The 56,110-nt window shown below is 44.1% G+C and carries 59 protein-coding genes, 1 tRNA gene, 1 pseudogene, 2 riboswitches and 2 other annotated features (1 of these 65 cut by a window edge); of the genes and pseudogenes, 36 read left to right on the plus strand and 25 right to left on the minus strand.

The features are described 5' to 3' along the window. On the minus strand, positions 1-1,354 hold a 1,354-nt coding region (locus tag ECA01S_RS11300; RefSeq protein WP_217994737.1), incomplete at its 3' end, for a helix-turn-helix domain-containing protein. Positions 1,355-1,591: 237 nt separating this feature from the next. Between ECA01S_RS11300 and ECA01S_RS11305 the strand changes: the two genes are divergently transcribed. From ECA01S_RS11305 to ECA01S_RS11330, 6 genes are all read left to right on the plus strand, one after another. Beyond that, complete coding sequence (locus ECA01S_RS11305) at positions 1,592-2,779, plus strand: DUF998 domain-containing protein (protein ID WP_067395514.1); 1,188 nt, start codon at positions 1,592-1,594, stop codon at positions 2,777-2,779. Between the two features lie 64 nt (positions 2,780-2,843). Continuing rightward, positions 2,844-3,188: a DUF6054 family protein gene (locus ECA01S_RS11310; RefSeq protein ID WP_071858962.1), complete on the plus strand. Its 345-nt coding sequence runs from the start codon at positions 2,844-2,846 to the stop codon at positions 3,186-3,188. A 79-nt stretch (positions 3,189-3,267) separates the two neighbouring features. Continuing rightward, a complete protein-coding gene (locus tag ECA01S_RS11315; protein ID WP_143139594.1) occupies positions 3,268-3,762 on the plus strand; it encodes a hypothetical protein in 495 nt (164 codons plus the stop codon). Positions 3,763-4,146: 384 nt separating this feature from the next. Further along, a complete protein-coding gene (locus ECA01S_RS11320) occupies positions 4,147-6,582 on the plus strand; it encodes a vitamin B12-dependent ribonucleotide reductase (RefSeq protein WP_067395523.1) in 2,436 nt (811 codons plus the stop codon). 12 nt (positions 6,583-6,594) lie between these two features. After that, positions 6,595-7,155, plus strand: coding sequence for a cob(I)yrinic acid a,c-diamide adenosyltransferase (locus ECA01S_RS11325; protein WP_067395526.1), 561 nt, complete (start codon positions 6,595-6,597; stop codon positions 7,153-7,155). 124 nt (positions 7,156-7,279) lie between these two features. Then, the gene (locus tag ECA01S_RS11330) at positions 7,280-8,443 is read left to right on the plus strand and encodes an AI-2E family transporter (protein ID WP_067395529.1); all 1,164 of its coding nucleotides are present in this window, start codon (positions 7,280-7,282) and stop codon (positions 8,441-8,443) included. A 91-nt stretch (positions 8,444-8,534) separates the two neighbouring features. Here the strand turns inward: ECA01S_RS11330 and ECA01S_RS11335 are convergent, their stop codons facing one another. Further along, the gene (locus tag ECA01S_RS11335) at positions 8,535-9,371 is read right to left on the minus strand and encodes a tyrosine-protein phosphatase (protein ID WP_067395532.1); all 837 of its coding nucleotides are present in this window, start codon (positions 9,369-9,371) and stop codon (positions 8,535-8,537) included. A 170-nt stretch (positions 9,372-9,541) separates the two neighbouring features. On the opposite strand from ECA01S_RS11335, the gene ECA01S_RS11340 reads away from it, so the two are divergent. Then, positions 9,542-9,991 (plus strand): GNAT family N-acetyltransferase, encoded by a 450-nt coding sequence (locus ECA01S_RS11340; RefSeq protein ID WP_067395534.1) that lies wholly within the window; start codon positions 9,542-9,544, stop codon positions 9,989-9,991. A gap of 46 nt (positions 9,992-10,037) precedes the next feature. Then, the gene (locus tag ECA01S_RS11345) at positions 10,038-10,409 is read left to right on the plus strand and encodes a hypothetical protein (protein ID WP_067395536.1); all 372 of its coding nucleotides are present in this window, start codon (positions 10,038-10,040) and stop codon (positions 10,407-10,409) included. Between the two features lie 158 nt (positions 10,410-10,567). On the opposite strand, the gene ECA01S_RS11350 is transcribed toward ECA01S_RS11345, so the two are convergent. Further along, the gene (locus ECA01S_RS11350) at positions 10,568-11,596 is read right to left on the minus strand and encodes an anti sigma factor C-terminal domain-containing protein (protein ID WP_067395538.1); all 1,029 of its coding nucleotides are present in this window, start codon (positions 11,594-11,596) and stop codon (positions 10,568-10,570) included. Beyond that, a complete protein-coding gene (locus tag ECA01S_RS11355) occupies positions 11,574-12,077 on the minus strand; it encodes an RNA polymerase sigma factor (RefSeq protein WP_067395540.1) in 504 nt (167 codons plus the stop codon). Before ECA01S_RS11355 ends, ECA01S_RS11350 begins: the two co-directional genes overlap by 23 nt. A 147-nt stretch (positions 12,078-12,224) precedes the next feature. On the opposite strand from ECA01S_RS11355, the gene ECA01S_RS11360 reads away from it, so the two are divergent. Further along, positions 12,225-12,518 carry a hypothetical protein gene (locus ECA01S_RS11360; RefSeq protein ID WP_067395543.1) on the plus strand — a complete coding sequence of 98 codons (294 nt, stop codon included), beginning with the start codon at positions 12,225-12,227 and terminating at the stop codon, positions 12,516-12,518. 165 nt (positions 12,519-12,683) lie between these two features. Here ECA01S_RS11360 and ECA01S_RS14840 read toward each other — a convergent pair whose 3' ends face one another. Further along, the gene (locus tag ECA01S_RS14840; RefSeq protein ID WP_082703302.1) at positions 12,684-12,809 is read right to left on the minus strand and encodes a helix-turn-helix domain-containing protein; all 126 of its coding nucleotides are present in this window, start codon (positions 12,807-12,809) and stop codon (positions 12,684-12,686) included. 140 nt (positions 12,810-12,949) lie between these two features. After that, positions 12,950-13,096: a type II toxin-antitoxin system RelE/ParE family toxin gene (locus ECA01S_RS14730; RefSeq protein WP_082703303.1), complete on the minus strand. Its 147-nt coding sequence runs from the start codon at positions 13,094-13,096 to the stop codon at positions 12,950-12,952. 197 nt (positions 13,097-13,293) lie between these two features. Here ECA01S_RS14730 and ECA01S_RS11365 point away from each other — a divergent pair, with 197 nt between their 5' ends. Then, the gene (locus ECA01S_RS11365) at positions 13,294-13,479 is read left to right on the plus strand and encodes a hypothetical protein (protein ID WP_067395545.1); all 186 of its coding nucleotides are present in this window, start codon (positions 13,294-13,296) and stop codon (positions 13,477-13,479) included. Between the two features lie 468 nt (positions 13,480-13,947). Here ECA01S_RS11365 and ECA01S_RS11370 read toward each other — a convergent pair. Beyond that, positions 13,948-14,018: transfer RNA gene (locus ECA01S_RS11370), tRNA-Gly, on the minus strand. A 107-nt stretch (positions 14,019-14,125) separates the two neighbouring features. On the opposite strand from ECA01S_RS11370, the gene ECA01S_RS11375 reads away from it, so the two are divergent. The 3 genes from ECA01S_RS11375 to ECA01S_RS11385 all read left to right on the plus strand — a co-directional run bounded on the left by ECA01S_RS11375 (position 14,126) and on the right by ECA01S_RS11385 (position 17,520). Continuing rightward, the gene (locus tag ECA01S_RS11375) at positions 14,126-14,875 is read left to right on the plus strand and encodes a threonine/serine exporter family protein (protein ID WP_067395548.1); all 750 of its coding nucleotides are present in this window, start codon (positions 14,126-14,128) and stop codon (positions 14,873-14,875) included. A gap of 9 nt (positions 14,876-14,884) precedes the next feature. Continuing rightward, positions 14,885-15,382, plus strand: coding sequence for a threonine/serine exporter family protein (locus ECA01S_RS11380; protein ID WP_067395551.1), 498 nt, complete (start codon positions 14,885-14,887; stop codon positions 15,380-15,382). 269 nt (positions 15,383-15,651) lie between these two features. Beyond that, the gene (locus tag ECA01S_RS11385; RefSeq protein WP_067395554.1) at positions 15,652-17,520 is read left to right on the plus strand and encodes an endonuclease MutS2; all 1,869 of its coding nucleotides are present in this window, start codon (positions 15,652-15,654) and stop codon (positions 17,518-17,520) included. Positions 17,521-17,573: 53 nt separating this feature from the next. Here the strand turns inward: ECA01S_RS11385 and ECA01S_RS11390 are convergent, their stop codons facing one another. Then, on the minus strand, positions 17,574-17,861 hold the full coding sequence (locus ECA01S_RS11390) for a hypothetical protein (protein WP_067395557.1): 288 nt from the start codon (positions 17,859-17,861) through the stop codon (positions 17,574-17,576). 133 nt (positions 17,862-17,994) lie between these two features. Between ECA01S_RS11390 and ECA01S_RS11395 the strand changes: the two genes are divergently transcribed. Then, positions 17,995-19,365 carry a class II fumarate hydratase gene (locus ECA01S_RS11395; RefSeq protein ID WP_067395560.1) on the plus strand — a complete coding sequence of 457 codons (1,371 nt, stop codon included), beginning with the start codon at positions 17,995-17,997 and terminating at the stop codon, positions 19,363-19,365. Positions 19,366-19,485: 120 nt separating this feature from the next. After that, positions 19,486-21,501 (plus strand): annotated as a pseudogene (gene metG / locus ECA01S_RS11400) (methionine--tRNA ligase); the annotation flags it as partial. A gap of 87 nt (positions 21,502-21,588) precedes the next feature. Here the strand turns inward: metG and ECA01S_RS11405 are convergent. Beyond that, positions 21,589-22,158 (minus strand): hypothetical protein, encoded by a 570-nt coding sequence (locus ECA01S_RS11405; protein ID WP_067395566.1) that lies wholly within the window; start codon positions 22,156-22,158, stop codon positions 21,589-21,591. Between the two features lie 136 nt (positions 22,159-22,294). On the opposite strand from ECA01S_RS11405, the gene ECA01S_RS11410 reads away from it, so the two are divergent. The 4 genes from ECA01S_RS11410 (at position 22,295) to ECA01S_RS11425 (ending at position 25,326) form a co-directional block, all read left to right on the plus strand. Further along, a complete protein-coding gene (locus tag ECA01S_RS11410) occupies positions 22,295-23,068 on the plus strand; it encodes a TatD family hydrolase (RefSeq protein WP_067395569.1) in 774 nt (257 codons plus the stop codon). Further along, positions 23,061-23,624, plus strand: a complete 564-nt coding sequence (rnmV, locus tag ECA01S_RS11415) for a ribonuclease M5 (RefSeq protein ID WP_067395572.1) — start codon at positions 23,061-23,063, stop codon at positions 23,622-23,624. The genes ECA01S_RS11410 and rnmV overlap by 8 nt, the downstream gene beginning before the upstream one ends. After that, positions 23,621-24,493, plus strand: coding sequence for a 16S rRNA (adenine(1518)-N(6)/adenine(1519)-N(6))-dimethyltransferase RsmA (rsmA, locus tag ECA01S_RS11420; RefSeq protein ID WP_067395575.1), 873 nt, complete (start codon positions 23,621-23,623; stop codon positions 24,491-24,493). The genes rnmV and rsmA overlap by 4 nt, the downstream gene beginning before the upstream one ends. 242 nt (positions 24,494-24,735) lie before the next feature. Beyond that, positions 24,736-25,326, plus strand: a complete 591-nt coding sequence (locus ECA01S_RS11425; RefSeq protein WP_067395578.1) for a hypothetical protein — start codon at positions 24,736-24,738, stop codon at positions 25,324-25,326. Positions 25,327-25,411: 85 nt separating this feature from the next. On the opposite strand, the gene ECA01S_RS11430 is transcribed toward ECA01S_RS11425, so the two are convergent. Beyond that, positions 25,412-26,521, minus strand: a complete 1,110-nt coding sequence (locus tag ECA01S_RS11430) for an ABC transporter ATP-binding protein (RefSeq protein ID WP_067395581.1) — start codon at positions 26,519-26,521, stop codon at positions 25,412-25,414. A gap of 142 nt (positions 26,522-26,663) precedes the next feature. On the opposite strand from ECA01S_RS11430, the gene mgsA reads away from it, so the two are divergent. Beyond that, entirely contained in the window at positions 26,664-27,086 is a 423-nt protein-coding gene (gene mgsA, locus ECA01S_RS11435) for a methylglyoxal synthase (protein ID WP_067395583.1), read from the plus strand. A 99-nt stretch (positions 27,087-27,185) separates the two neighbouring features. Next, positions 27,186-27,284: riboswitch (THF riboswitch) on the plus strand. A gap of 39 nt (positions 27,285-27,323) precedes the next feature. Further along, positions 27,324-27,854 carry a folate family ECF transporter S component gene (locus tag ECA01S_RS11440; RefSeq protein ID WP_067395585.1) on the plus strand — a complete coding sequence of 177 codons (531 nt, stop codon included), beginning with the start codon at positions 27,324-27,326 and terminating at the stop codon, positions 27,852-27,854. 183 nt (positions 27,855-28,037) lie between these two features. Here the strand turns inward: ECA01S_RS11440 and ECA01S_RS11445 are convergent, their stop codons facing one another. From ECA01S_RS11445 to ECA01S_RS11455, 3 genes are all read right to left on the minus strand, one after another. Continuing rightward, positions 28,038-28,256: a hypothetical protein gene (locus ECA01S_RS11445; protein WP_067395587.1), complete on the minus strand. Its 219-nt coding sequence runs from the start codon at positions 28,254-28,256 to the stop codon at positions 28,038-28,040. A gap of 8 nt (positions 28,257-28,264) precedes the next feature. Then, positions 28,265-28,359, minus strand: a riboswitch (SAM riboswitch). Positions 28,360-28,434: 75 nt separating this feature from the next. Continuing rightward, entirely contained in the window at positions 28,435-30,168 is a 1,734-nt protein-coding gene (locus ECA01S_RS11450; RefSeq protein ID WP_067395589.1) for an ABC transporter ATP-binding protein, read from the minus strand. After that, the gene (locus ECA01S_RS11455) at positions 30,161-31,879 is read right to left on the minus strand and encodes an ABC transporter ATP-binding protein (RefSeq protein ID WP_067395591.1); all 1,719 of its coding nucleotides are present in this window, start codon (positions 31,877-31,879) and stop codon (positions 30,161-30,163) included. Before ECA01S_RS11455 ends, ECA01S_RS11450 begins: the two co-directional genes overlap by 8 nt. Positions 31,880-31,986: 107 nt before the next feature. Between ECA01S_RS11455 and ECA01S_RS11460 the strand changes: the two genes are divergently transcribed. The 3 genes from ECA01S_RS11460 to ECA01S_RS11470 all read left to right on the plus strand — a co-directional run bounded on the left by ECA01S_RS11460 (position 31,987) and on the right by ECA01S_RS11470 (position 35,013). Further along, positions 31,987-32,796, plus strand: a complete 810-nt coding sequence (locus ECA01S_RS11460) for a putative ABC transporter permease (RefSeq protein WP_067395594.1) — start codon at positions 31,987-31,989, stop codon at positions 32,794-32,796. 408 nt (positions 32,797-33,204) lie between these two features. After that, a complete protein-coding gene (locus ECA01S_RS11465; protein ID WP_444542297.1) occupies positions 33,205-34,350 on the plus strand; it encodes a 3D domain-containing protein in 1,146 nt (381 codons plus the stop codon). Between the two features lie 102 nt (positions 34,351-34,452). Then, entirely contained in the window at positions 34,453-35,013 is a 561-nt protein-coding gene (locus tag ECA01S_RS11470) for a GNAT family N-acetyltransferase (protein ID WP_067395600.1), read from the plus strand. Positions 35,014-35,055: 42 nt separating this feature from the next. Here the strand turns inward: ECA01S_RS11470 and ECA01S_RS11475 are convergent, their stop codons facing one another. After that, a complete protein-coding gene (locus ECA01S_RS11475) occupies positions 35,056-35,571 on the minus strand; it encodes an LURP-one-related/scramblase family protein (RefSeq protein ID WP_067395603.1) in 516 nt (171 codons plus the stop codon). A gap of 21 nt (positions 35,572-35,592) precedes the next feature. Further along, positions 35,593-36,462 (minus strand): Cof-type HAD-IIB family hydrolase, encoded by an 870-nt coding sequence (locus tag ECA01S_RS11480; RefSeq protein WP_067395606.1) that lies wholly within the window; start codon positions 36,460-36,462, stop codon positions 35,593-35,595. 119 nt (positions 36,463-36,581) lie between these two features. Between ECA01S_RS11480 and ECA01S_RS11485 the strand changes: the two genes are divergently transcribed. The 9 genes from ECA01S_RS11485 (at position 36,582) to ECA01S_RS11525 (ending at position 44,515) form a co-directional block, all read left to right on the plus strand. Further along, positions 36,582-37,262 (plus strand): uracil-DNA glycosylase, encoded by a 681-nt coding sequence (locus ECA01S_RS11485; RefSeq protein WP_067395609.1) that lies wholly within the window; start codon positions 36,582-36,584, stop codon positions 37,260-37,262. 152 nt (positions 37,263-37,414) lie between these two features. After that, entirely contained in the window at positions 37,415-38,398 is a 984-nt protein-coding gene (pta, locus tag ECA01S_RS11490; protein WP_067395613.1) for a phosphate acetyltransferase, read from the plus strand. A gap of 214 nt (positions 38,399-38,612) precedes the next feature. Beyond that, positions 38,613-38,870, plus strand: coding sequence for a DUF5316 family protein (locus ECA01S_RS11495; RefSeq protein WP_067395616.1), 258 nt, complete (start codon positions 38,613-38,615; stop codon positions 38,868-38,870). A 127-nt stretch (positions 38,871-38,997) separates the two neighbouring features. Then, positions 38,998-39,226: a binding site (T-box leader), on the plus strand. 52 nt (positions 39,227-39,278) lie between these two features. Next, positions 39,279-39,515: a binding site (T-box leader), on the plus strand. A gap of 104 nt (positions 39,516-39,619) precedes the next feature. Beyond that, positions 39,620-40,684, plus strand: coding sequence for a methionine ABC transporter ATP-binding protein (locus ECA01S_RS11500; protein ID WP_067395619.1), 1,065 nt, complete (start codon positions 39,620-39,622; stop codon positions 40,682-40,684). Between the two features lies 1 nt (position 40,685). After that, positions 40,686-41,363, plus strand: a complete 678-nt coding sequence (locus tag ECA01S_RS11505) for a methionine ABC transporter permease (RefSeq protein ID WP_067395622.1) — start codon at positions 40,686-40,688, stop codon at positions 41,361-41,363. A 28-nt stretch (positions 41,364-41,391) separates the two neighbouring features. Then, positions 41,392-42,219, plus strand: coding sequence for a MetQ/NlpA family ABC transporter substrate-binding protein (locus ECA01S_RS11510; protein ID WP_067395625.1), 828 nt, complete (start codon positions 41,392-41,394; stop codon positions 42,217-42,219). A gap of 19 nt (positions 42,220-42,238) precedes the next feature. After that, the gene (locus ECA01S_RS11515; RefSeq protein ID WP_067395627.1) at positions 42,239-43,447 is read left to right on the plus strand and encodes a M20 family metallopeptidase; all 1,209 of its coding nucleotides are present in this window, start codon (positions 42,239-42,241) and stop codon (positions 43,445-43,447) included. An 88-nt stretch (positions 43,448-43,535) separates the two neighbouring features. After that, complete coding sequence (tsaE, locus tag ECA01S_RS11520; protein WP_067395630.1) at positions 43,536-43,988, plus strand: tRNA (adenosine(37)-N6)-threonylcarbamoyltransferase complex ATPase subunit type 1 TsaE; 453 nt, start codon at positions 43,536-43,538, stop codon at positions 43,986-43,988. After that, complete coding sequence (locus ECA01S_RS11525) at positions 43,985-44,515, plus strand: GNAT family N-acetyltransferase (RefSeq protein ID WP_067395633.1); 531 nt, start codon at positions 43,985-43,987, stop codon at positions 44,513-44,515. The genes tsaE and ECA01S_RS11525 overlap by 4 nt, the downstream gene beginning before the upstream one ends. A gap of 112 nt (positions 44,516-44,627) precedes the next feature. Here ECA01S_RS11525 and ECA01S_RS11530 read toward each other — a convergent pair whose 3' ends face one another. The 4 genes from ECA01S_RS11530 to ECA01S_RS11545 all read right to left on the minus strand — a co-directional run bounded on the left by ECA01S_RS11530 (position 44,628) and on the right by ECA01S_RS11545 (position 48,502). Further along, the gene (locus tag ECA01S_RS11530; protein WP_067395635.1) at positions 44,628-45,161 is read right to left on the minus strand and encodes a 3'-5' exonuclease; all 534 of its coding nucleotides are present in this window, start codon (positions 45,159-45,161) and stop codon (positions 44,628-44,630) included. A gap of 99 nt (positions 45,162-45,260) precedes the next feature. Then, positions 45,261-45,809: a ClbS/DfsB family four-helix bundle protein gene (locus ECA01S_RS11535; RefSeq protein ID WP_067395638.1), complete on the minus strand. Its 549-nt coding sequence runs from the start codon at positions 45,807-45,809 to the stop codon at positions 45,261-45,263. 113 nt (positions 45,810-45,922) lie between these two features. Further along, on the minus strand, positions 45,923-47,437 hold the full coding sequence (gene yjeM, locus ECA01S_RS11540; protein ID WP_067395641.1) for a glutamate/gamma-aminobutyrate family transporter YjeM: 1,515 nt from the start codon (positions 47,435-47,437) through the stop codon (positions 45,923-45,925). Between the two features lie 309 nt (positions 47,438-47,746). Continuing rightward, on the minus strand, positions 47,747-48,502 hold the full coding sequence (locus ECA01S_RS11545) for an exodeoxyribonuclease III (protein WP_067395644.1): 756 nt from the start codon (positions 48,500-48,502) through the stop codon (positions 47,747-47,749). Positions 48,503-48,593: 91 nt separating this feature from the next. Here ECA01S_RS11545 and ECA01S_RS11550 point away from each other — a divergent pair, with 91 nt between their 5' ends. Together ECA01S_RS11550 and murB are read left to right on the plus strand one after the other, a co-directional pair. After that, entirely contained in the window at positions 48,594-49,496 is a 903-nt protein-coding gene (locus ECA01S_RS11550) for a Gfo/Idh/MocA family protein (protein WP_067395647.1), read from the plus strand. Between the two features lie 105 nt (positions 49,497-49,601). Continuing rightward, positions 49,602-50,501 carry a UDP-N-acetylmuramate dehydrogenase gene (murB, locus tag ECA01S_RS11555; protein ID WP_067395650.1) on the plus strand — a complete coding sequence of 300 codons (900 nt, stop codon included), beginning with the start codon at positions 49,602-49,604 and terminating at the stop codon, positions 50,499-50,501. A gap of 46 nt (positions 50,502-50,547) precedes the next feature. Here murB and ECA01S_RS11560 read toward each other — a convergent pair whose 3' ends face one another. The 6 genes from ECA01S_RS11560 to ECA01S_RS11585 form a co-directional block, all read right to left on the minus strand. Then, the gene (locus ECA01S_RS11560; RefSeq protein WP_067395653.1) at positions 50,548-51,519 is read right to left on the minus strand and encodes an NAD(P)H-quinone oxidoreductase; all 972 of its coding nucleotides are present in this window, start codon (positions 51,517-51,519) and stop codon (positions 50,548-50,550) included. A gap of 9 nt (positions 51,520-51,528) precedes the next feature. After that, complete coding sequence (locus ECA01S_RS11565) at positions 51,529-52,164, minus strand: SDR family oxidoreductase (RefSeq protein ID WP_067395656.1); 636 nt, start codon at positions 52,162-52,164, stop codon at positions 51,529-51,531. 129 nt (positions 52,165-52,293) lie between these two features. Beyond that, positions 52,294-52,926, minus strand: coding sequence for an ECF transporter S component (locus tag ECA01S_RS11570; protein WP_067395659.1), 633 nt, complete (start codon positions 52,924-52,926; stop codon positions 52,294-52,296). 15 nt (positions 52,927-52,941) lie between these two features. Continuing rightward, a complete protein-coding gene (coaC, locus tag ECA01S_RS11575; protein WP_067395662.1) occupies positions 52,942-53,484 on the minus strand; it encodes a phosphopantothenoylcysteine decarboxylase in 543 nt (180 codons plus the stop codon). After that, complete coding sequence (coaB, locus tag ECA01S_RS11580; RefSeq protein WP_067395665.1) at positions 53,481-54,245, minus strand: phosphopantothenate--cysteine ligase; 765 nt, start codon at positions 54,243-54,245, stop codon at positions 53,481-53,483. The genes coaC and coaB overlap by 4 nt, the downstream gene beginning before the upstream one ends. Before the next feature lies 1 nt (position 54,246). Then, positions 54,247-55,230, minus strand: a complete 984-nt coding sequence (locus tag ECA01S_RS11585) for a YhdH/YhfP family quinone oxidoreductase (protein WP_067395668.1) — start codon at positions 55,228-55,230, stop codon at positions 54,247-54,249. A gap of 367 nt (positions 55,231-55,597) precedes the next feature. Between ECA01S_RS11585 and ECA01S_RS11590 the strand changes: the two genes are divergently transcribed. Further along, positions 55,598-56,110 carry the 5' portion of a helix-turn-helix domain-containing protein gene (locus tag ECA01S_RS11590; protein WP_067395671.1) on the plus strand. Its footprint extends 27 nt past the window's final position, so 513 of the gene's 540 nt are visible here — the first part of the coding sequence; its start codon is at positions 55,598-55,600; its stop codon lies off the right edge, out of view.

A 56,110-nucleotide genomic window follows, 5' to 3' on the forward strand; every position in this document is an offset into this window, starting at 1 on the left:
GAACGGCGGCGATGGTATCCATCAAAAAGCTCCAGTCCTTTTCATTAGGCGGGCCTGACCATAGAATCGCATGATCCCGCGCACCTAATGGGGAAAAATCGGATAGATAAATGTCGCAGGGCTGATCAGCACCGCGGGTTACTTGGATGGTCATATTGTCCATTGATTGCAGGGAGCGAGCGATGTAGTCGTTGAATTGTTCCCCCATAGAAAAGTCGATGGTGACGTGGACCGTATCTTCGTAAGCCGTAGGAGGTAAATATTTCGTAAAAATAAAGATATATTCCATCAGCAGCTGGTCACGGAACTTCCAGACCCTTTGACTAGAGTGATTGTACAAATATTCCTTCACTGTGAAGAATAAATGGGGATAACTGCGCTCATAGTTTAGTAAGAAAGTGTCGCGGTAATCGTCCACAATTTTCGAATAATATGTGAGGTATTTATAGTTAATCAGCATGGATTCATGAAACAGAATCATCCGCGTTTCGGCGACAATCGGCACTGTTGAAATTTCGTCGACCCACGCCAGTAGTTCGTCAGACTTTTCCTCAAAAACGTCAGGAAAGTGAATGCGGCTATGATCCACTGGGAAAAACTTTTCCACAGCGAGAAACATATAGACATAGGCACTTTCTTTGTAAATCAAATGAGCCGGACAGCCGATGGTCACTAAAAACCATTGGATCAACAGCAGAATGGGATCATCCGACTTTACCTCAATAAATGACTTGAAATGCTGGATCACGGCGCCTGACTTGATGCGGTAGTATTGGACGGACATTAAATAGATCAATTTGATACGCTCAATCTCAGACAATGGGTGACCTAATTCTACTTCGATATAATGAACCAGTACGCGCAGGTCATGCCGTAATTTCTTAGAAAATGGAAAAGCCAGTGAGTGGAATTTTTTCAAATAGAAGGTAAAGAGATTTTTGCGAACCGTCAGCTCATCCCCAGCTAGTCTGTTTTCCGTGTCAATCACCAATTCATAGGGCTTGAGGCGCGTTTGTAAATCTTGTTTGATTTTATAGACCTTAGAAGTTGATAGAAAGAGTGCTTGACCATAGTGCTTCAATGGTTGCCCCGGGTCTGTCAAGAGGTGGTAAAAAAGCTGGAATTCTTCTGAGTTTTTTAAATAAATATTGGACAGCTCAAAGACCTCGTCCGGCATTACACGCTGGATCAAGACTTCTTTTTTCTCCTCATCCACTTCAAATTGGATGCCCACTTCAGGATAATCTGCCAAGTCTTCTTTGAGGCGCTTTAAGTGCTGTTTGACTAAATAGTCGGAGACTTTCAGCTGTTCGGCAATTCGCCGAATCTCCACGGTGGGGGTATCACTTTCCAAAAAAAATTGTAAAATTTGAAAGCGCAGCTGCTTTCCTTTATCTAATAGGAGCATGAGTCGTCATCCCTTTGGTATCGTTTTCTTTATCATAACAGATGGCAGAGGGCGGGACAATGAGACAGCTCGATTAAACAACGAACGTTTCTTAATTGTAACAAACTTTATTTTACCAGCGAGTCTTAGTTGAGGAAGAGGCCCTATGTTGGGTATACTCAGCATAGAGAGGAGTGGATCGCAATGAAGGTCCTGAAAATAACGATTTCTGATGAGACGGCTGAGAAATATCAATTGTCTGATCCAGAGGCGTTACAAGTGGAGACGACTACGGAGGGCTTACTGTTGGTTAATGAGCATCACCGTACCGACGTCCAGAAAATTTCTTTACGCTGGTATCTTTTGCCTACGCTGTTACTGACAAGTCTTTTTCTTTTGGGACAGCTAAAGCTAGGCAATCACCAAGTACTGTTAAATGGCGACCAGTCGATTGCCAGCTTTGTTCTGGCTTTAGGCTTAATCGGCGGCTTAGTCAGCTTTTTGTATTTTTTTATTCGCGGCAAGCGCCAAGCGATTGAAACCAATACGAAAGATATCTATTGGCGCAACTTGCCGGCAATTTTTGTGGCATTGGCTATTATCGGCTTTTTGGCAATCAGCCTGTTCTTTCGGATGATGCGCCTCGTCTTTTTAGGCGCCAGCTTCGACTTATTTACTGCAACAGTATTGTTTGCTCTATTTGATGCCATTATCAACTATACTTTGATTTTTGTGGCGCTTAGTTTGACGCCCAGGTTTTTGACTAATTTATTGACCGTCACGATTTTCGGCGGTGTTATGTTGGCGATGGCCCTGAACAGTGACAATTACTGGTGGCAATATAACTTCAGTTTTCTCGGAACCTATGAAGCTACTAATAGCTGGCAGTTCAATCTCACCTTGATTTTAGCTGCCCTATTAATGATTGCGCTGCTAGATTTTTTATTCGTCCGAATCGAACGATTTTATCCCAAAAATATCCGGCTAAGGATTTTACGCGTGTTACTGACACTGACGGCTATTACTTTAGGAGGTGTGGGGCTATTTCCTTATACTGAGACCGGTCCATTCGTCGGCGTGCATAATCAAGTCGCCGCTATGCTGATTTATTTGATGATTATCCTGATGGCTGGCATCAAGTGGCTGTTGCCTGCTGGTAATGATGAGTTCATTGTGACTTCCTATGTGATTGGCGTTCTTTTAGTGGTGATCAGTATTTTGTTCCAAAATATTCATTACTTATCTTTAACGGCTTTCGAGCTGTTGGCTTTTATACTGGCTTTTGCTTGGATCATTTTGATTTTGCAGAATTTACAGAAGCTCGCAGCTGGACCGAAAGAAACCAGCGCTACGATTACGTTGACTGATGTGAAGGATGGGAATACTGACTAGTACGAAAGAATACATGCTGGGGTTTACTTGGGACAAGATTGAATAAGACGGTGGAGACTTGAAAATGGCTAAATATGAACGTCAATTTCGTGGTGATTTTGAGGCTTGTCTAGCTGTATGCGAGGACGTAATCAAAAAAAGCAGTCTGTCCGTTAGCTTTGAAGACGCCAGTGATATTGTCAGTCAGCAAACACAAGTAGCAGTACGAGTCTATGAACGTTATAGTGTTACTGGTGGTAATCGCACCAGCTTGAATATCACGCTGGTGGGCTTGGGGCAACAGCTGATTATGTCCGTCGTCATTACTTCCGGTGGCAGCCGTGGTATCATGTCCAAATACAATACTTGGGGAGAACAGAATTTTTTGAAGGACTTTGTGAAAGAATTTGAAGTTCAATATCCGCAGTGAGGCAATAACTCATTGATTTATTTGAAAAAGAGCGATAGCTTTCCCCCATTGAATATGAGATATTAAAAGAAAACGAGGTGTGGCTATGGTATTTTACCGGAAAAAATCACGGATTTTGCTTCAGTTGTTTTTAACAGGCTTTGCGGTAGTTTTTGCGATTTTCTTTTTGGTGACTAGTTTAGGGATGCCAATGGAGGGTTTAATGCAGGCAATCTTTGTGATTGCACCAGTGATCATCGGCGGAGCCGCTGCTTTTGGCTTTATCCAAGCCTTAATGTGGCTGGTTGCGAATCAGCCAGTGATTGCGGTAGAGGCGGATGGCTTACGGTATGGTGTCTTTAACCGCAGTGAGTCGTTACGCTATCCCCAGATCGAAAGTCTCCGTTATGGCACCAGAGTGCGCGGTGGTGGCCAAAATGGTCAGCCCGCTACAACTGAAGAATTATTGTTTATCAAACCCAAAGAGGGAAAAACGGTGGAAATCAATTTGAGTGGCCTGGATGGTTCTTTTGATGACGTCTACTCTGCTATCAAAAAGACGGCGCCTGAGATTCCCTGGCTGACAATCACATAGCGAAAAAAGCTTGATTTGAAAAGGAACATTAATAGGTGCCTTTCAGACCAAGCTTTTTGTTGTGCGTTTGGTACTATTTAAAAGGATTTAAGGGTAAAAGCTAGCTTCTGCTTTTGTTCGTTAAACAAAAGAGTATCCCTCTTGTCGAGTTCATTTTAGTAAAAAGATCTTTTAAAAAAAACAATCACTGGAATAAATAATTATTATTTTTCTATAGAAATGAAGAGCACTTGTTACTGTGATTCTTTTCTGAAAAATAAATAACAAGTGATCCGGTGAACTGCATTTTTAGCCGCTTGAGTATTTCTATATCTAGTGCTAGGATTTGTTTGTTATACGAAAAACCACTATATATAGTGTTGATATAGAAAGGGTTATTTTGCTATGAAACGGTATACAAGCGAACAGATTCAACAGTTAAACCAGTCAATTGCAGCTTTTCCTGAGGTTCATGCAATTCGTGAAGATATGACACAAACCTTCGATGGGATTTCTCGCATGGTGATGCTGGATCGCTACACGGTAAAAGATGTAGCGCTACAGACCTTACAAGTCGGTGATTTGGTGGTCGCAACGCTCATTGAGGATTCACAATATCCGACACGAGGAATTGGCTATGTACTGGCGATTGATGGTGACCAGATTACTTTGCAGGTGGAGGAGGAGTATCAAGGGGCTATCGGCCAATCAACCATTCAATTACGCCGGACCGCAATTGAAAAACCTTTAGAAATATATTTTGAACAGATTGCGGCACGGGTCGCTGGAGGAATCGCTGAAAAAGCCGGTGAGAAGCGAGCAGCCTTGGAAACGGTATTCTACCAAGAAATGGCGGAACAAAACTTTATTCCAGCAGGGCGAGTCTTGTATGGGGCCGGTACGGATTCTCAAGTGACCTATTTTAATTGCTATGTGATGCCGTTGATTCCCGACTCTCGTGGTGGTATCTCAGATCACCGCAAACAAGTGATGGAAATTATGAGTCGTGGTGGTGGCGTGGGGACGAATGGCTCAACCCTCAGACCAAAACATGCCTACGTCCGTGGCGTCAATGGTAAGTCTTCAGGTGCCGTTTCCTGGCTGAATGATCTCTCACAGCTCACGCATTTAGTGGAGCAAGGAGGCAGCCGTCGTGGTGCGCAAATGATCATGATGGCTGATTGGCATCCTGATATCATTGAATTCGTTATTGCCAAGATGCAAAATCCAGATGTATTACGCAAGCTGATTCAAGAAACACAGGACGAAGATATTCGTCGCTTGGCGGAGGAAAAGTTACAATTTATGCCTCTGGAGCATCCTGAAATTTATCAAGCGGCTTTGACCAATGAACAGCTACCTGCTACAGAAAGAAGCTATCTAGAACGTTTACTGAAAGTGGGGGGCAGCTATGGAGTAAAAGATCCTGACTGTCTGACTGGAGCCAATATTTCTGTCTGTGTCACCCAGGACTTTATGGAGGCAGTTGCGCAGGATGCTGATTATGAACTGCGTTTTCCGGCAGTAGAAAAGCTGACGGCAGCAGAAATGGCTATCTATGACCGTGAATGGCAAGAGCTAGGTGATGTGCGGCAATGGGCAGCTAAGGGTTATCCGGTTACTGTTTACAAACGAATCAAGGCGCGTGAGCTGTGGCACTTGATTACCCTCTGTGCAACCTATTCTGCAGAGCCGGGTATCTTCTTTATTGATAATGCTAATGAGATGACCAACGCACAGGCATATGGCCAACAGGTCGTAGCCACTAATCCTTGTGGAGAACAACCATTGCCGCCTTATTCTGTCTGCAATTTAGCTGCAATCAATTTAGCAAATATGGTGAACAAGGAAACAGGAACCATCGACTACGAAAAATTGCGTCAAAGTGTGACGCGGGCAGTTCAGTTTCAAGACTTGGTGATTGATGCAACGCCATATTTCTTAGAGGAAAATCGCAAACAGGCCTTGGGTGAACGGCGCATCGGCTTAGGTGTCATGGGTTTAGCGGACTTGTTGATTTATACGGGAACACGCTATGGTTCGCCTAAAGGAATTAAAATCGTGGAGGAAGTTTTTCAAACCATGGCGGAAACGGCCTATGCAACCTCTATTGAATTAGCACAGGAAAAAGGCAGCTTTCCTTTCTTGGTTGGAGAAACAGAAGAAGAAACTTTGGCACTACGGCGCCGCTTCATTTCATCGGGGTATATGAAACGGATGCCTGAAAAAATTCGTCAAGACATTTTGCGTTACGGCATTCGTAACTCACATCTGCTGACTGTCGCGCCGACTGGCTCAACGGGGACAATGGTCGGTGTCGCAACTGGCTTGGAACCTTATTTTTCTTTCCGTTATTTCCGTAGCGGTCGTTTAGGAAAAAGTATTGAAGTTCAAGCTGATATCGTGGCTGACTACTTTAGACGCCATCCCGAAGCAGATACGTTGCCAGAAGAATTTGTTAGTGCGATGGAGCTATTACCGGAAGAGCATGTGGCGGTACAATGTGCCATCCAGCGGTGGGTGGATAGTTCTATCTCCAAAACAGTTAATGCACCTAAAGGTTATACGGTGGCCGAAGTCGCCAGTGTCTATGAAGCTTTATATACTGGTGGTGCCAAGGGTGGCACAGTCTATGTGGATGGGAGTCGTGATAGTCAGGTTTTGAGTCTTGAAGCGGAGGTAGTTGAGCAAACCGCTACGGCGACTGTGGAGCAGGAAACAATTGTTTATGGTAGTGAGCCAGGTAATCGCTGTCCTATCTGCCGTGAAGGCGAAGTTGTGGAAATTGGCGGCTGCAGTACGTGTACTAATTGTAAAATTCAATTGAAATGTGGCTTATAGGGAGGAAATAGTATGAAGATCTATACAAAAACGGGAGATAAAGGTTATACACGCTTGATTGGTGGAAAAAAGGTAGCCAAGAATGACGCTAGAGTCGATGGTTACGGGACCTTGGATGAGTTGAATGCGTGGATTGGTTTGATTTTAGCAGAAGAAAAAGTAACACCTGAATTAGCTAGTCAATTGGTGGAAATTCAGAATATTTTATTTGATGCCGGTGCTGATTTGGCTACACCGAAGATTAAAACGGCTTTTAAAGTGACGCCAGAATACACGGAACAGCTTGAAAAGCAAATCGATCAATTCGTAAACCAAACACCACCGATTGAACGGTTTATTCTACCGGGGGGTACGCCTCTTGCGGCTAAGCTCCATGTCGCCCGTACTATCGCGCGCCGCGCCGAACGGCTGATTAGTGGGGTTGCTATGGAGGAAGAAATTAATGAAGCTGTTTTGACTTGGGTCAATCGTTTATCTGATTACTTCTTCGTAGCAGCTCGCTATGTCAATCATCAAGCAGGTATTAACGAACCTGCCTATTCTCGTGGAGGCAAGGTTTTCCATAACGAATAAACTCAAAATGGCAGCAGTGGTCCGTCCCAGACTACTGCTGCTTTTTCATTGGGTTAGCAGCTATGATAGCAGTATTATTTGCCATTTTTTGTTATGATAAATAAAAAAGCTGAGGAGTTTTGAGATGAAAAATAGATTGATTGCCTTTCTCGGCGGAAAGACCTCTTATTATGTTTTAGGACTGGTTTTGCTCTCCGCCTGTACGATTTTTATGCTAGACAAAATATACTTTGTTTTTAAGCCATTTGTGACGATTTTACTGGTAACATTGCCGCCGTTAGTTTTCGGGCTGGTCTTGTACTATGTATTCAATCCATTAGTCAAAAAGCTGGCGCAGAAAATGCCGCGAGGCTGGGCGGTGGCGGTTGTCTACATTGTTGCTTTAGCGTTGATTGGCTTAGCGGGAGTTCAACTGACACAGCTAGTGATCGATCAGGCGCAAGACCTGGTAGAACAGCTACCGGCGTTGTTTGATAACTTCCAAAAAGAAGTTCAAGCCTTTTTTGACAATACGCCCCTCAAAGAACAGATCGACCAACTGATTACTTCCATCGACCAAGTGGTGAAACAAGCTGCTGACTATATTGGTAAAAATTGGCAGGCTGGCGCTGAAGGACTAGGCAACATTTTTTCTGCCGTTTCTTCCACCTTAGTGACGATGTTTGTGGGACCAATTATTGCCTTTTTCCTATTGAAAGACCCACATAAATTTTATCAGGCAGTTTTACGCATCGTACCACCAGGCTTTCGGAAAGATTTTAAACAGCTGGTGAATGTAGCCAATCAACAACTAGGCGCCTATCTAAAGGGTCAAGTGATTGCCTCTTTATTGTTAGGCTTGATCTATTGGGTAACGTTCTTGGTGATTGGCTTGAAATATGCCACAGTTTTAGCCGTGGCCGCTGGGATTTTAAGTATCATTCCTTATGTGGGATCTTTCTTGGCTTTTCTACCAGGCCTTTTCATTGCCTTCCAAGATTCAGGCTTTATGGTGGTGAAATTTGTCGTGATTTGGTTTGTGGTGCAACTACTTCATGGCGATTTAGTGGTTCCTCGGGTGATGGGAGATCGTTTGAAAATTCATCCAATTACCATCATGATTGTCTTATTAGTAATGGGGGATTTGCTAGGGGTAGTAGGTGTCATCTTCGGAATTCCTATCTATACGTTGATCAAGCTGGTGGTTATTTATCTATTCACACGCTTTAAAGGTCGCTACAATCACTTTTTTAAGGATAAAGGGACCTATGAGCAGGCCGAATTCAATGATGAAGACTATTTAGACTAAAAGAGACTCGGCTACTATCTGAAGCCCCTGTATGGGGAGTTTCAAATGGTAGTCGAGTCTTTTATTGTGGCTTGTTATCATACTAACTGATTCAAGCTAAATAGAGCTTTTTCAATTGCTGCAAAGCTTGTTGGGACAAGCCAAGACCTTTGGTAAGATAGCCTTCCACACTGCCATAATCCTGTTCCATTTGCTCAAAGGCAGCTTCAATATAACTGGGACGAACTTCTAATAAAGCGCGCATTGCCTCTTGGGCTTTTTCGTCCGCTCCCTTCATTTGCGCTAAGGTTTTCTGATTTTCCTCTTCACGGAAATCGTTAGAGAGGAGGTAATCCTTTACCACCGTTTCCTTGGGGACCCCTAAGGCTGAAAGGACCAAGGCTGTTCCAAAGCCAGCCCGATCTTTGCCAGCGGTACAATGCCAAAGGGTGGCGCCAGTCTCGTTAGCCAACAAGATATCAAAAAATTGGCGGTAGCCTTTACGGGCAAAAGGGTCCGTTACAAACTGTTGGTTCGCTTGAATTAAATAGCTTTCGGGATTTTCCAGTTGGGAGAGATTGGCCATAAAGTCCTGCATACTAGTGCTTTGACCAGTATCCTTCATGATAGGGTCGTGCAAATAGCTGACTTCTTTTATCTCGGGGTCAGGCAATTGCGCGACTTCGCTTTCTGTCCGGAAATCCACAATTTGGTCCAAGTGTTCCTCTTTGGTTAGCTTTTGAATATCTGCGGTCGTCAAATGACCTAGCTGGGCACCGCGTAACAGGCGTTGGGGTTTGATTTTGTGCCCATCAACGGTTTCATAACCGCCTAGGTCACGAACATTGACTGCGCCAGTCAAAGGGATTTCCTTGCCAGGCGTTGTGGAGACTTGTGCTGCACAGCCAGCAAAGACCACCAATAATAAGGGCATGATTTTTTTGAACATCGAAACATCCTTCCACAGGGGGATTTTGAAGAATTCTCTTCCTCTTCATGATACAAAGCCAATACCAAGTTTTGACGAGATTTGTGTAAAAAGGATGTAAAGTTGCTAAAGCGTATCAGAGGGAGGCTGGTCAGAAAAGGCGTATAATTAAAAAAGAAGGGGGCGAAAAGATGAAAATTAAAAAAATTGCGTATGCCACACCGGCTTATCAAGCCACCCTCGACTTGCGTAACCAGGTCATGCGCCATCCTTTAGGCTTGGATATTATGGATGAAGACTTGTCTAGTGAACAGACAGCGTTGATATTAGGAGCCTTTTCAGAAACGCAGCTAATGGGCTTCGGTATTTTAGCAGGGGGTTCAGAACCAGTGCGGAAGGTCGAATATCTCGTGGTGGATGATTCCTTGCAGAGTCAAGGTGTCGGATCACAGTTACTGCAAGCATTAGAAAAAGCGGCTTTAAACGAGGGTGCCACAACGATTGAACTAGAGGCCCGCGTCACCGCCCAGCCTTTCTATGAAAGACACGGCTATCACACTACTGGCGAACGCTACTTATTGCCCCAGGCACCTGTGGAACATATTCTTATGAGTAAAACGCTGGGGACAGCGGCAGTTTAGTTAGCCGCCCGCAGCTGTTATTTGAGTCAGGAAAGGATGAAGAAAGATGCTAGATGTTAGAGGCTCCATTGCACAATTACGCAGTACCACCGAACACCATTTTCAACATATCAAAAATCAACACGATTTTATGAGAATTTGGGCAGTTCAATTTGAGTTAGGGTATACTGACTTTCGAACAATTCAAATGGCGCTGCAGCTAGACGGCAAAATAGAGTTGCTGAAACGCTTCGCCAAAGATTACGACCAAGTCTATCATTATGAATATGCCTTTGCGGCTGGTGGACTAGCCGGCTTTAACGAACAATTTGGGTCCGAAATCGCCGCCTATGATCAAGCACACCAAACACTAATTGCCACCTTGGATGAAATCAGCAGGTTCCAACCAGCAGCAGATGAAGACAGCAAATTAGTCTAAATATTTGCAGTACAGATAAAACAAAAATGCCTCCTAGCCTGTGGTGTGTCCTAGGCTTAGAGGCATTTTTGAACAATGAAGGGATTTAATTTGAAGGAGTTACGGAGACTGCTTGGGCAGTACTTGTAGCTCTTTTCATTATAAAAAGGGTTATAGGTTCAGAGGCGAATCAGTGCCACTTCTGTCAGGTAAGCCGCGGCAAGATCCTCTGATTTTAGCAGCAGCTCCAGATTTTGTACCGATAGGGTCACGGTAGCGCCGTAAATTTTAACGCCATGCTCCTCTACATAAGCCAAGGTTTCAGCTATCTGTTTTTCAGACAGTGGTTGCTCACCTTCACTGGCTAAATTGATAAAATCGGTTTGACTTTGCAAGTAACGCAACATGGAGGTAAAACGAGTGGTTTCCCGTTTTTCATCGGACCATTTATTTTGCTCATCAGTAGCCCAGAAAGAATTTAGTAAAGGATACTTTTCTTGTAGCTGTGGCGTTTCTTTTAATTCCGGTAGCTGTCCTGAATGACCATTGGGCGAGAAGCCCACGATATACGGGCGTTCATTTTCAGCGCGCTTTTTCGTCCGCACAGCGTACCATAGCGTATCGCTAGTGGGAGCATTATAGGTTGTCCAATGGGCATACTCATCTAGGGATAAATCCTTTTTAAATAAGACATTCAAGGTGAGTTGACTACTACGGGGCAGTTCACGACTGCTTTCCAACAGAGCATCCAGTTGATCAGGCTCAATCAATTTTCGTTGAACCTCCTCATCACTGAACAAAGTAGTATTGCCAATGGTACGAGAGCGCAGGGAAATATCCTTTGACTGTTTGTTGCGCTTGATTTGACTACTTTGCTGCGTCTGACTACTTTGACTATTTGTTTCAAAAATTTCACTAATTCCGTAAGTGCCAATACCGGTTCGGTTGATTTGGAAATCTGCTAAAACCGAATTAGGCTGTGTCAATTGATTCTGAATAAAACGATTGAAGACATAGCTAGTAGAAACCGCGACCTCATTACCCCGCTGCGGATCGTAATAAAAGCGGTTAAGGAGTGCTTGACCACCTAACAAGAGTAGGAGTGTCAAAATAACTGACAGTAGGATTACCTTAACCATACTTAGACGCCATTTTTGTTTAGTTTGTGCTTGAATTTTTTCAAAATCAAATTTCGGGGAATTCTTCATGACCTAAAACCTCCTTTAATTTCTGGCGACCGCGGAACAACCGATTCTTAGTTTGGCTGTAACTCATATCGAACAACAAGGCCAATTCTTGTAGCGACTGATCCGCAAAATAGTGGAGAAAAATCAGTTCCTGATCCTCTGGCCGCAGCGTTTCGATCGCACGGTATAGGGCTTGATAACGCTCATCTTTGATTACTTCTTCTAAGGGCGTCGCAACCGGCTTTTCTACAGTCTGAGTTGAAAACCAGCGTTGCCAGCGACTTTGCTTACGTTGCTTGTCTAAAAAGCGATTCCGAATCACACGGAAAAGCCAAAATTTAATACCGTATTCTTCTAAAAAAGGTAACGCTGTTAGTAACGCCAGGAAAGCCTCACTGACTAATTCTTCCGCATCATAGCGATTTTTCGTCAAGGAAAAAGCATACCACAAGCAGGCTTCCCCATAGACCTCGAACAAAACACCCAAATTCTGTTGCGCCACTTTGTCACCCCCTACTAATAAAACGTTTGAGAAGTTCTTTCGTCACACTTTATTTTAGCAAATCATGCCTAAATAAAGCAGGTTAGACAAAAATTTGAGAATAAATGAAATCGTTTTCTAGTATAATAGAAAGAGAGGGTGTTTTTTATGAATAATCAAAATGATTTTAATGCGGACCGGCGTGCCTCAGAGATCAGTTCGTCTATTAATATGTTGAATCTAAAACTGGCCCAATTAGCAGATGAAGACAAAATTTATCAAATCAAATTGGAAATTGCGAAAACTACCGATCCCAGAGTGCGCCAGCAACTGCAAATCTTGCTAGCTGACATCGAAGGCGAAATTGCCGAAAAGAAACGTTTTGGTACATGGCTAGGTGTCATTATTTTAGTGGTGTTGATGGTGGCGGGCTTTATATTTGCAAAATATTTCCTGCTTTGAGGTGGAGAATTTGGTGTATTGGTGAGGCCTTTATGAATCAAGAAAAGAGGATAATTTCTATATTTAAATTGGATAAAAAAGATAGCTTAATAGGCGTAAGCCTCGTTAATACTAGAATCATCTAGTCTACGAGGCTGACGCCTATTTTTAGAACGGGTTCAATTTTTATTTGATTTTATGCTTAAGCTCGAATGTCAGAGTTAATCCTAACCCGTCCATGATGCGTAAAATGGTATCAAGCTTGGGTGTCACCTCAAATGTTTCGATTTTGGACAACTGAGATTGCGTCATACCAATGGTTTTGGCTAACGGCTGCTGAGAATGTTATGCATTTTTCGATACTGAATCAATTGAATAATAAACTTGTGGGCTTCTTCCACTTCGGTGGGGAGAGTATGTTTTTCTTTAAAAGATTGCCAGTTCATCGCTTGTCAGCTCCTTCTTGAAAGAAAATCATTTTTTTCTTTGATGGCCTTGGTTAGTTCGCTTTTAGGTGTCTTTTGAGTCTTCTTCATAAAGGCGTGTAACAGCACAAAGCTGTCCTCTTGGGTGTCAAAAAACGGATACTTATTTGGCATATTTGGCTAGTTTAAATAGTATGGCTAACTTAGGAATTGCTCCTTTTATTTAATCTATTTGGATATAGGAAAAATGGGTATGAATTGTATGATGTGATGTAATTTTAGAGGTGGAAAAGCGAAAAGATGGTGGCTATCCCGAAAGGTGGTGGTGCTTATGTATGTGAGCGCTGAAATCTTTAGAAAGGAGAAGCCTTTTGCAGATTGCAGAAGTTATTGCTTACTTGGTAATTTTAGCACCTTGTTTGACGGCTCTTTTTGAGTTGTTGACGCAAGTTGTGAAGTTCCTGCAGGCAATAGTGGACGCTCGTTCTTCCAAGAAGAACAAGAAAAAATGCAAAAAAAATAACCATCTTGTAACTTTGACGAGTCAAGATGGTTAAAAACCACAAACTTTGTCACCGTCTTTTTAACGGTTCTACGTGAGGGCATGTTGACGCATGTCCTCTTTACATAATTAGTATAAGACTATTTTAGCCTTTTTTCAAGTAATTGAGGATGTTGTTCTTTGAGTTTAAGATTTGTTACAGCTGAAATATATTAGTTTCAAAAATATCATAATACCTCAACCTTTAACAATCAGGTTATGGGTATTTATATTTAAAGTGATTCAAGATAGGCTAGGCCATGCTGATGTAAAAACTACGCTCAATATTTATACACGTGTTTCACCAAAAAATAGAGTGTCTACTTTGTCAAAGTTTGAATCTTTTATGTCAAATAAAAAAACAGAAAATGTTCCTTGGGGTCGTCAATTTTAACAATCAGGGGTAGTCAAAAAGGGTAGTCAAAACGCAAAAAAGGGGTAGTCAAAAAGTTGACTACCCTCTCAAAACGTTGCTATTAAAGGAAGCGGGTGACGAGAATCGAACTCGCGACGGAAGCTTGGGAAGCTTCTGTTTTACCACTAAACTACACCCGCGGCACAAAAATTATTATACTCCTCTTGAAAAAAACTGACAAGGGAAATTTATTTCCGATTTTCCTTCCATATAGTATGATGAAGAAAAAGATGATCGAGGAAAAAAGATGGAACCAGTATCAACGGATTTTTTGCTAGAGACCTGTCTGTTGGCAGGTAAGATCATGATGGAGAGCAGTGCGGAAATGTATCGGGTAGAAGACACCATGAATCGCATTGCCTTGGCTTGTGGGAATTATCGTTTAGTAAGCTATGTGACGCAAACGGGTCTGTTTGTTGGGCTTGATGGGACCTCGACGATTCGTATGGTTCAAATCACCCGCCGCAGTATCAATTTGGAAAAGGTTTCCAAGGTCAATGATTTGTCCCGCCAGTTTGTGGCGGGGACTTTGACGCCGACGGAATTATTACAAAAGCTGCAGCAGCTAGACCAAGAAAAGATTTTCTTTCCCATGTCGTGGCAGATTATTAGTGCGGCGGTTATTAGCGGGACTTTGATGATTTTGTTTGGTGGTGGTTGGTCAGACTTGCTCCTAACTACAGTGATTGGTGGGGCAGCTTATGCGGTTTATTACTACAGTGTCTATGTTTTTCGAATCAAGTTTCTCTCGGAATTTTTTGCGGCATTGTTGATTGGGGTAGCGGCCATTTTATCGGTGAAATTGGGACTGGGGACTAATCAGGATATGATTATTATCGGCTGTGTCATGCCACTGGTACCAGGGGTGCAAATTACCAATGCGATTCGCGACTTACTGGCGGGACACTATCTTTCTGGTGTTTCCCGTGGGACAGAGGCGTTGATTACGGCGACGATGATTGCCTTTGGGATTGCCATCGTCTTTCAAATTTTTTAGGAGGCTGCTATGACGATTCTTGTACAAATCTTATTTAGTTTTTTAGCCACGGCGGCTTTTGCGATTTTGACTAATGTGCCGCGCCGTTCCCTTTTGGCCTGCGGCTTGGTGGGAACGGCTGGCTGGCTTGCCTATTGGGTCTGTGTCCATTATGGCGGCAGTCCCGCCTTTGGTTCCTTGCTAGGGGCGTTGGCAGTGGCTGTGTTTAGTAATTTCGCCTCAAAGAAAATGAAAATGCCAGTGACGATTTTTAATATTCCTGGTATGGTGCCGTTAGTTCCGGGCGCGATTGCTTACCAAGCAATTCGCAGCTTTGTGACTGGTTCTTATGAAATGGGCATGCAGTCGGCGGTTCAGGTGGTAATGATTGCGGGGGCGATTGCTTTAGGTCTGGTACTCTCAGAAGTCTTCAACCACAATATTCGTAGTTTTAAAGAAAAGCGGGATCTGGTGGCAGCCAATCGTCAAAAAGAGTGGCTCCGGCGCCGTAAGAAGCCGTTAAAGTAGCGTTTGTCGCGTTTGACAGGCGCTTTTTTTCTTGTTATAGTTTTGGTGAAAGCAAATCAAACAATAAATGAGGTCTTTTTGTGAGTGTAACACGTATCTAGTTGAGTAGCTGAATAGGCAAGTAAACGGAAATACTATGGTTTATTTGTCGTGCTCTGAAGGATACCTGTCGTAAATTGCCTATTTCAAGACGATAGAGGAATTCTGTCGTCTTTTTTTGTACCCTTGATTTGTTTTCAAACAGGTACCTTCTTTTAGAAGGAGAATACATGAAGAATATCGATCCAATCATTCAATTTGATGAAATTAAAGAAGCCGTCCGCATGCGGATGTTAAGTCAACGTGCCAAAGAAATTTGGTTGAACCGAAAACCTGCCAGTCAATTAGCTGTTGTGGAAACGTGGCAGCAAGAGACTAAAGAAGCAAAATTATTGCTGGCAAGTGGACAGCATATGCCTTTTATGGGATTGCGGGAAATCGACCGGATCTTGCAACAGGTAGAAAAGGGCTTTGTGTTAGAGCCATCTGAATTAACGGAGACCGCCGACTTTCTCCGCAGTTTCCGCTTGATTCGTCGTTTTATGGAAAAAAATCAGTTTCAAGCACCACTTTTAGCCCGGTATGCCACTGATCTTCCGGATTTGGAAGAAATTGAGACCGCCATCTACCAAGCGGTAAACGGTAACCGGGTCAATAGTGAGATTTCGCGCCCCTTGAAAAAAATCCGGCAACAGATACGAGAAACAGAACAACAAATTGAGGAGCGCTTGCAGAAATTTATTCGCCACCCAGATAATCGTACGAAGCTGCAAGAGGCGATGGTGGTGAAAAAGGATGGTCATTGGACGGTCCCAGTAAAAGCTTCTTACAAAAATCAAATCAAAGGTAGCTTGATCGAAACTTCCGGTCGAGGCGTGACGGTTTTTATCGAACCGGAGAGTGTCGCACGTCTTAGTGAAAAATTGAGTCTTTTAGAAGCTGAAGAAACCGCTGAAGTTTATCAAATTCTGGCTGAATTGACGGGACGCGTTGCCGAAACCTTGGCGGTCATTGGTTATGGTCGGGAGATTATTACCGAATATGATGTGATTTTTGCGCGAGGTAAATATAGTCGCGAAATTGATGGGCAACAGGTGCACATCAACAAAGAGGAACGTATTATGTTGAAGGACGTGCGCCATCCGTTATTAGGGGACGTTGCCGTGCCGCTTAACGTGTCATTAGGTGAAACCTTCCGGGGACTGATTATCACCGGTCCCAACGCGGGTGGCAAAACCGTTGTTTTGAAGACGGTGGCACTGGTTACCATGATGACGATGATTGGGCTAGAGATTCCGGCGGCACCAGAAACAGAGATTGCCTTATTTGATGAAATTTTTGTGGATATTGGAGACCAGCAGGATTTAGGGAATGCCCTCAGTACCTTTTCGGGACATATGCAAAATATCGCCCATATCGTGCGCCAAACCAAGCGCTACAATTTGATTTTACTAGATGAAATTGGCAGTGGTACGGAACCCAATGAAGGGGCGGCTCTGGCGATTGCTAGTATGAATGCCATGTATCAGCAAGGCGGCTTGGTGATCGCCACTACCCACTATGGTGAAATCAAAGAATTCGCCCAGGCACATCCTGATTTTCAAACAGCGGCGATGGCCTTTGATAGCGAAACGTTACAGCCTAAATATCGGTTGCTCTTGGGTGAAACCGGCGAAAGTAATGCCTTTTGGATCGCGCAACGGATGCAACTACCTACTGAGGTGATCAAACAGGCCAAAGCTTATTTGGTCCACCATGATTTACCCCTGCTTCAGCAACACTTTGTCCAGCAAAAAGCTGTCCAGAAAAGTGTGTTACCACAATTTACGAAAGGTGATCGGGTCACCTATTTGGAAACCAACGCGACGGGTCTTTTCTATGAAGCCGTGGAGCAGCAGGCCCGTATTCTATTGGAGGATGGCTGGCAGGAAGTGCCGCTACGCCGCCTGAAACTGGTGCTCTCTGCTCAGGAGCTTTATCCGCAAGACTATGAGGTGGAAAATTTATTTACTGATTTTCATGAACAAAAATTCCAACGAGATTTAGCCCGGGGTTCGAAAAAGGCGCATAAAGAATTGCGTCAAGGCCGCCGTCAATAACAAAAATGGCCTATTCCCAGCGTTTAGTAAGCGTAGGAATGGGCCATTTATCGTTAAGCAATCCACATAAATAATTGCGGTAATAACAAGTTGAAGAGGGCTAAGCCCACGTAAAATCCGCTGACACGTCCTTGTCTTTTCCGTAAAGCATTGGCAAAACCAAGGATAAGTAGGATGCCAAGGATGGCTTGGAGTAGTTTGCGTCCGGTAAACAACCAGCCCACTTTATCAGAGGCGAATTGGGCAAGTTGTGCTTGCCAAAAGGGGAAATTTGATAAGAGTACTACGTTGGCGATCGTCAAAATTGTCACGATCAAAGGGAGTATCCAATATTTTTTCATAGCTGACGTCCTTTCTGTACTTATTATAGCACGAGAAAAGAGCAGACAAAAGTTGAGGAAAACCACCGTCAGGAATTGCTTTTGCAAGCAAAAATACAGTATAGTGAAAGCAAATCAGGCAAGGAGGACGCTTATGGATTACCGAATCGAGAAAGACTCAATGGGGGCAATCGAAGTTCCCAAAGACGCATTGTGGGGGGCGCAAACGGAACGGAGTCGCCAAAACTTTGCGATTGGGACTGAAACAATGCCGCCAGAATTATTACGGGCCCTTTTAGCAATCAAACGGGCCGCGGCGCTTGGCAACTTTGCGACAGAGCGTTTGTCAAAAGACAAAACCATGGCTATTCAAGCAGCTTGTGATCAGCTGTTAGCTAGTGATTTAACGGCTTTTCCTTTAAAGGTTTGGCAAACAGGCAGTGGTACGCAAACCAACATGAACGTCAATGAAGTGATTGCCCATGTTGCCCAAGAGTTGACGGGAACACCGGTGCATCCTAATGATGATGTTAATCGCTCCCAAAGCTCGAATGATGTTTTTCCAACGGCAATCCATGTTGCGACGGTTACGAGTGTCGTGACCGAGTTAATGCCAGCCATTCGGCAAGTGATTGCGCGTTTGCAAGAGTTGGAGACAGAAAACCATCAAATTATTAAAATTGGTCGAACCCATTTGCAGGATGCGACACCAGTTCGTTTCTCACAAGAAATCAGTGGTTGGCGCAGCGGCTTTGAGCATACGCTGCAAATGTTAGAACTAAGCTTGACGGAAATGCGGCAATTGCCACTAGGTGGGACTGCGGTGGGAACGGGACTGAATGCGACGCCTGCCTACGCTATTGAGACAGTCGAAGCCTTGAATATCGCGCTGGCGGAAAACTTTGTGTTGACGGATAACTATTTCCACGGCTTGGCCAACCGAGATGGAGCGGTCTTTGTTTCCGGTGCCTTAAAGGCGCTAGCGGCTAATGCCATGAAGATGGCCAACGATATTCGCTGGCTAGCCAGTGGTCCCCGCAGTGGGTTAGGCGAAATCACGATTCCAGCCAATGAGCCCGGCAGTTCCATCATGCCCGGAAAAGTCAATCCAACCCAATGTGAAGCGCTGACGATGGTGGCGTTACAGGTGATGGGCAATGATAGCACCATTGGCATGGCCGCCTCACAGGGCAACTTTGAGTTGAATGTGTATCTCCCTTTAATAGCCTACAATTTATTGCAAAGTATCCGCTTGTTAACGGATAGCCTGCGCTCCTTTGATCAGCACTGTTTGGCGGGTCTAAAAGCTGACCAGGGGCGGATGGCAGAACTGGTGGAAAATTCTTTGATGCTAGTGACCGCTTTGAATCCGCATATTGGCTACGATAAAGGCGCGGCCATTGCGAAAAAGGCCTACCAAGAAGGAACAACCTTAAAAGCCGCGGCTCTAGCGTTAGGTTATGTGACAGCGGCGGAATTTGATGAATGGGTCCAACCAGAAAAAATGGTAGGAGAAGAGCGCTAGGATAGGCTTAGGATGACTTTTCTCAGTAGGAAAGCGGCTGATATTTTTAGCGGAAACTGCCAGACGATTGTGGTATACTGTTTAGGAATACCATCATGTAGATGATTTTTTAAGGAGGTTTTTTCTGTTATGACACAGAAAGAAACATTTTACATTACAACACCGATTTATTACCCAAGTGGGAAATTGCATATCGGCAATTCTTATACAACAATCGCCTGTGATGCTGTTGCGCGTTATAAACGCTTGATGGGCTTTGATGTTTTTTATTTGACAGGTGTGGATGAACACGGTCAAAAAATCGAGAAAAAAGCGGAAGAATTAGGGGTAGCGCCTCAAGAATATGTAGACCGCATGGCAGCTGACGTCAAAAAATTGTGGAAAACACTGGATATCAGCTATGACAAATTTATCCGGACAACGGATGATTACCATCAAAAAGGGGTTCAAAAGATTTTTGAACGTTTATTGGCCCAAGGAGATATCTACCTAGGTGAATATGAAGGCTGGTACTCTGTGTCTGATGAAGAATTTTTCACAGAAACACAGTTAGCTGAGGTCTACCGCGACGAAGACGGCAAAGTCATCGGCGGGAAAGCGCCAAGTGGTCACGAAGTGGAATTAGTAAAAGAAGAGTCTTACTTCTTTAAGATGAGTAAATACGCGGATCGTTTATTGGCTTACTACAATGAACATCCAGAATTTATCCAACCAGAATCTCGTAAAAATGAAATGATCAATAACTTCATTAAACCAGGTTTGGAAGATTTGGCTGTTTCACGGACAACTTTCAGCTGGGGAATTCCAGTACCGCGCGATCCTAAACACGTAGTCTATGTTTGGATCGATGCGTTATCTAACTATATCACGGCATTAGGCTATGGTTCCGATGATGATACGTTATTCCAAAAATACTGGCCGGCAGATGTGCACATGGTAGGGAAAGAAATCGTTCGTTTCCACACGATTTACTGGCCTATCATGTTGATGGCGTTAGAATTGCCATTACCGAAAAAAGTTTTTGGTCACGGCTGGCTGTTGATGAAAGACGGCAAAATGTCGAAATCAAAAGGGAACGTGGTTTATCCGGAAATGCTAGTAGAACGCTACGGCTTAGATGCGCTGCGTTACTATTTACTGCGAGCAGTACCATTTGGTAGTGACGGCGTCTTTACACCAGAAGATTTTGTGGCGCGGGTCAATTATGACTTAGCCAATGACCTAGGCAACTTATTGAACCGGACGGTGGCCATGATTAACAAATATTGTGATGGCTTGGTACCTAACTATGCATCACTAGTCACACCGTTTGACAGTGAATTATCCACAACGGCCGCTAACGTTATTAGCCGTTACCATGAAGCCATGGAAAAAATGGAATTCAATACGGCCTTGGCCGAAATCTGGACGTTGGTCTCTCGCGCCAATAAATATATTGACGAAACAGAGCCTTGGGTTTTAGCTAAAGATCCCGAGAAGAAAAAAGAATTGGATAGCGTGATGGTCCACTTGGCTGAAAGCCTACGGATCGTTGCAATCTTATTGCAACCAATCATGACCCAAACACCAGCTAAAATCTTTGAACAATTAGGGTTAGATATTGATAGCTTGAATATGACACAGATTCACTTTGGTGAATTCCCTTCCGGCACGAAAGTTGTCAGCAAAGGGACTCCAATCTTCCCACGTTTGGAAATGGAAACAGAAGTGACCTACATCCAAAAACGCATGGCAGAAGGTGTTGGCGATGTCAAAGAAGAAATCAAATGGGATCCAGAAGAAACTGAACTAGTTTCGGTGAAAGAAAAACCGATCAAATTTGAAGACTTTGATAAAGTGGAATTAAAAGTCGCTGAAGTTATCGACTGTCAGAAAGTCAAAGGCGCTGATAAATTATTGCAATTCCGTTTGGATGCAGGCGACCCACAAAATCGTCAAATCCTTTCAGGAATCGCCGAATTTTATCCAGATCCAAGCGATTTGATTGGGAAGAAAGTTGTCATCGTGGCGAACTTGAAACCACGTAAAATGCGGGGACAAGTCAGCCAAGGCATGATTTTGTCAGCTGAATTCGATGGTAAACTACAAGTGATCGAAGCACCGAAAAATGTACCAAATGGTGCGGTTATCGGCTAATAGATGAAAAGACCCGTGAGTCTGCTCGAAGGAGTAGTCTCACGGGTCTTTTAGCTTGTTAAGCTAAGCGTGTTAATAATGTTTGGTTCAGCGCCGAGGTGCTCGTTTGGAGTAGTTGGTAACAGGCGGTTTCCGCCAACGAGCCTTGAGGCGTTTTGGTAAAAACAAGGTGACAATTACAAAGGGACGCTCTAATAGATACCAGCAAAACTGCCGTGAAGGTAAACGTAACAGAGCGAAGTGAGCGAGAAACATACCCGCTGCGACGATTAATAGAATCAGCCACGTTGCAATGGGATGAAACGCCCGCCAAGTACCTAAAATTAGCGGTAGCCCGTAATAAATACTACTTACCGCAAATAAGGTAGCATCTGTGCGCAGCCGCAAAAGTGCTACAACCATTGTGATGATTGTAAAAACTAAGGCTAAGGGCGGGAACCAAGCAATCAAGAAAGCTGTCAGTGTGCCCCATAGCAATAAGCCTGGACCTTGAACAATTCCCATCACTAAAGCTAAGCCTAATAAGACCACGAGTTGGCCCCACAAAGGGACGTATAGCAATAAACCAAACAGTCCCACCATCAACCAGTGACTTTTCGATTTTGGACCGCGCTCAGTCGCCAATGAATTCGCAAAACGTTGTGCCAATTTTTCCACAGGATCCCATCCTTTCTTACAACTACAAAAATTGTAGAATAAATGAAAAGAAATTGCGTCCGTCTTAAGACGGGTCTTTTGGAGGAGAAAAGGGCACGTGATTGTGGTAAAGTAAGGATTGAAAGGAAGGATAGACATGATTTTTGATTCCCATACTCATTTGAACGCGGAACAATTCAATGATGATATCCCAGAAACAATTGCCCGTGCCCGTGAATTAGGGGTAACGAAGATGGCAGTGGTGGGATTTGATACACCTACGATTGAAAAATCGCTGATTTTAAACGAAACCTATGAAGATATTTACAGTATTATCGGCTGGCATCCCACAGAGGCGGGGAGCTATACGAAGGAAATTGAAACGGATCTTGAGGCAAAATTGACCCGTCCAAAAGTTGTTGCCTTAGGGGAAATCGGTTTGGACTACTATTGGATGGAAGATCCTAAAGACGTACAAGACCGGGTTTTTCGACGCCAAATCGCGATTGCGAAAGAACACCAGCTTCCTATTAGCATCCATATGCGCGATGCTATTGAAGACACTTATCGTGTACTAAAAGAAGAGGATGTTCGCGATATTGGCGGTATTATGCACAGCTTCAGCGGCGACCCTGAATGGGCAGCCCGTTTCTTAGATTTAGGGATGCACATTTCCTTTAGCGGCGTCGTAACCTTTAAAAAAGCCTTGGATGTACAAGCGGCAGCTCAGCAAGTGCCTTTAGACCGTTTACTCGTGGAAACAGATGCGCCTTATTTAGCACCAGTTCCTTACCGCGGCAAACGCAACGAGCCGGGTTATACTCGCTATGTGGTAGAAAAAATTGCGGAATTACGAGAACTGCCGCTGGAAACGGTGGCACAACAAACGTGGGACAATGCCCATCGCTTGTTTAAACTAGCTCATGACTAAGCCTAAAATTGCTGAAATCATTGTCGTTGAAGGTAAAGACGACACTCGCCGCTTGCAAGAAGTGGTGGAGGCGGATACGATTGAAACGATTGGCTCCGCCATTGATGAAGAGATTTTGATGCAGATTGAGCATGCCCAAGAAACCCGTGGTGTGATTGTATTTACCGATCCAGATTTTTCCGGTGAAAAGATTCGTAAAATTATTATGGAGGCTGTGCCTGATGCTAAGCATGCCTTTTTACCGCGAGGTGAGGCAGTGCCGCGCCGTCGTGGTAGCTTAGGGGTGGAGCACGCCAGTGACGCGTCGATTTTAGAAGCTTTGCGAAAGGTTGTTACACCAGCCACGGAAGATTTTCCGGAGATTCCTAGACAAAGCTTATTCGACTATGGTTTAATGGCAGGGACAGATGCCAAATTGCGGCGTGAAAAGCTGGGGGATGAGTTGCGGATTGGCTATACGAATGGTAAACAACTGCAAAAACGCTTGCGGATGTTCCATATCACCCCTGAAGAATTGCAGATAGCAATGGCAAAAGTAATGGAGGATTTAGAGTGAAAGATATCGCGACACCCTCGCGCACACGCGAAATACTAAAACAACACGGCTTTTCTTTTAAGAAGAGCTTAGGGCAGAATTTTTTAACAGAACCAAATATTCTGCATAAAATCGTAGAGACAGCGGCGATTGATGAACAGACCAATGTTATCGAAGTTGGCCCCGGGATTGGCGCCTTAACGGAATACTTAGCACGAGCGGCTCATGAAGTCATTGCTTTTGAAATCGATGATCGTCTGATCCCCGTCTTGGCGGATACTTTGGCGCCTTACCCCAATGTCACGGTTATCCATCAAGATGTGCTGAAGGCCAATTTAACAGAACTACCACAAAAGTTTTCGCAACAGTTGCCGATTAAAGTAGTGGCAAATCTGCCTTACTACATCACGACCCCGATTATGATGCATTTTCTAGAATCTTCGTTGGAAGTCAGTGAAATGGTGGTCATGATGCAACGGGAAGTAGCGGACCGCATTTCGGCTAAACCAGGGACCAAGGCTTATGGCTCCTTATCTATCGCTGTGCAGTATTTTATGGAAGCTGAAACAGCTTTTATCGTGCCGAAGACGGTGTTTGTACCACAGCCTAATGTGGATTCGGCTATTTTGAAATTAACACGCCGGGCAACACCAGCAGTTGCGGTAACCAATGAAAAAGCCTTTTTCCGTTTAACAAAAGCGGCCTTTCAACTACGCCGCAAAACATTATGGAATAACTTGACCCATGCTTATGGAAAAGATGAAGCCACCGTTGCTTGGTTGAAACAAGCTTTGGCAGAGGCGGAGATTGACCCCTCACGCCGGGGTGAAACGTTATCATTAGAAGAATTTGGCCGCCTAAGTAACGTGATGGAAGCCACTAAGGCGTAATTAGAAACTCGTTTAGAATGCTACAGTCAGTTTAATTGACTAGGCAGTCTGAACGAGTTTTTTGATAGCAAGGGCTAAAATTTACGAGAATTCCTCCCTTTACCGGTCATTTTCATACAATTATGAAAAAACACAAGAAAAATTCGTAAAAGCGGGCAATGTGTCTTGACACCTTATACAAGATTCTCTACAATGAAGGGCATAGAGAAGGTGTCTTGACACCTCGACTGAGGAGGAAGAAAATGAAAAGTGTACGACAGTTAACCATATCTGCTTTACTAATTGCGATGGGGATTATCATTCCCATGGTGATGCCGCGAGTGACGGTACCACCAGCATCTTTCACATTAGCGAGTCACGTACCAGTCTTTATTGCCATGTTCTTTTCACCAGCGATGGCTGTGTTAGTTTCATTGGGGACAGCGTTTGGGTTCTTTTTATCCAGCACGCCAATTATTGCGTTGCGGGCCTTATCCCACGTCGTCTTTGCGGTAATTGGGGCCATCTATCTGCAAAAACGTCCGACTACTGTTTTATCACAGCCTAAATTCCAATTGTTTAATGTCTGGATTGCGATCTTGCATTCTGCAGTGGAATTAGTAGTAGTCAGTGTCTTTTTCTTGATGGGCAATATGCCAGATACGTATTATGACCAAGGCTATTTGTATTCTGTCTTCTTATTGATGGGGATTGGTGGGATTATCCATAGCTTAGTAGACTACAACATTGCCTATTTCTTGGCAAAATCTCTAAGCAAGCATTTCGATATTCCGGTGTTCAAAGCGGCCAAAAAAGCCGAAGTTACAGAGGATACCAAAGCACGTTTAGCATAAAACAGGACGCAAAAAGAGCATTGCAGCTGCAATGCTCTTTTTTAATATTCCGTCTGTAAACAGACTAGAAAAGGGGGACCGATAATTAAGGAAGCTTGATCACATTTTCAGTTTCTGGATCGAAGAAGTGTCCTTTATTGATATTAAAGGCTAATTCAACTACTTCGCCAGGACGGTGGAAGTCACGGGCGTCTACTTTTGAAATAAATTCAGTATCGCCAATCTTCGTATACAACATACTTTCCGCACCTAGTAATTCAGAAACGACCACTTCAGAACGAACTACTGCTTCAGGAGCAGCTTCAAGTGCTACTTGTTCACTATGGATGTCTTCTGGACGAATCCCAAAGACAACTTCTTTACCTTCGTAGCCTTTTTCACGCAAGATTTTATTTTTACCTTCTGGAATACGTAATTCTAAGCCATGACCATCACGGATCACGCCATCTTGTAAAGTAACACGGAAGAAGTTCATCGCTGGTGAACCGATAAAGCCGGCTACAAACATATTAACAGGTGTATCGTACACTTCTTGTGGTGTACCGATTTGTTGAATAAAGCCGTCTTTCATGATAACGATCCGGTCAGCCATTGTCATAGCTTCTGTTTGGTCGTGGGTTACGTAGATAGTAGTAGTTTCTAAGCGTTGGTGCAATTTGGCGATTTCGGCACGCATGGCAACCCGCAATTTTGCATCCAAGTTTGATAAAGGTTCATCCATTAGGAAGACTTTGGCATCACGCACGATGGCACGACCTAAGGCAACCCGTTGACGTTGTCCACCAGATAATGCGGCTGGTTTCCGTTGTAAGTAATCAGTCAAACCTAAGATGTCAGCGGCATTTTCAACGCGTTTTTTGATTTCAGCTTTGTCGTATTTACGCAATTTCAAGCCAAAAGCCATGTTGTCAAAAACGGTCATATGTGGATATAAAGCGTAGTTCTGGAATACCATGGCGATATCGCGGTCTTTTGGTGCAACATCGTTCATTACTTTGCCGCCGATAGATAATTCGCCTTCTGTGATGTCTTCCAAGCCGGCTACCATCCGTAATGTTGTGGATTTCCCACAGCCTGAAGGGCCAACGAAAACGATAAATTCACGATCGTTGATATCCAAGTTAAAATCAGTTACGGAATAACGTTCCGCATTGTCATATTTTTTGTACACGTGGCTAAGGGCCATTTCTACCATAATCATTCACTCTTTCTGTTTTGTTTTTTTATCTTGAGTTCAGTATAATGAAAGCGGTAACTAGTCACAATGGAAACTTGCACAAGAATCTAGGTGCTTTTTCGTCAAAGTGACAAAAACGCTTACAAGAGGAGTGGATAAAATGAAAATTGCCTTAATCGCCCATGACCGCAAAAAGGACTTAATGGTAAAAATGACGACGGCTTACCAGACTATTTTAGAAAAACATGAACTATTTGCGACCGGAACCACTGGGACACGTATCCAAGAGGCGACGGGATTGCCCGTCCACCGGTTTAAATCAGGGCCGCTAGGTGGAGATCAGCAGATTGGTGCAATGATTTCGGAAGACCGGTTGGACATGGTGATTTTCTTACGGGACCCTTTAGCGGCGCAGCCCCATGAACCAGATGTCACCGCCTTGATTCGGTTAAGCGATGTTTATGAAATTCCACTAGCAACCAATATTGGCACGGCTGAGATTTTGATTCGCGGTCTGGATGCGGGCTTTGCTGATTTTCGGGAGATTGTTCATGAAACGGATAATCGCCCGTTATCCGTCTAAATGCGAACGTTCGCTGGAAAATGAAAAGTTTCTGAAACCAAAAAATTGTATTGCGAATAGGCCTGTGCTATAGTTCAGGTAGGCTTTGTGCCTAAAAAAATCAGAGTAGGAAATAAAGCGTTAAGTGCTGAAAGGATGGGATGTTGCCTTTCGGACGAAGAACAATTTGTTCGCGGTTTTATTTTCGCATTCGCTGCATATTTTTTGTGTAGCAGCTCTTAAAGGAGATGCTAGGAAATGAAAAAATTAACAACCCGTTCTATGACCCTGATGGCTTTACTGATTGCGGTGATGGTGGTGACCGAACGCTTTTTTGCGGTGGACACACAATTTCTGCGCGTCAGTGCCACGTTTATTCCGGCAACACTAATGGGGGCCGTTTTTGGTCCGCTTTGGTCCGGTATTGGGAGTACCTTAGCTGACTTTGTCGGCATGGCACTCTTTCCGAAAGCCGCGTACTTTGTCGGTTTTTCGATCAATGCCTTTGTAACAGGGGCAGTCTATGGTTATTTTTATTACAAAAAGGAAATCACTTGGCGTCGGGTGATTATGGCGACTGTCTTGGTGACGGTTATTGTCCATCTGATTTTAACGCCAATCTGGCTAGCCTGGATGTATAATGTACCATTGAATAGCTGGGCAATCTGGACTCCGCGTCTAATTAAAAATGCGCTGATGCTACCGATTCAAATCGTCGTGACCTACTTTATGGGGAACTTAACGACGTTCAAACAACTTGTCTTAAGAGGGGCAGCCTCAACTAAATAAAAAAACGATCCCGCCATCCCCGGGATCGTTTTTTGTTACCTATAAAGTATTTACCTAAAACCAGTGGAAGAAATCCTCGGCATCTTGATAATCTTCCTCATCATCGCGGCGCCGTTGCTCTTCCTCTTCATGGATTTGCTGTTGCTCTAACTCTTCTTCATCCATTTGTTTTTCCTCCTCTCGTCACTGCTGGCCAGCTTTGTCTTTTCGGTAAGCTTCAAGGGAAATAATTTCCGCTTTGAAGTGGTGGGGATCAAAGCCTAATTCCTGTAACCGATTGGTGGTATTCGTGATGAGATAGCCCAGTCCAATAGAGTAACGACCTTCTCTGAGGGCCACTCGGTATTTGAGATATTTGTCTAGCAATTGTTCAACTTCAGCAGAACGTTTTTTATGGTTCATCTTTTTTCCTCCTATCTTTCCGTTGCGGCAGGATGGAGCACCTTGCATTAGCAGGTTGCTGAAACGTCATAGAGCCTGATCTCTCGGTTTCTCTTTATAGGTATCTTTATTATACCATTTTTAGAAAACGCTATCAAAAGTAAACTAAAAAACACCCGGTAGTTGCCGGGTGCGAAGCTTAATGTTGAAATTGTGCTTGGTACAATTGATAATAAGCGCCATGCTGGGCAATCAAGGTATCATGATCACCGACTTCTATGATTTTACCTTGCTCCATTACGAGAATTTTGTGGGCGGAGCGAATCGTCTGTAATCGGTGGGCAATCACGAAGCTAGTACGCCCCTCCATTAAGTTAAGAAAGGCTTTTTGGATAAATTGCTCCGTCATAGTATCTACAGAGCTAGTGGCCTCATCTAGAATCAAGAGCTTAGGTTGGCTAATGATGGTACGGGCAATCGTCAATAACTGTTCTTGTCCTTCTGATAAGGACAAGCCACTTTGACCTAAAACTGTGTCGTAGCCTTCAGGCAATTTCATAATGAAATCATCGATATAAGCAGCGCGAGCGGCGGCCCGCAGTTCTTCTTCTGAAGCATCCGGTCGACCGAACAAAAGATTTTCGCGAATGGTGCTTTCAAAGAGCCAAGGGTCTTGCAGAACCATGCCGAAGTTCTGACGCAGGCTGTCCCTGGTATAGCGGCGACTGTCAACGTCATCAATCAAGATGGCCCCTTTATCAGGATCGTAAAAACGCATCAAAAGGTTTACGATTGTTGATTTACCAGCGCCAGTCTTACCGACAATCGCCACTGTTTCACCAGGAGCCACCTGTAAACTAAAGTCTTCAATCAGCGGTTGTGTCGGTTGATAGGCAAAATAGACCTGTTGGAAGGTGACGGCACCTTGTGGCTGGCTTAAAACCAATGCGTCCGGTGCATCAGGTGTTTCGTCTGGCTCATCTAAAATCTCAAAAATCCGTTTTAAACTAGCGAAGGCCGTTTGAATTTGAGTAGAAATGCCGGATAAATCAATAAACGGTTTAGAGAATTGTGAAGCATAAATCAGAAAAGCCGATAGTACGCCTACTGTCACTTGTCCCCACCCAGCCACAATCAACAATCCGCCGACTAAGCCGAGACTTAGATAAGTGAGGTGATCGACAAAGCGCGATAAAGGATTCGTTAGGGAAGAGGCAAACTGTGCTTTTTGACCTTGGACATAGAGTGTTTGATTTGTCTCGGCAAAAGCTTGTTTGACGCGAGCTTCTTGTTGGAAAGCTTTAACCAGCTTTTGCTGCTGGACGTGCTCATTGATAAAACCTGATAAGTCGCCGACAATCTGCTGTTGGGCCCGAAAATTTTGCTGTGAGGCGCGAGCCACCAACCAATTGACGATGAAGATAACGGGGGTACTGACTAAGACCACCAGAGTGAGCCAACCGTTTAAATACAGCATGATGCCTAAGGCGAATAAAATTGTGGCAACGCCGGAGAAGACCTGCGCAAAGACAGCAGTGCAAGCAGTGGCGACATTATCCGCATCGTTGGTAAAACGACTGGCGATATTTCCGTGAGAAAACTGGTCAAAGGTACGAATCGGCAGCTGATCCAACTTGTAGAAAAGGTCGCGTCTGAGGCGATGGCTAGCGCGGTAGGCAATTAAATTACTATTACGTTGAATAAACCATTGGCTAAGAGCATTGACGATAATCAAGCCTAACAGGTAGAAACAATAAGTGGTAATCTGCTGGAAATCGACTTTCCCAGGACCAACCATTTGATCGACAGAGCGACCAATCAAGAGAGTAATCAAAACCCCACTAATTCCGTTGATAGCGCCTAAAAAAGCAGTAGCACTTAATAATTTTGGTTCATGTAAATAGTGAAAGAAACGCCGGGTCAACTCATTCATGGTCGGCACCTCCTTGTGAAGCGGCTAGTTCTTGATAACCCGTGCAAGTGGCCAGCAGTTCCTCGTGGGTTCCTTTACCTAACAACTTTCCTTCCGCTAAATAGAAGATTTGATCGGCTGCCGTAATCGCGCTGATCCGCTGTGAGATAATGAAAATCGTGGTTTCTGGAAATGCTTGGCGCAAGCCTTGTCGTAATTGGAGTTCCGTTTGATAATCCAAAGCACTCAAGGCATCGTCTAAAACTAAGACGGCGGGTTTCCGAATCAAAGCGCGGGCAATTGTTAAACGCTGTTTCTGTCCACCTGAAAAGTTTAAGCCACCTTCAACAACTGGTGTATCAAGGCCCTCTGGCATGGTGCGGACGAAATCGGCCGCAGCTAGGTCGAGAGCTTGCCAACACTCGGTTTCCGTGGCGTCAGCTTTGCCCCACAATAAATTGGAACGAATCGTACCGCTGAAAAGGCTCGCGCCTTGCGGAACGTAAGCTAGCTGTTGACGTAAGGCAAAAGCCTCCCAATCCTCGATAGGTGTGTCATAAAAAGTAAGCCGACCTTCGGCTGTGTAAAAACGACCTAATAACTGCGTCAAGGTTGACTTGCCGCTACCGGTTGGCCCAGTGATGCCAATCAGCTGGCCTTTTTTCACGGTGAAGGAGAGGTCGGTTAAGGCATAGCCGCTTTTCTCGGTATAACGAAAATTGACGTGATCGAATTGATAAACGGTAGACGTGGGGGCAGGTGTTAAGCTACCATGACTTTCACTCTCGTCCACAGGTGTCGCTAAGACTTCAGAGACCCGTTGGACGGAGGCGTCTGCCCTTGTAAAAATTACAACCAGATTTGAGACGACAATCAGGGCTAGGAGCATTTGCGTCAAGTAGTTGATCAAAGCTAAAACTTGTCCTTGCTGCAGGTTGCCAATGGAAACTTGTTGCCCACCAATAGTCAACAGTAAAATGATACCGCCATTCATAATCAAACTGGTTAAAGGCGTTAATAACGCGGATAAGTTGGTCACATGGATTGCCGTGCGAGTCAGTTCTTCGCTAGTGGCAATCCCCTTTTGCGTTTCAGTCTTTTTCCGCGCAAAAGCGCGAATCACCCGAACACCATCGAGATTTTGCATCACGCGCTGATTTAATCCATCGAATTGCGTTTGCAGGCGGCGATATAACGGTACTGTCCACCGGGAAATCAGCCACATAATGACGGCAAAAAGAGGCAGTAGTATCGCGAAAAGGAGACCAGCCCGCCAGTCAATGATAAAAGCCATCACCACTGAGCCGATACTTAAAAAAGGTGCCCGGATCACCAGTCGAATCAGCATCGCCACTGCGGTTTGAATCTGATTGACGTCGTTAGTCAAACGGGTGATCAGCGTATCTGTGCCGAAGCGGTTCAACTGTCGGTAAGAAAGGGCGTTGATTTTGGCCATCATAGCGTTGCGCAAGTCCGTTCCATAGCCCTGCGAGGCAATGGAGGCATAGTATTGACAAATCAATACACAGACAAGTCCAATCAGCGAAAGGGCCAACATGCCGCCCGCGGCTTGTAAGACAACGCCGGTATCGCCCTTTTGGATGCCACTATCGACTAAATAAGCCATCAACATGGGTAATAACAGTTCAAAGATAGCTTCTAATAGCTTGAAAAAGGGTCCTAAAAATAATTGCTTACGGTAATTTTTGGTATAAGGTATTAGCTCTTTCATGAAACTCCTCCTCGCTGCCTATTGTACCTTATGGTGGGGCTTGGGAAAAGCTGGAAGGGGACTTTATCCGTTGCATTTGGTACACTAAAAGCAAAGGAGGTCCTGATATGGCAGAGTTTATAAAAATCGTGAATTTATTTTTTATCTATTCCTTTATTGGCTGGCTGTGGGAGACAATTTATTGCTCCATCAAGGCCAAAAAATTTGTGTACCGTGGTTTTCTAGCGGGTCCCTATTGTCCCATTTATGGGTTTGGCATTTTATCTGTTCTGTATTTTATTGAGCCATTCCGCTACAATCTAGTGCTATTATTCTTTCTCTCAGCATTTCTCGTGACGATTCTGGAATATGTGACGAGTTACGTACTGGAAAAACTATTCCATGCTCAGTGGTGGAATTATGATGATGTTCCCTTAAATATTAATGGACGGGTAGCCATACCGGTATCGATTTTCTGGGGTATCTGTTGCGTGGCAATCGTGCGCGTAGTACATCCCCGTATCATGATTTTTGAAAATTTCTTGGCACAACGATTTGGCATCATCTTACCAATTATTTTGCTGGTGATTATTACGGCGGATCTAATCTATACGCTAGTAAACATGACATCTTTCCAAAAAGTCGTGGGACAGTTAGCTACTACTATTGAAGAAAGTAAAACACGCGTCAGTCAAAATATTGATACCTTAAAAGAAAACTTGCAAGAAAAACGGACAGAGCTGGCAGCGTCCTTGGAGCAACGACCGGCTAATCGGTGGTTAGAAGAGCTGAAACGCAATCCAGACTGGAAAAAGGGGCTGCCTAAACTAAACTTTAATCAACGACGATTGTTGCACAACTACCCAAATGTTAAGATTCGCAACATCCAAAATGTAGATGAGTTGAAAACCTTGATCCGTAATTTACGAGAAAAATAACAATATGACCTGTTAGTAGCCAAATTCTGGTTATTGACAGGTTTTTTTATCAGGTTGAAACAAGTTAGAATAACCATAAAAGGGGGACTTCCTAGCAGTTTTTTAAAAGATTTTGTCACGTAAAACCAAAAACGATTAGAAAACTTTGTTATATTGAGAATCCCATCCCAAAATCAGCTATTTTCTGACAATTTTTGTAATAAAAAAGATATCGGAAAAATCGCGTCATAACACTATTTTTTCTGAAATGTTTAAGAAAATATTAAGGAATATTACAATGAAATCGATAATGCTTTACGATTTGTAACAAAATGTAATCTGCGTGAAATAAATAAAGCCTACTCCCTTAGTATAATAAGCAAAGGTGAAAAAGTAAGGGAAGGTGTATCTTCAGTGAAAGCAAAAAAAATGATGACGACGCTCATCGCGGCACTCGCATTGAATTTGTCGTTACCGATCTTTGCCAAGGCTGAATCGCTCGATACTATCAAAGAACAGGAAAGCCAGCTGTCTCGCCAAGGGGAAGAGATCAGTGTGGAAATCCAACTGGCGTTGAATGACGTGAACGAGAAATATCAAGCGATTGAAGACTTAAAAACAGATATTGCCAAGGCTGAAAAGAAACTTGCAACTTCTGAGAAACAAATCAAAGAAACCAAAGAAACCATCGCGAAACGTAAAGAAGTGGTGGCGGAACGGTTACAAGATATGCAGTTGAATGGCACCAATCAACGAACTTGGCAAACGCTCTTGGATTCGGAAAGCTTTTCCGATTTTATCGGACGGGCTTATGCCTTGACGGTCCTACAAGATGCGGAAAAGACCAAAATCGAGAGTCTATTCAGCGAAAAAGACAAGCTGGAAGGGCTACAAACAACGGTTAAAGAAACCAAAGCCAGCTTGGAAACGAAGGAAACAGAGTTAAGCGAAGAGGCTGTCAGCTTAGATGGAAAACTTTCCAACTTGAAACAACAGCTTTCAGACAATCAAGCAACCTTAACGCAATTAGCGGCTTCTCGTGAGGCAGAAGAAAAACGTTTGGCTGATGAAGCGGCGAAACAAGCAGCTGCTGAAAAAGCGGCGGCAGAAAAAGCTAAGGCAGAGGCAGAAGCACAAAAGGCGGAAAGTACGGAATCTTCAGAAGCAGCTTCTGAAAGCACGACTGAGACAACGGAAAAACCCGCAAAACCGACGCAGCCTGAAAAACCGGCTGAATCAGAAAAACCAGAATCAAACGATCATGATAATAGTAGTGAGCAACCGTCTGGTGGAAAAACACGGATGATGGAATCTACCGCTTACTCATGGCGTGAGGTTGGTGCGAGTCATTTGACTGCCACTGGCTTAGATCTTAGACAAACGTCAGCAGTTGTTGCGGTGGATCCAAGCGTGATTCCATTAAACACGATGGTCCAAGTTGAAGGATATGGTGTCGCAATTGCCGCCGATACTGGTGGAGCTATCAAGGGCAACATTTTAGATGTCCACTTTGACAGTGTGGAAAGATGTCATGTCTGGGGACGCCGTCAAGTAAAAGTAACGATTTTAGACTAACTAAGTGAACTGGAGCAGATTGCTCCAGTTTTTTTGTTGTTTAAAGGCCGCTTCTTTACTTTCAGCAAAGGGTTTGTTAGATTGGAGGTGAGGAGGGATCGGATGATTCGAAAAGCAAAAGTAGAAGATCTCGATGCTTTAGGACCACTTATTCTAGTTATTTTAAAAGATATGGAATTACCAATGGTCACGGCAGTTGGAGATGAACAAATTTTAGCCTGGCTTAAAGAGGCGGGGCTAGATAAAACGTATCGCTACAGTTATGCCCGGGCAATCGTGGCAGAAGAAGATGGGGTAATCTTAGGGGCGGCTTTTGGTTATCCGGCTGAAGATGAGCCAATTATTGATGATGCGTTGGACCAGGTATTGGCAAAGCATGGTCTGCCAAGTGCTAAGTTATTTATTGACCCAGAGACTTTACCTGATGAGTGGTACTTGGATACGATTTCTGTGTCTGAGCAAGCTCGCGGCAAAGGCATTGGCAGCCAATTATTATCTGCCTTGCCGGAATATGCTGAATCAGCTAAGCCAAAGCTAGGTTTAAATGTGGATGAAGGTAATCCACAGGCTCGCAAATTATACAGCCGCATGGGCTTCGAAAAAGTAGGCGAGATGATGATCAGCGGCCATCGCTATGATCATATGCAAAAAGAAATCCACTAAAAAGAGTGTAGGGATTCGGCAAAAGCCGACCCTACACTCTTTTTAGTCTGTGGACCAATTTAGAAAATAATTGCGGCCCTTATTTTTTTTGCGATTGTACAGCCAATAGTCCAGTACCGCAGAAATGCAAATACATAGCGGTGCATCTTTTTCTTCAGGAATAGTCAATGCGTAATAATTACCAGACATTAGCATGGCACGATCCATCTGCATGATTTTCTTGTTCATGGCATAAATACTGTAATGATGGTCCTTGATATCGCCTACGACGGCCCAATGCAATCCTTGAACATAGTAAAAATCAAGATTCCAGTTGAGGATCTTCTGCATGACACCGACTTTTTTGAAGTCCGCATAGAGCTCAAAACGAGAGCCAAAGGTCAAAGATACCTGTTTGATAGAAGCCAGCAGCTCGCCATTTAAGGCGTAGATTGAGAGCACATCGCCCCGTGCCCCCCAGCGGCCCACCATCAGATAAACGGTTTTGCCCTGTTCGTCCTTGATCAACGTCCGTGTGACTTTGCTTAATTGTTGTTCTTGTACGAAATATTCGGCCACCTTCGCTCACCTCCAGCTAGGTTATAAGTCCTCGTTGATTGCCCGCATAATTGCTTCGCCAACGCCATTTTCGATATTGGTACTGGTGACATACTTAGCAATTTCTTTGATTTCTGGTTCCGCATTGCCCATAGCAAAGCTGACGCCTGCTACCCGCAACATACTTTCATCGTTGAAATTGTCGCCAATCGTCATAACTTCTTCCATGGGAATTCCTAAATCCTTGGCAACATGTTTAACGGCGATGCCTTTTTGCGCATTGGCATGATTGACTTCAATATTATTTTGGCCAGAAGAGGTTACCGTTAAGTGTTCGATTTGACCAATTTTTTCACCAATAGGTCCCAAAACTTTTGGACCATTCATATCGAAACAGATGAATTTCAAGATTTCGATATCTGGGTCATCCAGCAGTTGTTGAAAATCGGTTACGAATTGGACATGTAACAATTCCAAATGAGCCGCTGCCATGGCAATCGCCATTTTATAGGTCAAATGAGGAAGACTTGCGGCAATGTGACCAGCCACATTTTCGATTCGTTGGGCATGATTGACGGAGAAAACACCTTTAGTTGTCGCAATCTCATAGTAAATGTGGTTGTTTTCTAAAATTTCCATCACTTGTTTGGCCAAGGCCGATTCAATCCCGACGGTGAAGAGGGAACGTCCTTCTTTGTTGTAAACTTGGGCGCCATTAACCGTGATCATCGCGCAAGAAATACCAGCTTCGTCTAAAGCAGGCTTTGCTTCTAAGTAGCCGCGTCCGGTTGCTACCATAAATTGGATGCCGCGCCGTTCTGCTTCACGAATTGCGGCGATGTTACTGGGGCTGATCCCCATTTTGTTATTAAGTAGTGTGCCATCCATATCAGAGGCGATCAATTTAATCATAATCAAGCTCCTTCTAGGTTCTTACTCCCTTAGTGTACCATTTTTTCAAGGGAACGGCGAAAGAAAGTTTGCAAGTATTCCACGCCTTTTGTATGCTAAAGAAGACTGGAGGGAACCGCATGAAACAAATTATCCATAACAGCTGGCAGGAGCTATTAGCGCCAGAATTTGCGAAAGATTACTATCAGAATTTACGTCATTTTTTGAAAGAGGAGTATCAGCATCAAACGATTTACCCGGATATGTACCATATCTTCGAAGCGTTAGAGCTGACGCCTTATGAAAAAGTCAAAGTGGTCATTTTAGGGCAAGACCCTTATCACGGTCCTAATCAGGCCCATGGCTTAAGCTTTTCGGTTCAACCGGGAGTCAAGACGCCGCCGTCGTTAGTCAATATCTATAAGGAATTAAAAAGTGATCTAGGGATTGAGCCTGTGGAACATGGTTATCTGGAAAGCTGGGCAAAACAGGGCGTGTTACTGTTAAACACGGTGCTGACAGTCCGTGGTGGTCAAGCCTATTCACACCGCGGTCAAGGCTGGGAACAACTGACCGATGCTATTATTCGCAAGCTGAATGAACGCCAGCAGCCGATTGTATTTATTTTATGGGGCAAGCCTGCGCAAGCCAAAGCAGCCATGATTGACGCTCATCGCCATATTATTTTAACCGCACCACACCCGAGCCCGCTGTCCGCTCATCGCGGCTTCTTCGGATCGAAACCCTTTTCTAAAACCAATGATGCGCTCTTAGCTTTGGGGGAGACACCTATCAATTGGCAGCTGCCGCAAACTGTATAAGAATTTTTTTTGGATTGTATTAGTGATTTTTATGAACTATGTGAAATTGTTATCATAATTAGGCTTTTTCGACTAGTACAGTAGAAATAACTGTTATTTTCTTTGGAAACGTTGTATACTGTGTAAGTAAAAATTATTTTGGAGGTTATCCCGTGGAACTATTTGATAGCTTAAGATTTAAGATCGTACGTCGTAATACACGTATCGTATTTCCAGAAGCAACTGACCCTCGTATTTTGGGCGCAGCTGCTCGTTTGAAAGCAGAAGAATTATTAGAACCGATCTTGATTGGGAAAGAATCTGACATCATTGAAGCAGCTCATGCTCGTGGTATCAAAACATCTAACTTCACCATCATTGATCCAGACAACTTTGACAAATGGGACGACATGGTCGCTTCTTTTGTAGAACGTCGTAAAGGAAAAGTAACGGAAGACCAAGCGCAAACTATCCTAAAAGACGTGAACTACTTTGGGACAATGTTGACATACATGGGTCTTGCCGACGGTATGGTTAGTGGGGCTATCCACTCAACTGGTGATACTGTCCGTCCTGCGTTGCAAATCATCAAAACCAAACCTGGTGTGAGCCGGACTAGTGGTGCTTTCTTGATGGTTCGTGGTCGCGATCAAGAAAAATATCTTTTCTCTGACTGTGCCATCAATGTTAATCCAAATGCCCAAGAATTAGCTGAAATTGCGGTAGATAGCGCTAAAACAGCTGAATTGTTTGATATCGATCCTAAAGTTGCGTTATTGAGCTTCTCTACTAAGGGTTCTGCAAAAGCTCCTGAAGTAGATAAAGTTGTTGAAGCAACTCGTATCGCGAAAGAATTAGCACCAGAATACATGATCGACGGCGAACTACAATTTGACGCATCTTATGTTTCTAGTGTTGCACAATTAAAAGCGCCTCATTCTGATGTGGCTGGACGCGCGACAGTCTTTGTTTTCCCAGATTTACAATCAGGAAACATTGGCTACAAGATCGCTCAACGTTTAGGTAACTTTGAAGCAATTGGCCCAATCTTACAAGGCTTGAACAAACCTGTTTCTGACTTGTCTCGTGGTGCTAATGAAGAAGATGTTTACAAATTATCTATCATCACTGCCGCACAATCTTTATTGAACGGTTAATAACGATCATATCACTCCCTGAGATCTTAGGAACTCAGGGATTTTTTTTGCTATTGACGGATTGAAAAGAGGAAAATTTTAGTTGGAATATAAAAATGGCTGTTATTAAAATGCAAAGTTATTTTTTTGTTATCACTGGTAAATAACAGTTAATAATATTTTTATCTTTAATTTTTCTGTTATACTAAAAGAAAGCAGGAAATGAGGGATGAAGATGAAATATTTGTTAACGGTTTTTGCGGCGACGGTGGTGGCGGGAGCCCTCCATTTGTTTGGTTTGGCGTCTTTGAATCGAACGCTGGGCTTAGTTTTACTAGTATTAGGGTTGATTCTTTCCGGAACCCTCGTTTCAGGTAATCAGCAACGGGCAAATTATTATCAAGATCAACAAGCGCCAGCCCGGCCAAAACTTTCTTACGTACTCGTTCTCTGCTGTGCATTGCCGTTTTTAATTATTTCTTTTTTCCGTTAATTTTAGTGGCGCAAATAGCTTGTTAATAACCTTTTCAGCAAATCAACCAGTGAAACATGAAAAATAAATTGGAAAAATGTGTTGACAATGAAAAAGAACTGCTGTAAATTAATTTTCAACAAAGAATAAATCTTCGATGAACGGGAAAGTAGATTTGGCTGCTTTATAGAGAGGCTCTGGTTGGTGCAAAGAGTCATGACAGCAAATTGAACAATGGCCCGGGAGAAGCGGTCGCCGATAAGTAGGCGATAGCGGAGCGTCTCACCGTTACAAGAGACACCGATCTCGTTAGATGTCGGGCTGAGGGAAGGGTAACCTTCCGAATAAAGGTGGTAACACGATACGTCGTCCTTTTACTAGCATTAGCTAGTAAAGGGACTTTTTTTATTTTGGCGAGAGTCAATTCATAATTTCACGATGAAATGGTAAGTACATGGGGATAACTCCTTAACAGAGAGCTTCGGTAGCTGAGAAGAAGCAGGAGGGAACGCAAGGAAAATGGCCATGGAGTGACTCGCTTCGAGCGCAAGCAAGGGGTAGACGGGGGCGACCGTTACATCGCTAGAGTATGATAGTACTTGAAGAGGAGCTGTATGTGAGTGCAGCTTAAACTGAGGTGGTAACACGCAAAAAGGCGTCCTCAAGCAAATGATTTTTCGTTTGCTTGAGGATGCTTTTTTTGATAGGGGGAGAAAAAATGAAACGAATGCGACGCTTTTCCACACAGAAAAAATAGAGGAGGACAATTCATGATCGAATTACAACATATATCGGTAGTATTTCAACAGGAAGGGAAACTGATTGAAGCAGTCAAAGAAGTTGATTTAACCGTAACAGCTGGAGATATTTACGGCATTGTCGGTTATTCAGGCGCCGGTAAAAGCACGTTAGTACGGGTCATCAATCTTTTGCAACGCCCGACGGAAGGCCAGGTTTTACTGGATGGCGTTGAACTAACGACGCTATCTGCCAAGGCCTTACGGGAAAAACGCAAGAAAATTGGCATGATTTTTCAACATTTCAATTTATTAGACAGTCGGACAGTTTTTGAAAACGTCGATTTTTCACTGAAATATACGAAAAAATCGAAACAGGAACGGATTCAAAAAGTGACGGAGCTATTGGAACTTGTCGGTTTGGCGGACAAGGCGAACGCCTATCCTAGTCAGCTATCAGGCGGGCAAAAGCAACGGGTAGCCATCGCTCGGGCGTTAGCTAATGACCCAGAAATCTTGCTATGTGATGAAGCGACTAGTGCGTTGGACCCTAAAACCACCGGTCAAATCTTGGCGCTTTTGAAGGAATTAAATCAGCAGCTAGGCTTGACCATCGTTTTAATTACCCATGAAATGCAAGTGGTGAAAGAAATTTGTAATAAGGTGGCTGTGATGGAACAAGGTCGGATCATTGAACAAGGAACCAGTATTCAAATCTTCAGCCGACCGCAAGAGGCCTTGACCCAGGACTTTATCCGCACGGCAACTCATGTGGATCAAGCGTTGACAACGATTTTAGCCAGTCCGCGCTTCTCCCGTTTGGCGGAAGACGAGTGGCTGGTGGAGTTGGCGTATGTGGGGGAACAAACGAATGAAGCTTTGATTGCGCAATTATTCAGCCGTTACCAAGTGGTGACCAATATTTTATATGGCAATATCGAAATTTTACAGGATGTTCCTTTAGGCAGCTTGATTGTCACTTTAAGTGGTGAGGCGAGCCAACGGAAACAAGCATTGCATTATTTGCAAAAGCAAGGGGTCAAGACCCGCATTCTGAAACGAGCAGAGGAAACGCTGCAAGTCGTAGGAGGTTATTAATATGAGCTGGCTGGAAACTTATTTACCTAATGTGTGGCAGATTCCTGACGAGTTTATCGAAGCCACGAAGGAAACTTTGTATATGACTTTTTGGACGGCTTTGTGGGCAGGATTCTTCGGGATTATTCTAGGCGTGGTCTTGGTGGTAACGAGACCCCGAGGCATCTTGCAACAACGTTTAGTTTATGAATTTTTAGATAAAACTATCAACATCATTCGCTCGATTCCGTTTATTATTCTCTTGGCGCTTTTGGCGTTAGTTACCCGCTTTTTAGTTGGTACGACGATTGGCGCCAAGGCGGCCTTGGTCCCTTTGGTCGTGGGTGTCGTCCCCTTTTTTGCTCGGCAAATCGAAATTGCCTTGTTAGAAGTCGATCCCGGGGTGGTGGAGGCAGCTGAGGCAATGGGAACCAGTCCCTTAGGCATTATCTTCCGAGTCTATCTCATTGAAGGCTTGCCGGGCATCGTCCGAGTTTCCGCTTTAACCATTATCAATGTTATCGGGCTAACCACCATGGCAGGCGCTGTGGGGGCAGGTGGTTTAGGCAACTTAGCCATTTCCCGGGGCTATAACCGGTTCCAAACGGATATCACGATTGTTGCTACCTTGCTGATTTTGATCTTAGTTTTTATCAGCCAATTTATCAGCAATCAAATTGTGAAGAAAATCAGTCATTAAGCAAAAACAAATTTAGGAGGAAATTAAAATGAAAATCGTAAAATATGTGGTCGCAGCAGCGGCATTACTAACATTTGCCGTAGGGTGCAGTAAAGGAGAAGCAAAAGAGGAAAATACCACCGTCAAATTAGGCGTGATTGGTGCTGATACGGATGTCTGGGACAGCGTCAAAGACCGCTTGAAAAAAGAAGGCATTGATTTAGAATATGTGAAATTCACGGACTATAACCAACCCAATGCAGCTTTAGCAGAAGGCTCCATCGATTTAAACTCTTTCCAGCATCAGTTCTTTTTAGATAACTACAATACTGAACATAAAACCGATTTGGTTTCTATCGGGAATACCGTTAATGCGCCCCTTGGCATCTATTCCGATAAGCTTAAAGATATCAAGGAGTTGCAGGAAAAAGCCAAGGTGGCTATTCCCAATGATGTGACTAACGGCGGTCGGGCCTTACTATTACTGCAAACAGCCGGTCTGATCAAAGTTGATCCTAGCAAAGGCCAAACACCGACAACTTCTGATATTACCGAAAACAAATTGAACTTGGATATCTCCGAATTAGACGCTGCGCAAACAGCGCGGGCTTTAAGTGATGTGGATATCTCCGTTATCAACAGTGGCGTGGCTGTGGACGCCGGCTTTGTTCCAACGAAAGATGCGATTTTCTTAGAACCTGTGGATGATAATTCTCGTCCTTATGTCAATATCATCGCCGTTCGTAAAGAAGATGTGGATAACCCAATCTATCAAAAAATCGTAGATGCATACCAAACGAAAGAAACGGAAAAAGTCATTGAAGAAACGTCAAAAGGCTCTAGCATTCCGGCTTGGGAAACCTTTGGCCGCAAATAAAAACAAGGAGGAATAGAAAATGACGACAACAACAACATTTAATGAAACAATCCACCAATTAATTCAAGAACGCCTATCAGAATATCAAGAGCTGGCTTTAGATATCCATGATCATCCCGAGGTCAGTAACTATGAATTTTACTCTGCCGCGGCTTTAGTGAAACAACTGGAAAAAGAAGGCTTTCTAGTCACCACTGATGTGGCGGGGCATCGAACTGGCTTTGATGCGCGGTATATTTCGGGAAAACCTGGACCTACTATTGCCTTTTTAGCAGAATTTGACGCTTTACCTGGTATTGGTCATGCTTGTGGTCATAATCTTTTTGGCACATATTCAGTGCTCGCCGCCACTGCTTTAAAACCTATCGTTGCTGATCTGGGGGGAGAACTGCGGGTTTACGGAACGCCTGGCGAAGAGGGTGGCGAAAATGGCTCGGCCAAAGGAAGTTTTGTGCGGTCAGGGTATTTTGCGGATGTCGATGCGGCTCTCTGCGTGCATCCCGCTTATCGTTATGGCAAAACCACCGCTTCATTAGCCAATGATCCAGTGGATATCAAATTTTATGGCCGCGCGTCCCATGCAGCGGGAGCACCAGAACACGGCATCAATGCGTTGGAAGCCTTGATTCAAGTCTTTAACGGCATTAATGGTTTGCGCCTGCATTTGCCGAAAGATGTTAACATTCATGGCATTATTACAGACGGTGGTGTGGCAGCGAATGTGGTACCTGAATATGCGGCGGGGCGCTTTTACTTACGGGCGGCTAACCGTCAAACGTTAGATGAGGTTTATCAAAAGGTGGAAAATATCGTCAAGGGCGCGGCTTTAGCCACCGGCGCGACCTATGAATTTGGCTTGTTCCAAAATGCTGTGGATGATGTAATCGTTACGCCAACGTTCGATGAAGTCTTTGCAGCCCATTTGGCGGAATTAGCGATTCCGGAAACCGAGATTGAGACGACGCAAAAGGCCAGCTTGGGTTCTTCCGATGTGGGCAATGTCAGCCAGGTAATTCCAACGATTCAACCCACAGTTTCTATTTCGGATGAATTTATTGCCGGTCATTCAGAAGAATTCAAGGCGGCCGCCCGTAGTGAAAAGGGACTCGCGTCCATTGCGATTGCCGCTGAATTATTGAGTTTGACAGCGTTGGATTTATTACAAGATCCAGAACTTTTAGCACAAATCAAGCTGGACCACCAAGCCAGCTTAGCAAAAGGTAACTAAAGAGAGCTGGGTGACTTAAGCTCATTCTTGACAAAGTGCCACCTTTCCGCCAAGATAAAAACGAGAAGTGAGGGAAGGTGGCAACAACATGATCACATTACATGATTTAGCAGATACAGAACGATTAGGCCGCTTGATTGGGAACGTTGCAACGCCAGGAGACGTGCTGGTATTGACTGGTGAGTTGGGGGCCGGGAAGACCACACTCACCAAAGGCATCGCACTAGGCCTTGAAATCCAGCAGATGATCAAAAGTCCCACATATACTATTATTCGTGAATATGAAACGGGACGCTTACCCCTTTATCACATGGATATTTACCGTGTCGAAGGAGATACTGACGAGCTGGGCTTAGAGGAATACTTTGAAGGCGATGGCTTGGCGGTGGTGGAGTGGGGCCAGTTATTAAGCGAGCCGCCAGTGGATTACGTGGAACTTGTGATTGAAGTCTTAGATCACGAGCGTACGGTTAGCTTAACCGCTCATGGCCAGCAAAGTGCCGCTTTTGTGGACCGAATCATGAAGGAGTGGCAAGCATGAGCGAAGTCGAAATCACGCTGCGAGAAGCCATTCCTAGTGATGCAGCGGAATTAGCGGTGGTCTTTGCCCAGTTAGCGGAAGAAACGCCTTACTTGGTAACCGATCCTGCAGTAATGCAGTTGTCCGAAGAGGCCTTAGCAATGAACTTGGCGGGGTTGTACGAAACCACGAATAATATCTTGCTGCTGGCCTTGGCTGACAATAAAATCGTCGGCACCGCCTCAGTTCGGGGCAGTGACGAACGCCGTGTCGCCCATATTGGTGAGGTGGGTATCAGTGTGTTACAGGACTACTGGGGTTTAGGTTTAGGCACGATTCTTTTAGAAGAACTCATTTTTTGGGCCGAAGAATCTGAACAAATTCGGCGTCTAGAATTGACCGTCCAAAGCCGCAATGCACGGGCGATTCATCTATACGAAAAAATGGGCTTTCAAAAAGAAGGCGTCATGATTCGGGGTGCCTGGGATGATGACGGCACATTTTTAGATGTCGACATGATGGCCTTAATGATTGATCCTAAAGCATAAGAAACGCCTAAAATCGTTATCGATTTTAGGCGTTTCTTTTTAAGTGACAGCTTCTCAAATAGGAGTTATCTTTCTGTTAATATTTTCGTCAAATATAGCGGGTTCAACCAGCTTAACGGACTTTAACAAGTTTCTTTAAGGGTTCTGTCCCAAAGTGAGATTCTTGGTAGAGCAAAATATTGGCGCAAGCCCGACTATCCTCTAAAGCGTCGTGGTGATTATCCAGCTGAATCCCTAATTCGTCACAAACGGTGTTGAGGCGATGATTGGTAAACTCAGGAAAGAGCTTGCGACTAGTCGTAACCGTACATAAGGAGAGATACCCTGCCCGCTCCAACTGATAATAATCCAAACAGCCATCTAGCACGCCACAATCAAACGGGGCATTGTGAGCCACGACTAGATGATTGGGTTGGAAAAAGCCGTTAATTTCTTGCCAAACTTCTGGAAATTTGGGTGCCGTTTGGACATCTTGCGGACGAATGCCGTGAATCTGGATATTTTTCCAAAAGAATTCAGTTTCCGGTTGAATCAAGGTGTAGTATTCATCGACGATGCGGCTATTTTCTACTTTGACGAGAGCCAACGAACAAGCACTGTGCTTTTGATAATTGGCGGTCTCAAAGTCCATGGCGATAAAGTTCATTTAAAAAAGCTCCCTTAATTGAATTTCTTATCTTAAATTACGCAGAATTAGCCTACTTGTCAACCTATCATGTGGGAGATAAACAAAATTTAACTACTATTAGCTATTTTTTTGTGTTTTAGTCGCTTGCTTCAGCTTTTTAATGGCCCAATCATAGTGGCTCGAAGTAGCTGAAATACCGTAGCTGCCTAAAGACGAACTACCGGTCCAAGGATAATATTTTTTGGTGAACAATGCTTCGTCACTAAAGTCGCTAAGAAGCTGCAACGTTTGTTGATGACTGTCAGCCAGTAAGGCTTTGGCTTCTGCTAAAGAGGTATTCTGATGCTTCACGACAAACTCTTCATTCATGGCACCATAGCTGCGCCAGTTATACGGTGCCGGTAAGAAGGGCCGCGCCTGTCCTTGCTGGTTATCCGCAACCCAGGTCAGTAAAAGCTGCTGCCATTCATAGAGATGAATCAAGACATCCCGCAGATTTTGGTCACGGGTCCAATGAGCTTCTTTCTTCTTAGCTAAAAATTCAGATGAGAAGGTAAAATCCTCCTCTGCAAAATCAGCAGGTAAGCTGTCGACTAATTGCTGTAGTTTGGTATATTGTTGGGTGGCGGCTGTCAAAAGTTCCGTCTTATTTTTTGGTCGTGCCATAAAAGCCTCCTAAGTGTTTTCTTTTATTGTATCACGAGCTAGGATAATCAACGAAGTGAAACCCAAGAGATGAAAAAAAGCCGCGATTACTCGCGGCTTTGATGGTACTAAAACTATTTGGTCATTGGGAATTTTTCCGCCAGATTTTTACGATGGCGGCGTTCATACAAGGCATATAGTCCTAAACCACCTAGGGTAAAGACGACCGGCCCTGCTAACATCCAAATCATGCTTTCCACGTCATCAGCCTCAATTACTGGTTGGATGATGGTGAAGAGATTGGCACCAGCCACGATTAAGAAGACGACAACGGAAACGATGATGGTTACCGTGTGATTTTTATAGGCCACAAAAGGACGTTCTAAATCGGTTTTCTTCTTGAAGAATGGAAAGGCCCAGATCATGAACAAGTATGGCAGTGTCATGGAAACGTTAGACATCAAGGTTAATTTGTTATAAAAGTCAGAAGGATTGCTAGTCCCGAAGGACGCGATGAAAATAATGCCGACAACAATCAAGCATTGAACCATCATAGCAGTTTGGGGCATCCCAGCTTTATTCAATTTAACAAAACGTTTAGGCCATAATTCTTTGGGTGTTCCTAAAATCAAGGTTTTCAGTGGTGAATAGCTCAAGGTGAAGAAAGCCCCTGAATAAGCTAAGAACATAGAAAGTCCGGTGTAGCGCGCAAACCAATTACCAATTGTAATCGCCGTCGCTTGCGATAAGCCTAAGGCATTGCCTAACTCGTAACCTAAATTATTCATCATGACATAGGTAATGTTCCCCAAGTTAGTAGTGTCGCTAGCAAGCACTGCTTGCCAATTGGTACTTACTCCCCACAGGAAGATCCCAATCGCATAACCAAGCGAAATGACCAATGCCGCAAAAATTACGCCACGGGGAAAAGTCTTTCCGGGATTATCCGTTTTATCCACCAATCCACCAATCGCCTCGATTCCGCCGTAAGCGAAGATCGCGAATACCACAAAGCCTAATACACCGATAGGACTTTGATAGCTAGGATTTGGGGAGGTTAGGACATGGTCCAGCGGCTGGGCTAAATGGCCACCATTACCAAACCAAATCACTAAGCTGACTAGAATCAAGATTACATTTAACCCTGTGACCGCCAACCCACCAAGACTGGTGATGCGTACGATTCGCTTTAAGCCATGTGAAGATAAGAAGGTTACGAATAACATCCATAAAATGGCTAAGAGACCTACGATTTGGGTAGAAGAAAGCCCCGCAAAATGGAAGACTTGCGTTTCATCACGACCGGTTACGAAAGTAGTCAAAGGGATCCAAACTTTCGAAGCAGTCGAAACCATCCAAATGATATAAGACGAGAACCACATGAAGGTGCCGATAAAGGCGAACCGAGGTCCCACGCTTTCCTTCAGCCAAGTGTAAAGCCCGGCGTTTTCACCCTTATAGCTGGAACCATATTCAGCCATCATTAAGGCAAAGGGAATAAAGAACAAAATGGCGGCCAGCACGTACCATAAAATCGCGCCGTATCCCATTAAGTAAAAGGCAACTGGACCATTAGCAAAGCCGAAGACCGAGGTAAAGATCATCAAGACTAAGCCTACCAGTGTCAAACCTTTCGCTTTTGTTGACATATGTATCACTCCTATTCTGGCTCAATTATACAAAAACGCTGCCAGAGAAGGATTAAGAAAAAATGAAGAGAAAAGAACAAGAAATTTTTCTTTTTCATTTTCATAAAAATATTGCTGTAATTTTCGCATTTTTTGATGTAATTCAAGCAATTTATCAAGGGATTAGATGAGAAAAATCTAGCAGTTGTATGAGAAAGTTTTTGCTGCCGGACTTAAAATAAACGCAGATTTACTGATAGGAGAAGAAGGGTGAGCCGCTAGCACATAAAAAATCCGCAAGCTAGGCTTACGGACTCCTGTATCAAGTGCTTATAGTGCGATATCCAATTCCACCGGACAGTGATCACTACCATAAATTTCTGTATGGATCTTGGCGTCTTCCAAGCGGTCATTCAGATCATCTGAGACCACGAAATAATCAATCCGCCAACCAGCATTATTTTTGCGAGCATTAAAACGATAGCTCCACCAAGAATAAACGCCTTCTAAGTCAGGATAGAAATAGCGGAAGCTATCGGTAAAACCAGCCGCTAATAGTTCGCTGAATTTTGTCCGTTCTTCATCAGTAAAGCCAGCATTTTTACGATTGGTTTTCCAGTTTTTCAAATCAATATTTTCATGAGCAACATTTAAGTCACCACACAAAATAACCGGTTTGTTTTGCTTTAGCTCCGTCAAGTATTGCCGGAAAGCATCTTCCCAGGTCATGCGGTAATCTAAACGTTTCAACTCATTTTGGGAGTTAGGCGTATAGCACGTAATCAGATAGAAATCAGCATATTCTAAGGTAATCACGCGTCCTTCTTGATCGTCTTCCGGCATACCAAGACCATAAGTCACTGCTAAAGCGGGCTCTTTGGCAAAAATTGCCGTGCCAGAATAACCTTTTTTCTCAGCGTAATTCCAATATTGGGTATAACCAGGTAACTCCAGCTCGATTTGACCTTCTTGCAGCTTGGTTTCTTGCAGACAGAAAAAATCGGCATCTAATTCGTTGAAAATATCCACAAAGCCTTTTGTCACTGCTGCCCGTAAGCCATTTACATTCCACGAAATACATTTCATCCTCTTCACCTCTTCTCTATTTTACTAGAAACAGACAGCTTTGCTAGTAATTTTGTTTTGGTGCGGTAAAATAAACGTAGGAGGGATCATTATGAAGATAGGTGTTATCGGCTTAGGAGGCATTGCCCAAAAAGCATATTTACCATTATATAGTCAAATGCAGGACCAAGCAGAATTCTACTTGTGTAGTCGGGATCCACAAAAAGCACAGACGTTGGCGCAACGCTACGGACTATCCGCAGTAGCTGATATGCAGGAATTGAAAGCCGTGGGGATTACAGGCTGTTTTGTGCACACTGCCACCGCCACGCATTACACAATCGTCAAAGAATTATTGGAAGCGGGCATTGCCGTATATGTGGATAAGCCTTTAAGTGAACGGTTGGAAGAGGTGGAGGAGTTAGAGCGGTTAGCACAAGCCAAGGGCGTTTTACTACAAGTAGGCTTTAATCGCCGTTTTGCGCCACTAGTCGAAAAGCTGCACCAGGTGCCGGATAAGCATGTATTAGTGTTGCAAAAAAACCGCGTCAGTGCGACCCAAACGCCGGCCTTTGCCATTTATGATTTATTCATTCATGTGGTAGATACATTGCTATATTTGCTGGATGATCCACTGATTAAGGTGGATTCTACAATCGTTGAAGAAGCAGGAGTGTTGCAACGAGTGATTTTACAGGCGCACACCGCCACTACTACTGGGATTGCTTCCATGGATATGCAGGCAGGCGCGAATCGGGAAAGCTATGAAGTAACCAGCAGCGGTGGCTCTTATTTGTTAGAAAATCTAACAGATCTGCATTTCTACAGCCCGCAAGGCGTGCAAACCACTCAACTAGGAGACTGGACGCCAACCTTAACAGCCCGTGGCTTTGAGCCAGCTGTTCAGCATTTTCTAACCAGTTTACAGAATGGCAGTAACACCGTAGCAGTTCATGCCTTGAGTCATGAACTTTGCCAACAAATTTTACGCAAACACCAACGATTAACGATGTAGCAGTAAGTGATACGCATCAAAAAATGCTACCAGCAGGAAAGGTGGCAGAAGTCGGTCAAGCGTGATAGAATGGGATTCATGTGAAAGTAGAAGGAGACATTTCTTGTGAACGAACAAATTCGACAACAATTGACGCATATCACGATTTTATTTGATGAACCTTTAAAAAAATATACCTTTACCAAGACTGGCGGCAATGCGGATATTTTAGCATTTCCTAAAACGACTACTGAAGTCGAAGAACTAATGGACTTTTGTCGGGAAAACGACGTGCCTTGGTTGGTTTTAGGCAACGCCAGTAATCTAATCGTCCGTGACGGCGGTATTCGCGGTTTAGTTATTATGCTAAATCAAATGAACCAAGTCCAAGTGACGGGTCAAGTGATTACAGCTGAAGCAGGTGCCAAGTTGATTGATACCAGCTATGTAGCATTAGACCATGATTTGACTGGTTTGGAATTCGCTTGTGGCATTCCCGGCAGTATCGGGGGCGCCATTTATATGAACGCGGGCGCTTATGGTGGCGAGATCAAAGATGTCTTTTTAGGGGTCGAAGTCTTATTACCAGATGGTACGATTCGTCATTACGGCAAAGAAGACATGCAGTTTGCTTATCGTCACAGCCACCTACAAGAAGTAGCGGGCGTGATTTTATCGGTGCAATTTGCTTTAAAGGCTGGCGATCATGATACCATTAAAGAGCGGATGGATGAGCTGACTTTTGCTCGCCAATCAAAACAGCCATTAGAGTATCCTTCTTGCGGCAGTGTCTTTAAACGGCCAATCGGTCATTTCACCGGACAACTGATTCAAGAAGCTGGCTTGCAGGGCCTAAAATGGGGCGGCGCGCAAATTTCTGAAAAGCACGCGGGTTTTATTGTCAATATCGACAATGCCACTGCAACGGATTATGTGGAATTAATCCAACATATCCAACAAGTCATTAAAGAAAAATTCAATGTGGATCTGGAAACCGAAGTCCGCATTATTGGTGAAGAACGCTAAGACAATAAAAGCCGGAAGCTTGATTAAATTCAGCTTCCGGCTTTTTTTAGTCTATCGTCAAAATAATTTTTCCGATATTTCGATTGGCTTCCATATGTTGATGTGCGGCTTGGACTTCACTTAAAGGAAAGACGCGGTCAATAATTGGTTTGACCGTCCCTTTAGCCAATAGTGGCAAAGTCTCTTGGATAAATTCTTGCGTTAAGCGCGCTTTATAGGTGTCACTACGGGGCGTTAGCAAGGTACCAATCAGTTGAATGCGCTGACTGATTAAGGCACCGAGATCTAAGTGAGATACTTGTGTGCCACCCACCATACCAATTAAAATCCAACGACCATCTAGCGCCATACTGGCCAGGTTTTGTTCAAAGTAGCTGGCACCTACTAAATCCAGCAAGACATCAACGCCAGCACCTTGCGTGGCTTCGGCTATGCGCAGAGCGAAGTCCTCCTCATGGTAGTTGATGGTAACATCAGCGCCTAGTTGGCGGCAAAAGGCCAGCTTTTCTTCAGAACCGGCGGTCACAAAGACTTTGGCACCGCTCTGTTTGGCTAATTGAATCGCGGCAGTTCCCACGCCGCTTGCGCCGGCATGAATCAGCACTTGTTCACCAGCTTTTAAAGCGCCTAGCCAATAGAGAGTCTGATAGGCAGTCAAAAAGACTTCTGGTATGCCAGCTGCTTCAATAAAGGAAAGATTTTCGGGGATGGGAATCGCCCGGTTGGCGGGCATGACAGCATATTCTGCGTACCCACCTAGATTCACTAATCCGCAAACGCGACTACCTTCAGGGAAACGACTATCCTGTGAAGTGACCACTACCCCGGCAACTTCCACGCCTAAAATGGGATAGGGCGGTTTTAGGGAACGATTTTCCCGCCACATGATATCGGTCCGGTTGACTGCGGCGGCTTTGACCTCAATCAAGAGTTCATGAGGCTGTGGCTGAGGTGTCACCATTTCTACCAACCGCAACATATCTGAACCACCAGGATGAGCAAGGGAGATAGCTTTCATAAAAACCTCCTATAAACGTTGGATTGCATCATTGATAGCTACGGTTCCGCCAGAAACGACGATGGTTTCGTGTGGCAGTGGATGGTCGACTAAGGCGGTTAACAAGCTAGCGACATCTTCCCGGCTGACATTTCCATGGGCATTAACCATCGGGCGATTCAACGAAATACTGCCGGTCCCAGGATTATTCGTCAAAGTCACCGGTTGAATAATTGTGTAAACTAAATTGGTTTGATTTTTCAACCATTCGTCCGCATAGTGCTTCGCAATATAGTAGTCCAGCATTGAAGCAGGCCAGTGATTACGGTTGTCTGCATTGGCAGCACTTACCAAAAGGTACCGTTCCACACCTGCTGTTTCTGCGGCAATCATTGTTTTAACGGCACCATCTAAGTCTACTTGTAAGAGGGAACGGCCCCGTGAGCCAGCAGCAAAGATGATTTGATCAATACCCGTAAAAGCTTCGATCATTTTAGGGATTGATTCAGTTAAATCAAAACTAATGTAATGTAGATTTTCAGCTGTTTCGGTTTGCTGTGTTTCAGGATTTCGCACGCCAGCATAGACCTCGTTACCAGCTTCTGCAAGTTTGGCAACAGCTAAACGACCCATTTGACCATGAGCCCCCACAACAAAGATTTTCATAATGATCATCCTCTCATTTATCTTCTCTCATGGTATCACTAAGTTCCTGGAAATACGAAAATAGCGACTCGCAAAAGCCGCTGATTTTAAGCAACAAAAAAGACCGTGACAGCAGTCACAGTCTAGGGTTTAAAGTTGGGTGGGATTTTTGCGCATCAAGCGGAGCAACACCGCCGCAACACCTGCAGTAGCTAAGCCCGCAACGATGGCTTCCGGAATACCAGCGGTAAAAATAATCCCAAGAATAGCGCCATATAACACATCCACTCCCGTACCAGTCGCTTGCGCGTAGGCGTCACGGAACAGGAAGAAAATCAAGTTCATGACTAGAATCGTGTTGGTGATAGAGCCGAGCAGACCAGCGATGAATAAAGAGGCTGGCTGTCCTTTGGCTTTAAACCAGTGATTCAATAATTTGAAGGCATAGTAAGGCACGATCCCAATCAAGATGCGGGGAACGATGGCAACAATCAGCGAACGTAGATCTCCCGAATTCGTGCCAATCACAGGAATGAATGGTGAGAAAACGAAGGAGGTAGCATTAGGGAAAATAGTCGCCCGAATGATACTAATAATGCCGAAAGTCCCACCTAGAAAGCCGCCAATTTTAGGTCCTAAGATGATGGAAGCGATAATTACGGGAATATGCATCGTTGTAGCGTTAATCGGGCCAATAGGAATAAATCCTAGCGGCGTAAAAGCTAGTAACAGTAAGATGCCAAGAAACATGGCGGTCAAAGTAAAAGTTCGAGTATTTTTCATAAAGGGACTCCTAGTCTATTTTTTTAAAGTTGCTCGGACTTGATCGACAATTTCATCGACAGAAGCTAAGGCGCCGCGACCAAAGTCACCACAAGCCAGCAAAGCTTCCCGGGGTTCTATCTCTTGATAGCCGACTTCCTTCAAGGTGTTTAGATTGCGTTGCATGATGGGATTTTGATACATATAGGTATTCATGGCCGGCGCAATGAGTTTCGGTACTTCCACCTTCAAGGCCATGGCAACCGTAGAAAGTAAATCATCAGCGATACCGTTGGCTAATTTGCCAATTGTATTAGCAGTAGCTGGGGCAATTAAGAACAAGTCAGCTTTTTTTGCTAATTCAATATGATTAATTTTAGCTGGATCAATTTCCGTCATGACATCTGTATGTACCGGATTCTTGGATAACGATTGCAAAGTCAAAGGTGTGATGAATTGGGTACTGCTTTGGGTCATCAACACTTCGACTGAATGTCCCAGCTTGCTTAAGCGGCTGGTGATGTCCGCCGCTTTATATGCTGAAATACTACCTGAGACACCTAAAAGGATTGTACTCATTTTGTTTGCCTCTTTTCAATATTTTTTAAGATCAATGTGGCAATTTCTTGTTTATTGTTCGCCTTTTCCACGTCACCATCGCGGTGAAGGAGGATGGCTTGGTGTTGGTCACCGTGGATTTTTTCCAAATCATTGGCTAAAACAAAGTCTGCTTGGTTTTTTTGCAGGCTCTCTTTTGCTACCCGCAATAGGTCTTCATCAGAAACACCCACAAGTAATTTGAAGCCAACTAGTTGGGTCTGAGGCTGTAGCTCCTTGACCATTTTAATCACTTTAGGATTTTGTTCTAAAAATAAAATTAAGCGTTCTGCGTCAGAAGAGATTTTTTTGGCCGTATTACGCTCTTGGCTGACGGTGGCAAAAGCACTGGTCAAAGCTTGGCTAATTTCCGTCTCAGTGCTCAAAGCTGAGGTTGCCAACAATTCACTCAAGCGACTAATCAGCTCATTGTCCGGCATAGAAAGACCCGGCGTAAAATCACTGACAGCCATACTGTGAATGACGGCATCAAAGGTTTCAGCTTTTAACAGCTGGGCTAACGTATGATCCAAATCTAGCGTAGATTCAATCTCCACCATGGTTAAGCGGGGATGTTGCTTGGGCTTGATAGCCTGAGCCGTGGTGATGTAGGTCACGTCATTGCCGTTTAATAGCGCGTGTTCCGCGATGACTTGACCCAGGCGTCCGGTAGAATGGTTGGTAATGGAACGCACATCATCGATGCGTTCCGCAGTACCACCAGCAGTTATCAATAGATTCACCTTAGTCGCCTCCAATTTCTACAATGGTCCGGCCGATGTGTTTGCCTGCTTGTAGGGCAGCGAAGGTCGCCGGTAATTCGCTTAGTGAAATCAAGTGGTTTTCTGCCAGTTCAGCTGGTCGCCAGTCAGTGGCTAAATGTTGCCACATTGCCAAGCGTTTTTCATGACTGATTTGAACGGAGTCAATCCCTAGTAACGCCACACCGCGTAAGATAAAAGGTAACACGGTTGTTTCTAAACGGATACCGCCTGCGTTACCACACATAGCCATTGCCCCATCATATTGAATCAAAGGTAAAATTTTCGCCGCTGTGTCGCCCCCAACGGTATCCACCACAAAATCAAATTGCTGCTTGCCTAAAGGTTTCGTTTTTTCTGGGAACAAGCTGTCGGGTGTCACTGTTTCGCTAGCGCCAATCTCGGTTAAATAAGCGGCTGCATCTTTTCTAGTGAGAGCAGTAATCGCTGTTATACCGAGTTTTTTCAAGATTTGGATGGCAAAACGTCCCACGCCCCCTGTTGCGCCGGTTACTAACACGCGACTACTTTTTTGCAGTCCTTGCTTTAGTAAAGCCTCAATGGAAAGCGCCGCGGTTAAGCCTGCCGTACCATAAATCATAGCATCCTTCAAACTAAAATCAGTTGGCAGAGGAATCACCCATTCGTGGGGCACACGGACAAATTCAGCAAAACCCCCCGTATGACTAACGCCTAGCCCGTAGCCGGTCACTAAGACCCGCGTTCCTTTAGGTAAAGCCGGATCAGCTGATTCTTCCACAATGCCGCTAATATCGATACCCGGAATCATGGGATACTGGCGAATCACACCGCCCTTAGGATTAGCCGCAAGACTATCCTTGAAATTCACCGATGAATACGCCACCTTGATGACGGTATCGCCAGCTGATAAATTATCAAAAGAAATTTCTGTGATTTGGCCCTCAGGAGCCGTTTCTGTTACAACAAACGCATTAAAAGTAGACATTTTTTCACAGCCTTTACTGTTTTTTATTGTTGCTTTTCATGACTGGTAGTAGGACAGCTGCCCCCTAGTATGGGGATCCTGTTATACTACCGCTGTTGTTTTACCCAAAACACAAGGGTCATTGTTTGGGTCAAAAGATCATTTACATTACAATTATAATATGAGTTTGGCAAAAGTTTGTCAATGAAACGCTTTTTTTAAACTGTCATATTATCACTTTAAAAAAGATTGACACAGTTTCAATTGAATCTTGACGAAAACAAATAAAAAGGGCTTGTAATTTTTGTGGAAATTTGTATACTGGAAAAGGTAAAATTAAACTTGAAGTTTACTAATACGAAACTTTTATGATAAAGAGGGTGGGTTTATGGAGATTGGTGAGAAGTTGAAGAATCTGCGAGTCCAAAAAAATCTGACGCAGGAAGAGCTAGGCGAACGGACAGACCTTTCCAAAGGCTATATCTCTCAGCTAGAGCGGGATCTCAGCTCACCTTCAATGGAAACTTTTTTTAGCATTTTAGAAGTCTTAGGGGTCACGCCGGAAGAATTTTTTGCACAGGAATCCTCGGCGCAACAGGTCATCTATCAAAAGAAAGACTGGACAATTTACGAAGATCCCGAGCATGGCTACCAGTTAGAATGGCTAGTTCCCACTTCAAATGAAAATGAAATGGAACCCGTACTGTTAAGTTTCACCGAAACCGGTGAGTTCAAAGTTTTTGAGCCATCATTAGCGGAAACCTTTGCCTATGTGTTGGAGGGCAAAATTGGGTTGCGTTTAGGGGAGATGGAGTACAGCGCCAAAAAAGGGGAAGCTATTTATTTTGAAGCAACCGAACCGCATCAATTTGTTAACCGTAGCAAAAAAAGCCGCGTGCTG

This window comes from Enterococcus canis NBRC 100695 (assembly GCF_001544375.1).
In the GTDB taxonomy this organism is placed as follows: domain Bacteria; phylum Bacillota; class Bacilli; order Lactobacillales; family Enterococcaceae; genus Enterococcus_H; species Enterococcus_H canis.

Excerpts from the sequence above, each read along its gene's own strand:
- ECA01S_RS11305 (WP_067395514.1), top strand. The coding sequence starts at position 1,592 with ATGAAGGTCCTGAAAATAACGATTTCTGATGAGACGGCTGAGAAATAT.
- ECA01S_RS11310 (WP_071858962.1), top strand. The coding sequence starts at position 2,844 with ATGGCTAAATATGAACGTCAATTTCGTGGTGATTTTGAGGCTTGTCTA.
- ECA01S_RS11320 (WP_067395523.1), top strand. The coding sequence starts at position 4,147 with ATGAAACGGTATACAAGCGAACAGATTCAACAGTTAAACCAGTCAATT.
- ECA01S_RS11325 (WP_067395526.1), top strand. The coding sequence starts at position 6,595 with ATGAAGATCTATACAAAAACGGGAGATAAAGGTTATACACGCTTGATT.
- ECA01S_RS11330 (WP_067395529.1), top strand. The coding sequence starts at position 7,280 with ATGAAAAATAGATTGATTGCCTTTCTCGGCGGAAAGACCTCTTATTAT.
- ECA01S_RS11335 (WP_067395532.1), bottom strand. The coding sequence starts at position 9,371 with ATGTTCAAAAAAATCATGCCCTTATTATTGGTGGTCTTTGCTGGCTGT.
- ECA01S_RS11340 (WP_067395534.1), top strand. The coding sequence starts at position 9,542 with ATGAAAATTAAAAAAATTGCGTATGCCACACCGGCTTATCAAGCCACC.
- ECA01S_RS11345 (WP_067395536.1), top strand. The coding sequence starts at position 10,038 with ATGCTAGATGTTAGAGGCTCCATTGCACAATTACGCAGTACCACCGAA.
- ECA01S_RS11350 (WP_067395538.1), bottom strand. The coding sequence starts at position 11,596 with ATGAAGAATTCCCCGAAATTTGATTTTGAAAAAATTCAAGCACAAACT.
- ECA01S_RS11360 (WP_067395543.1), top strand. The coding sequence starts at position 12,225 with ATGAATAATCAAAATGATTTTAATGCGGACCGGCGTGCCTCAGAGATC.
- ECA01S_RS14840 (WP_082703302.1), bottom strand. The coding sequence starts at position 12,809 with ATGACGCAATCTCAGTTGTCCAAAATCGAAACATTTGAGGTGACACCC.
- ECA01S_RS14730 (WP_082703303.1), bottom strand. The coding sequence starts at position 13,096 with ATGCCAAATAAGTATCCGTTTTTTGACACCCAAGAGGACAGCTTTGTG.
- ECA01S_RS11375 (WP_067395548.1), top strand. The coding sequence starts at position 14,126 with ATGGAACCAGTATCAACGGATTTTTTGCTAGAGACCTGTCTGTTGGCA.
- ECA01S_RS11380 (WP_067395551.1), top strand. The coding sequence starts at position 14,885 with ATGACGATTCTTGTACAAATCTTATTTAGTTTTTTAGCCACGGCGGCT.
- ECA01S_RS11385 (WP_067395554.1), top strand. The coding sequence starts at position 15,652 with ATGAAGAATATCGATCCAATCATTCAATTTGATGAAATTAAAGAAGCC.
- ECA01S_RS11390 (WP_067395557.1), bottom strand. The coding sequence starts at position 17,861 with ATGAAAAAATATTGGATACTCCCTTTGATCGTGACAATTTTGACGATC.
- ECA01S_RS11395 (WP_067395560.1), top strand. The coding sequence starts at position 17,995 with ATGGATTACCGAATCGAGAAAGACTCAATGGGGGCAATCGAAGTTCCC.
- ECA01S_RS11410 (WP_067395569.1), top strand. The coding sequence starts at position 22,295 with ATGATTTTTGATTCCCATACTCATTTGAACGCGGAACAATTCAATGAT.
- rnmV (WP_067395572.1), top strand. The coding sequence starts at position 23,061 with ATGACTAAGCCTAAAATTGCTGAAATCATTGTCGTTGAAGGTAAAGAC.
- ECA01S_RS11425 (WP_067395578.1), top strand. The coding sequence starts at position 24,736 with ATGAAAAGTGTACGACAGTTAACCATATCTGCTTTACTAATTGCGATG.
- ECA01S_RS11430 (WP_067395581.1), bottom strand. The coding sequence starts at position 26,521 with ATGGTAGAAATGGCCCTTAGCCACGTGTACAAAAAATATGACAATGCG.
- mgsA (WP_067395583.1), top strand. The coding sequence starts at position 26,664 with ATGAAAATTGCCTTAATCGCCCATGACCGCAAAAAGGACTTAATGGTA.
- ECA01S_RS11440 (WP_067395585.1), top strand. The coding sequence starts at position 27,324 with ATGAAAAAATTAACAACCCGTTCTATGACCCTGATGGCTTTACTGATT.
- ECA01S_RS11445 (WP_067395587.1), bottom strand. The coding sequence starts at position 28,256 with ATGAACCATAAAAAACGTTCTGCTGAAGTTGAACAATTGCTAGACAAA.
- ECA01S_RS11450 (WP_067395589.1), bottom strand. The coding sequence starts at position 30,168 with ATGAATGAGTTGACCCGGCGTTTCTTTCACTATTTACATGAACCAAAA.
- ECA01S_RS11455 (WP_067395591.1), bottom strand. The coding sequence starts at position 31,879 with ATGAAAGAGCTAATACCTTATACCAAAAATTACCGTAAGCAATTATTT.
- ECA01S_RS11460 (WP_067395594.1), top strand. The coding sequence starts at position 31,987 with ATGGCAGAGTTTATAAAAATCGTGAATTTATTTTTTATCTATTCCTTT.
- ECA01S_RS11465 (WP_444542297.1), top strand. The coding sequence starts at position 33,205 with ATGATGACGACGCTCATCGCGGCACTCGCATTGAATTTGTCGTTACCG.
- ECA01S_RS11470 (WP_067395600.1), top strand. The coding sequence starts at position 34,453 with ATGATTCGAAAAGCAAAAGTAGAAGATCTCGATGCTTTAGGACCACTT.
- ECA01S_RS11480 (WP_067395606.1), bottom strand. The coding sequence starts at position 36,462 with ATGATTAAATTGATCGCCTCTGATATGGATGGCACACTACTTAATAAC.
- ECA01S_RS11485 (WP_067395609.1), top strand. The coding sequence starts at position 36,582 with ATGAAACAAATTATCCATAACAGCTGGCAGGAGCTATTAGCGCCAGAA.
- ECA01S_RS11495 (WP_067395616.1), top strand. The coding sequence starts at position 38,613 with ATGAAATATTTGTTAACGGTTTTTGCGGCGACGGTGGTGGCGGGAGCC.
- ECA01S_RS11500 (WP_067395619.1), top strand. The coding sequence starts at position 39,620 with ATGATCGAATTACAACATATATCGGTAGTATTTCAACAGGAAGGGAAA.
- ECA01S_RS11505 (WP_067395622.1), top strand. The coding sequence starts at position 40,686 with ATGAGCTGGCTGGAAACTTATTTACCTAATGTGTGGCAGATTCCTGAC.
- ECA01S_RS11510 (WP_067395625.1), top strand. The coding sequence starts at position 41,392 with ATGAAAATCGTAAAATATGTGGTCGCAGCAGCGGCATTACTAACATTT.
- ECA01S_RS11515 (WP_067395627.1), top strand. The coding sequence starts at position 42,239 with ATGACGACAACAACAACATTTAATGAAACAATCCACCAATTAATTCAA.
- tsaE (WP_067395630.1), top strand. The coding sequence starts at position 43,536 with ATGATCACATTACATGATTTAGCAGATACAGAACGATTAGGCCGCTTG.
- ECA01S_RS11525 (WP_067395633.1), top strand. The coding sequence starts at position 43,985 with ATGAGCGAAGTCGAAATCACGCTGCGAGAAGCCATTCCTAGTGATGCA.
- ECA01S_RS11530 (WP_067395635.1), bottom strand. The coding sequence starts at position 45,161 with ATGAACTTTATCGCCATGGACTTTGAGACCGCCAATTATCAAAAGCAC.
- ECA01S_RS11535 (WP_067395638.1), bottom strand. The coding sequence starts at position 45,809 with ATGGCACGACCAAAAAATAAGACGGAACTTTTGACAGCCGCCACCCAA.
- yjeM (WP_067395641.1), bottom strand. The coding sequence starts at position 47,437 with ATGTCAACAAAAGCGAAAGGTTTGACACTGGTAGGCTTAGTCTTGATG.
- ECA01S_RS11545 (WP_067395644.1), bottom strand. The coding sequence starts at position 48,502 with ATGAAATGTATTTCGTGGAATGTAAATGGCTTACGGGCAGCAGTGACA.
- ECA01S_RS11550 (WP_067395647.1), top strand. The coding sequence starts at position 48,594 with ATGAAGATAGGTGTTATCGGCTTAGGAGGCATTGCCCAAAAAGCATAT.
- ECA01S_RS11560 (WP_067395653.1), bottom strand. The coding sequence starts at position 51,519 with ATGAAAGCTATCTCCCTTGCTCATCCTGGTGGTTCAGATATGTTGCGG.
- ECA01S_RS11565 (WP_067395656.1), bottom strand. The coding sequence starts at position 52,164 with ATGAAAATCTTTGTTGTGGGGGCTCATGGTCAAATGGGTCGTTTAGCT.
- ECA01S_RS11570 (WP_067395659.1), bottom strand. The coding sequence starts at position 52,926 with ATGAAAAATACTCGAACTTTTACTTTGACCGCCATGTTTCTTGGCATC.
- coaC (WP_067395662.1), bottom strand. The coding sequence starts at position 53,484 with ATGAGTACAATCCTTTTAGGTGTCTCAGGTAGTATTTCAGCATATAAA.
- ECA01S_RS11585 (WP_067395668.1), bottom strand. The coding sequence starts at position 55,230 with ATGTCTACTTTTAATGCGTTTGTTGTAACAGAAACGGCTCCTGAGGGC.